Below are 55,184 nucleotides of genomic sequence, written 5' to 3'. Positions count from 1 at the left end.
GCCGTCGCCATCTTCACATCGGCCTGTCTGGTCTTCGTCGTTCAACCGATGGCGGCCAAGCTGCTGTTGCCGACGCTGGGCGGATCGCCTTCGGTGTGGAACGCGTCGATGGTGTTCTTCCAGACCGCGCTGCTCGCCGGATATGGCTATGCGCACCTGCTGCAACGTTTGGCGACGATGCGGGCGCAGGTCGGGGTTCACCTGGGCCTGCTGATCGTGGCGGCGTTTTTCCTGCCCCTGCAGATCAGCGGCCTGTTGGGGGATCCCGATCCGTCCCAACCGGCGATGTGGCTGCTGGCGACGCTGGCGGTGTCCATCGGCGCGCCGTTCGCGGTGCTCTCGGCGACTGCGCCGCTGCTTCAGGCCTGGTATGCGCGTGTGCGGGCCGGACATGCAGACGGCCAGAACCCCTATGTTCTTTACGCCGCCTCGAACCTCGGCAGTTTCCTGGCCCTGCTGGCCTATCCGGTCGTGATCGAGCCGCTGGCCAGCCTGTCGGATCAGCGCCTGGGCTGGAGCGTCGGCTATGGGCTGTTCGTGGTGATGGTCGTGGGGCTGGGCGTTCAGGTCTGGCGACGACGCGAGATTGGAACGGCGGAGCCCGCGCCACTTGAGGCCAGCCCGCCGATTGCTTGGCGCGAAAAGGGGATGCTGGTTCTGCTGGCCGCCGCACCGTCCAGTCTGATGCTGGGGGTGACGGCGCATCTGACGACGGATGTCGCCTCGGCGCCCTTTCTGTGGGTCATACCGCTCGCGCTCTATCTGCTGACGTTTGTCATCGCTTTCCAGACCCGGCCGGCTGTTTCGCCAGCCATCGGCCTGGGTTTGCAGGCGGCGATGGGCGCGGCCTGCGCCGCCCTGATCGCGTTCCGGACAGGCGAATGGCTGCTGGTGTTCACCGTCAATCTGGCGGCCTTCTTCTTTACCGCGCTGATGTGTCACCAGAGGCTGGCGGCGCGGCGGCCGGCGCCGGATCGTCTGACCGAATTCTATCTGTTGCTGTCGCTGGGCGGCGTAGTCGGCGGACTGTTCAACGGCCTGATCGCGCCGGCCATTTTCGACATGGTGTGGGAATATCCGCTGGTGCTGGTGGCGGTCGGATTGCTGCGGCCGTGGAGCCGTCGCGAGATCAGGCCGTGGGAGATCATCTGCTGCGTCGCCGGCGTGGTCATCGCACTGTTAGGGCCGCTGTCGATGGAGGCGGTCCGCTATGCGCCCGACATTCGCGCGGCCATCCCGGACGCCGAACTGGTGCGAATCGCGCAAGCCATCCTGGGGATCGCGACCCTGTTCGCCTTCCTAATCCGCGATCGGGCGGTGATGTTCACGATCGTTTTGGCCGCCATCGTATGGTCCGGCTATCATCTGGCGCGCGGTTATGACTGGGCCCTGTCGGAACGCAGCTTCTTTGGCGTGATGCGGGTGGCCAAGATCGGCGATCCGCTGATGGGCGGGCCGGTCCATGTGCTAATGCACGGCACGACTTTGCATGGCGCCCAGGCCCAGGCGCCGTCGAACCGCTGTCAGCCAACGCTTTATTATGCGACCTCGACGCCGCTGGGGCAGGCGATGCTGCAGATGCAGGCACGTCGGCTGGACGGCGCGCGCGTCGGCGTTGTGGGGCAGGGCTCGGGCGCCATGGCCGCCTACAAGCGCGCCCAGGACCAGCTGACCTTCTTCGAGATTGATCCGATGGTGGATCGGCTGTCGCGCGACCCCCAATGGTTCAGCTTCATCAATGGCTGCGCCGATGGGCCGGTACGAACGGTTCTGGGGGATGCGCGCCTGACGATGGATCGCGAGCCCGCGGGATCCTACGACCTGCTGGTCATCGACGCCTTCTCGTCCGACGCCGTGCCGACGCATTTGCTGACGGTCGAGGCGATCCGCGGCTATTTGCGGCTGCTGGCGCCCGACGGCGTCGTGGTGCTGCATCTGTCGAACCGGAACCTGGAGATCACCCTGCCGGCCGAGGCGGCGGCGCAGGCGCTGAAGGTCCCGCACCTGCACCAGGTCTATATCGAGCAGTCGGGCCAGGGCGACATGGCCGAGGCCTCGACCGAAGCGCTGCTGATCGGCAAGAGTCCGGCGGCGCTGGAGGGCTTCGGGGACGATGCGCGCTGGCGCAAGCTGTCGCCGACGACGGTGCGTCCTTGGACGGACGACTACGTCAATCTGTTCGGATCGCTGGTGCGTCAGATGAAGATGGCGGCGCGCTAGGCGACCGGCGTTTCCACAGTCGCCACGGCCTGGGCGGCCAGACCCTCGCCGCGTCCGGTGAAACCAAGTCCTTCGGTCGTGGTGGCCTTGACGCTGACGGCGTCGAGCGGAAGGTTCAGAAGTCCGGCGATCCGGTCGCGCATGGCCTGGCGGTGCGGCTTCACCTTGGGGCTTTCGCAGATCAGGGTGACGTCGACATTGACGATGCGGCCGCCCCGCGCCGCGACCAGTTCGGCGGCATGGATCAGGAACTGGTCCGAGGAGGCGCCTTTCCATTTCGGATCCGTTGGCGGGAAATGGTCGCCGATGTCGCCCGCCGCGATGGCGCCCAGGATGGCGTCGGTCAGGGCGTGGAGACCGGCGTCGGCGTCGGAGTGGCCGATCAGCGTCTGATCGTGCGGCACCTCGATCCCGCAAAGCCAGACGGACCCGCCCGGTCCCCAGCGATGCACATCATAGCCGGAGCCGATGCGGGTCTGATAACGCTGCGCTTGGGGCAGCAGAGCTTCGGCCATGGCGAAATCCTCGGGATAGGTCAGTTTCATCAGACGCGCATCGCCCTGAACCAGGGCCACCGCGCCGCCGCTGCGCTGGACGACGACGGCTTCGTCGGTCGGAACTTCGGCGTCCGACCAGGCGGCATAGGCGGTCTCGATCACGCCCCGGCGGAAGGCTTGAGGCGTCTGGGCGCGCCACAGACCGTCGCGATCAACCACGTCGGTCATGATTTCCGTCTCGCCACGCCGAAGGCTGTCGGCGACGGGCAGGACGGGCAGGGCGCCGTCTGAAATTTTCAGGGCCGACAGCAGACGATCGACGACGGCGCGATCCAGCATGGGGCGGGCGGCGTCATGGATCAGTACCGGCTGATCTGCCGGACAGCTCAGAGCTGCAAGCCCGGCGCGGACCGAATCGGCACGGGCGGCTCCACCCGCGACGGCTTTCCAACGCGGCAGGTCGGACAGCACCTCCGCCACACGCTCAACCGCGTCAGGCGCGATCACGACGATCAGTTCGCCCGCGCCGGCGTTCAGCAGGGCCTCGGCGGACCAGCGCAGCACGGGCTTTCCACCCAGGTTCCGCCACTGTTTGTCGCCGCCGGCGCGCGAGCCGGAACCGGCTGCGACGATGATGCCCGAGAATGTCATGGCGGCCTTGATAGTGCGCGCGGCGACGGGGCGAAACCATCAAAGCGCCGCGGTCGTGCTTGACGAAGGCGGCTGCGATGCGGCGAAAGACGGAAATGCCCAAGACCTTGCAAATCGGCGATGTGACCGTGCCCGGACAGGTGCTGATGGCGCCGATGACCGGCGTGACCGACCTGCCGTTCCGCGTGCTGGCCTCCAGACTGGGTGCCGCCTATGTCGCGACAGAGATGGTGGCGGCCAAGGAACTGGCGCGGGCGCGGCCGGACGTCGTGCGGCGCGCCGCCGTGGGGGCGGGTCTGCCGCTGACCGTCATCCAGCTGGTCGGGCGTGATCCCGAACAGATGGGCGAGGGCGCGCGGATGGCGGAAAAGGCTGGGGCGGACATCGTGGATCTGAACTTCGGCTGTCCGGCCAAGGAGGTGACAGGCTCGGCCGCCGGTTCGGCCCTGATGCGGACGCCTGATCTGGCGTGTCGGATCATGGAGGCGGCGGTCAAGGCGACCGATCGGCCGGTGACAGTCAAGATGCGCCTGGGCTGGGACGACGAGAGCCGGAACGCCGCGGAACTGGCTCGCCGCGCGGAAGCGATCGGCGTCAAGGCCGTCACGGTGCATGGCCGCACGCGAAAGCAGTTCTACACCGGGCAAGCGGATTGGGAGGCGGTCGGGACGGTGAAGGCGGCGGTCGGCATTCCCGTCATCGTCAATGGCGACATCATCACCGCCGATGAAGCGCGCCAGGCCTTGGCGCAGTCCGGCGCGGACGGGCTGATGCTGGGACGTGGCGTCTATGGCCGGCCATGGCTGGCGGCGCACCTTGAGCGGGCGCTGGGCGATGGTGTGGCGCTGGAGGAACCCGGACCTGAAGAGCGTCTGGCGATCGTGATCGAGCATCTGCGGGCGTCGGCCGAGTTCTACGGCCTGCCGCTGGGTCTGAAGATGTTCCGCAAACATCTGGGCTGGTACATCGAACAGGCGCCTTGGCCGGCCGATCCGCAACACCGTCGCGAGGCGAAGGCAAGAATTTGCCGCCTGGACGATCCGATGGCCGTCAAAGACGCCATGCACGAACTGTGGCGGCCGGATTTGCCTCGGTTGGGTAAGTCTGCTGTTGAAAATGGGCCACAGGTGTTGGAGACTGCTGTGGCATGACGGATACGCCTTCAGCACGCACCGCTTCGCCCGACCTCGCGTCGGACGACGGGTCGTTCTGGGGGTGGGTCGATAGCGAACGGGCGCGGACCGGCTTCGGACTGGCGTTCTTTCTGGCTGTCGCGATCACGGCGGCGGCCATCTGGCTGGTGGCGGTCGCGCCGGGCACCACATCGGGGTCGGCGCGCGGATCGAGCAGCCAGATCGCCCTGATCGTGTTGGCCGCCAATCTGCTTCTGATTTCCGGCCTGGCCATCATCGTCGGCCGGCGCGTGCTGACCTTGGTGCGCAGCACCCACGAAGCGGGTTCACGCCTTCATTTGAGGTTCGTCGCCCTGTTCTCGATGGTGGCCCTGGTCCCGTCGGTGCTGATCGCCTTGGTGTTCGGTGTGCTGGTCAATCGGGGCGTGGATCAATGGTTCAGCCAGAACGTCCAGGCCTCGGTCGAGAACGGAGCGATCGTGGGCCGCGCCTATATCCAGGACGTTTCGGCCGCAATGGATGCTGACCTGGTCACGATTTCGGACCAGTTGGGAAGCGCGAGAAGCCTGTTCGCTGATCGCATTCAGTTTAACGATGCTCTAGGCCAAGTTGGAGACATCTTCGGCTATCCTGCCATCTACATTCTGGATGGCAATGGCGCGGTGCTGGCTCGCGCTGAAAAAACGGGCGCGCCTCCCTATCTTGCGCCGCCGCGCGATGAACTCGCGGCCGCAGCTGAAGGCGGGCAGCCTCCGCAAACCGTCACGCAGCATCCAGACGCCGTCCGGTCGATCATCGCCCTGCCGTCCTATGGCGACGCCTATCTTTATCTGGTGCGTCCGCTTCAAGACGGCCTTGTGGCGCGAATGAACACGTCGGTTCAGTCGATCCAGGCTTATCGAGAGGCTCAGGAAAGCCGCGCTCGGATTCAGTCCGCCTTCATCCTCAGCTATCTGGAGACGGCGTTGCTGGTGCTGGTCGGGGCGGTGTGGCTGGGAATGTCCGCGGCCAGCAGCATCTCCGCGCCCATTGGTCGCTTGGTGAAGGCGGCGGGACAGGTCGCGGGCGGCGACTTCACCGCAAGAGTCGACAGCGACGGCGCCCCGGCCGAGATCGCCACCCTATCGGACGCCTTCAACCGCATGACCGGCGATCTGCAAGCGCAGCAGGCGGCGCTGAAGGCTGCGAGCGACGAGGCGCACGATCGGAGTCGATTCATCGAGACGGTGCTGTCTGGCGTCAGCGCCGGGGTCATCGGTCTGGACAAGCGCGGCCGGGTGTCTGCGATCAACGACAGCGCCCTGCAACTGCTGCACATCGAGGACGCAGAGGTTCTGGGCCATGAACTCGCGGCCCTGTCACCAGAGCTGAGCGATCTGGTGCGGCGCGCTGAGGCCCATATCGAGGAAGACATCGACGTCAGCCGAGGCGGCGACACGCGGCGGCTGCGCGTTCGGATCGAGGGTGGTCTGGGCGGCGAGATGGTTCTGACCTTCGACGACATTACCCGTCTAGTGACGGCCCAGCGAAACGCCGCGTGGCGTGACGTGGCCCGTCGCATCGCGCATGAGATCAAGAACCCGCTGACGCCGATCCAGCTGTCGGCAGAGCGACTGAAACGGAAATATCGCGCGCGGATCGGCGAGGATATCGAAATCTTCGACCGGTGCACCGACACCATCATCCGCCAGGTCGGAGACATCGGCCGCATGGTCGATGAGTTCTCTTCCTTTGCTCGCATGCCGGCGCCGCGGTTCGCGCCCGAGAACCCGGCCGAAATGCTGCGCGAGGCGGTGTTCGCCCAGCGGGTCGCCGCGCCCGACATCGTCGTCGACATCACCGAGCCCCTGCCCAAGGCGACAATGCAGGCCGACGGCCGCATGGTTGGGCAGGCGCTGATCAACATCCTCAAGAACGCGGGCGAGTCGGTTGCAGCGCATAGGCTTGCGGCAGGCGAAGCTGCGGCGTCGGATCGTGCGGGCGTGATCGCGTCGCTGACGATCGACGACGGCGCCGCGACCTTCATGATCGAAGACGACGGCGTGGGTCTGCCGACGCGCGATCGCGATCGCCTGACCGAACCCTATGTGACCACGCGCGAGAAGGGCACGGGCCTGGGCCTGGCCATCGTCAAGCGCATTTGCGAGGACCACGGCGGCGAGCTGAAGCTGGCCGACGCCCAGACCCTGCGCGGCGCACGCGTGTGCATGATCTTCCCCCTGAAACCCCATGGTAAAGGCGGCGAGGGCGCGGAGCGCAAGCTCCAGACCCTGGCCGCCGAATAGCGAGGCAAGATGCGACCAACCGGTTCCGACATTCTCGTTGTCGACGACGAGGCCGACATCCGCGACCTGGTGTCCGGCCTGCTGGAGGACGAGGGCCATGCCGTGCGTGTCGCCGCCAACTCCGACGAGGCCCTGGCCGCGATCCGCGCCAGAAAGCCGTCGCTGGCGATCTTGGACATCTGGATGCAGGGCGGGGGGCTGGACGGGCTGGAGCTGCTGGAAGTGGTCAAGGAACTGGACCCTGACCTGCCGGTCGTGATGATTTCCGGTCACGGCAATATCGAGACGGCGGTGACGGCGCTGAAGCGCGGCGCCTATGACTTCATCGAAAAGCCTTTCAAGTCGGATCGGCTCGTTGTCGTGGTCGAACGCGCCATCGAGGCGGCGACGCTGAGGCGCGAGAACCGCCGCCTGCGCGCGGCGACCATGACGCCGTCGGGTCTGATCGGTCGATCGCAGGCTGCGCAGGCCTTGCGTAGCACCATCGCCAAGGTGGCCCAGGCCAACAGTCGGGTGCTGATCGCCGGACCGGCCGGCTCGGGCAAGGAACTGGTGGCGCGTCAAATTCACGAAGCCAGCCCGCGCGCGCGCGCCGAGTTCGTCGCGATTTCGGCCGCCGGCATGACGCCGGAACGTCTGGATGTCGAACTGTTCGGCGAGGAGGGCCAGGACGGCCGCCCGCGCAAGATCGGCGTGTTCGAACGCGCCCACAACGGCACGCTATATCTTGATGAAATCAGCGACATGCCGCGCGAAAGCCAGAGCCGCATCCTGCGCGTTCTGGTGGACCAGCGGTTCCGGCGTGTCGGCGGAGAGCAGGACGTTCAGGTCGATGTCCGCGTCGTGACCTCGACCTCGCGCGATCTGAAGGGCGAGATCGCAGAGGGACGTTTCCGCGAAGATCTGTTTCACCGTCTGAACGTGGTGCCGATCCGTGTCCCGCCGCTGTCGGAACGGCGCGAGGACATCGCCGAACTGGTCGAATATTTCGTCGATACGATCAGCGCCTCGCAAGGTCTGCCCAAACGCATTGTTGGGGACGATGCGGTGGCGGTGCTGCAGGTTCACCCGTGGCCCGGCAACATCCGCCAGCTGCGCAACAATATCGAGCGATTGCTGATCCTGGCGACGGGCGATCCGGCCGAAACGATCACCGCCGACATGCTGCCGCAGGAGGTGGCGACCTCAAACGGCGGGGCGGCGAGTCTGGGCGGCGAGCGCACCATCGCCCTGCCGCTGCGCGAGGCGCGCGAGGTCTTCGAGCGGGAATATCTGGCGGCGCAGATCATGCGGTTCGGCGGCAATATCTCGCGCACCGCCGCCTTCATCGGCATGGAGCGATCGGCCCTGCACAGGAAGCTGAAGTCGCTGGGCGTCTCGCCCGCGCGCGGCGGCGATGAGGAAGAGCCGGCCTGATGTCACGCGTCGCCTATGTGAATGGCGCATACAGCGCGCATGGCGAGGCCGTGGTCCATATCGAGGATCGCGGTTTTCAGTTCGCAGACGGCGTCTATGAGGTCTGGTCCGTCTTCGACGGGCGGCTGGCCGATTTCGACGGTCATATGAGCCGCCTTCACCGCAGTCTGAACGAACTGAAGATCGACATTCCGATGAGCGCCGGCGCCTTGGGCGTCGTTCTGCGCGAGACCGTGCGGCGCAATCGGGTGCGCAACGGGATGGTCTATCTGCAGGTCACGCGCGGCACGGCGCCGCGCGATCATGGCTTTCCGATCGATGTCGCGCCCAGCGTGGTCGTGACGGCCAAGTCGATCGATCCGGCGCGAAATCAGCGTCTGGCGACAAAGGGCGCTGCCGGCGTCACCCAACCCGATACTCGTTGGGGACGCTGCGACATCAAGACCGTCGGTCTCTTGCCGAACGTGCTGGCCAAACAGGCGGCGCGCGAGCGCGGGGCCTACGAGTGCCTGATGTACGACGATATGGGTCTGATCACCGAAGGCGCATCGACCAATGCGTGGATCGTGGATGAGGACGGCAGGCTGAGAACGCGGGACATTCAGGCCAATATCCTGCAGGGCGTCACGCGCGCAGCGGTCCTCGAGCTCGCCGCCGCCGAGGGTGTCGAACTGGAAGAACGCGCCTTCTCGGTCGATGAAGCCAAACGGGCGCGCGAGGTATTCGTGACCGCCGCCAGCGCCTTCGTCATGCCGCTGATTTCGCTGGACGGCGTGAAGATCGGCGACGGCAAGCCCGGCCCCATCGCGACCCGCCTTCGAGAACTCTATCTTGAACAGGCGCGTCGAGGGGCTGTCTGACAAATGAACATGCTCAAGACTTTGTTCGACCGATCGGCTGTGAAGGCGTCACCGCGTGACACAGATGCGGATTGGGAAGAGATTGGACGTACGAACCCGTACTATGGCGTCCTGACGGATCCTCGCTTCAAATCCGACCAACTGACGGACGAGGCCTTGGCTGACTTTTTTCGCAGTGGCGAGCATGGGATCGCACATGAAGCCAACAGGCTTAAAGCCCGCCATCCCGACTTCGAACCCAGGTCCGCGCTAGATTTCGGATGTGGAGTTGGACGCCTGACGCGAGCCCTAGCCGCCAGAACAGGCGACGCGTTCGGCGTGGATATCTCGGAATCAATGTTAGCAGAGGCGCGCCGAAATGTGCCCGAAGGTGCCGCGTTCGGACGGGAACTGCCAGATCGGGAGTTCGATTGGATCGTCTCTTTGATTGTGTTCCAACACATACCGCCGGAGCGTGGCTATCCTTTACTGAAAGCCCTGATGGAGCGGCTGGCGTTGGGCGGGTTCGTCACACTTCAGTTTGCGCTCTATCGTGATCCGCGTCATGCCTCCGTTCCCGGCGGACGCATCGTGATAGGCGAGGACTTTACAACCGTATCCAACGTCGCAGCCCTGCGTGGTCTGGCCAAGGGTGAGATGGTCATGTTTGATTACGACCTGACCGTAATCGCCGCCATATTGTTCGCCGCAGGAGTGACGGACATCGAGCTTTCCCATACTGACCACGGCGGGTTTCACGGTGCCTCCATTCATGGCCGTCGGGCCGTTCAACTGTGCTGAACAAGACGTCTGAAGGGACGATCTAGGAAAAAGGGGCGGCGACCGTTGCCCGAGCGGCTGGGCGGCGGTTAAGGTCGCGGTTGGCTGCATCGGCCCCGCCGCTCCCACGGCGACAAACAACGAAGAACAGGAAAAACCTGCCATGTCGCAAGACAAACGTCAGAACCTTCAGGACACCTTCCTCAACTCGGTCCGCAAGACCAAGACGCCGCTGACCATCTTCCTGGTCAATGGGGTCAAATTGCAGGGCATCGTGACCTGGTTCGACAACTTCTGTGTCCTGCTGCGCCGCGATGGCCAGTCCCAGCTGGTGTACAAACACGCCATCTCAACCATCATGCCGTCCGCGCCCGTGCAGCTGTACGAGCCCGACGCCGAAGAAGACTGATTGACCCAAAAACTGATCGACCACACCGTCCCGCTGATCCGGGCGGTCGTCATTCACCCCGACCGACGCTCGGACAGTCCCCGGCTGGCGAGCGAACGGCTTGAGGAGGCGGCGGGCCTTGCCCGCGCGCTGGACCTCGACGTGCGCGCCGAAGAGATCGTGCGGCTGCGCAGCACCACGCCAGCGACTCTGTTCGGCACGGGCAAGGTCGAGGAACTGGCCGCGCTCGTGCGCGCCGCAGACGCCGAGGCTGTCATCATCGACGACGCCCTGACGCCGGTGCAGCAGCGCAATCTGGAAAAGGCGTGGGAGGTGAAGGTCATCGACCGCACCGGCCTGATCCTGGAAATCTTCGGCCGTCGCGCGCGGACCAAGGAGGGGCGGCTTCAGGTCGAGCTGGCGCGGCTGGATTATGAGCGGTCGCGTCTGGTGCGGACCTGGACCCACCTTGAGCGGCAACGTGGCGGCACCGGTTCGACCGGTGGGCCCGGCGAAACCCAGATCGAGCTGGACCGGCGTCTGATCGCCGACCGCATCGTCAGGCTGAAGTCCGAGTTGGAAGAGGTGCGACGCACGCGCGGCCTGCACCGCAAGCGGCGTCAGAAGGCGCCGTTCCCGACGATCGCCCTGGTCGGCTACACCAATGCCGGCAAGTCGACGCTGTTCAACCGACTGACGGGGTCGGAGGTCTTCGCCAAGGACCTGTTGTTCGCCACTCTGGACACGACTCAGCGCACCATCCGGTTGCCGCAAGGGCGACCGGCCATTGTGGCGGATACGGTCGGCTTCATCTCCGACCTGCCCCACGAACTGGTCGAGAGCTTCCGCGCGACCCTGGAGGAGGTCGGCGAGGCCGATCTGATCCTGCACGTCCGCGACATCGCCTCGCCCGACAGCGCCGCTCAGGCCAAGGACGTCGAGGCCGTGCTGAAACAGATCGAGACGCCAGAGGGCAAGACGCGCCGGGTGCTGGAGGTCTGGAACAAGATCGACCTGCTGGATGACGACGCGCGTGAGACTGTGCTGGGTCAAGCCGAACGGTTGGCGAAGGACGGTGAAGCGGTCGCCGTCTCAGCCTGGACGGGCGAGGGGATCGAGCCTCTGCGCCAGATCATCGCCGGCCTGATCGACGACGATCCCGAGACTCAGCTGACGATCGAACCGCATCAGGGCGAGGCCCTGGCGTGGCTGTACGAACATGGGCGGGTCACGTCGCGCGATGCGGACGAGCTTGGCCGTACTCACGTCACGGTCCGGCTGCACCCTGCGGCGCTCGGGCGATTCGAGCGCCTGTATCCCGACCTGACCGACTGAGTTTTCATGCATCTGATCGAAACCGTCCTGCTTCTGCTGTTGGCCGTGGTGGTGTCGGGTTCGATCGCGCGGATCACGCGCATCGCCTTGCCTTTGGTTCAGATCGGGCTGGGCGCCGCCATCGTGCTGATCACGGGCAAGACGGTCGATCTTGAGCCCGACATTTTCTTTCTTCTGTTCTTGCCGCCGCTGCTGTTTCTGGACGGCTGGCGAATTCCCAAGGAAGACCTGTTTCGCGACCGGGCGGTGATCCTTGAGCTGGCGCTGGGGCTGGTGCTGTTCACCGTCGTCGGTCTGGGTTTCCTGATCTGGTGGATGATCCCGGAGATGCCGCTGCCGGTGGCTTTCGCCCTGGCCGCCATCCTGTCGCCGACCGATCCCATCGCGGTTCAGGCGATCGCGGCGCGGGCGCCCATCCCAAAGCGGCTGATGCACATTCTGGAAGGCGAGTCGCTGTTGAACGATGCGACGGGCCTGACCTGCATGCGGATCGCGGTCGCCGCCGCGACGACTGGCGCGTTTTCGATCGGCCACGCGGTCGGGACGTTCGCCTGGCTGGCTCTGGTCGGGGTCGCCGTCGGCGTTCTGGTCACCATGGCCATCAGCTACGCCAAGAGCGTTGTCAGCCGACGCTGGGGCGAGGACGTGGGTGCGCAGATTCTGGTCAGTCTGCTGATCCCGTTTGCGGCCTATCTGGTGGCGGAAGAACTGCACGCGTCCGGCATTTTGGCGGCGGTTGCGGCCGGGGTGACGATGAGCTTCACCGAACGCGGCGGCATCGCCGGCCAGTCGATGGCGATGACGCGGATCCGGCGCAGCGTCGTATGGGACACGGTTCAGTTCGTGGCCAACGGCATCATCTTCGTGATCCTGGGCGAACAGATGCCCTCGATCATGTCGCGCGCGGCCGAGGTGGTGGCGGGCACCAGCCGGCCCGAGGTCTGGTGGCTGGCGGTCTATGTGTTCGGCATTGTCGCCACCCTGGCGGCGCTGCGGTTCGTCTGGGTGTGGACCTCGCTGAAGCTGACCCTGTTTCGCCGCCGCCATCGTGGGCCTCCGGCCAAGGTCGGCCTGCGGCTGACCATGGTGATGTCTCTGGCGGGTGTGAGGGGCGCGATCACTCTGGCCGGCATCCTGACCCTGCCATTCGCCTTGGGCGACGGATCGCCGATGCCGTCGCGGAACCTGGCGATCTTCCTGGCGGCAGGCGTGATCGTGGTGTCGCTGGTACTGGCGACCTTCGCCTTGCCCCGCTTGCTCAAGAACGTCGAACTGCCGCCGGAGCCTTCGCATGAACAGGAAGAGGATCGCGGCCGGGTCGCCGCTGCCTCGGCCGCCTTGCGCGCCATCGAGGACGCCTCGCACGCCATGGCGGAGGGCAAGCCTAACCCCGACCTCTATTCCGACATCGCTGGCCGGATCATGGAAACCTATCGCCAGCGGATCGAGACCCACACCCGCACGGACGAGGAAGACGCCGCCCTCACGCGAAAGATGGACGATATTGAGCGTCGTCTCTGGCTGGCGGGGCTGGCCGCCGAGCGCGAAGAACTGCGGCGGCTGCTGAGGGCGCGTCAGCTGGATGAGGTGACGGCCAAGAAGCTGTTCCGTGACGTCGATCTACAGGAACTGCGCTACCTCTGAGGCTCAGCGATCCATGAAGGCGGAGACGGCCGCATAGCTGTAGGCGATAAAGTGGGCGCCGCGCGCCGTCAGGCGTTCGGCATGGCCGTCGCGAACATGGCCGCCCGCCGTCAGTCCCACGACCGTCATGCCGGCCGCGACGCCTGCGGTGACACCCGCCTCGCTGTCTTCGATCACCAGGACGCGCGCCGGATCGACGCCCATCGCGTCGGCGGCGTGCAGGAAGATGTCGGGGTGGGGCTTGCCGCGTTCGACCACCAGGCCGGTGAAGACCGCGCCGTCGAAATGGTCCGTCAGGCCGAACAGGTCCAGACCGACCCCGATCCAGTCCGGGCCGCTGGACGAGGCGATGCAGCGGGGCTCGGGTCGGGCGGCGACGAAGTCCAGCAGACCGGGCACGGGTTCAAGCTGCTGCGGCGCGCGCTGGCGACAGGTCGCAAACCATGTGGTGTGGAAGTCGTCAGGGCAGGCACGACCCAAAGCCGCCTCGACGATCGGCCGATTGTCGCGCCAGCGCTTGCCCGTATAGGCGGCCAAGACGTCGTCGAGCGAGGTCGGCAGACCGATGGCGGTCAGTTGCTCGGCCATGACAGTGCTGTTCAGCACCTCGCTGTCGGCGACCACGCCGTCGTAGTCGAAAATGATCAGGTCGTAGGTCACGCGCGGTCACTCAGGCTTCAGGCGCGGCCTTTTCGGCGACCTTTGCGGCGTCCCAGAGGCGGTCCATCTCGGCCAGGTCCGATTGGTCGGGCGTACGGCCGTCCTTCGCCAGCTCGGCCTCGATGAAGCCGAAGCGACGCACGAACTTCGCGTTGGCCGCGCGCAGGGCGTCTTCGGGTTCGACGTCCAGCTTGCGCGCCAGGTTGGCGACGACGAACAGAAGATCGCCCAGCTCTTCGCGCGCCTTGGCCTGGTCGCCGGCGGCGATCTCGACGCGCAACTCCTCGATCTCTTCGGCCAGCTTGTCGAACACCTCGTCGGTGGAAGGCCAGTCAAAGCCGACGCGACCGGCGCGCTTTGTCAGCTTGGCGGCGCGGGTCAGGGCGGGCAGGCCGACGGGCACGTCGTCCAACACGCCGGGCTTTTTGCGATCCTTGCGCTCGGCCGCCTTGATGGCCTCCCAGGCGACGGTCTGTTCCTTAGACGATCGCTGGGCTCCGTCGCCGAAGACGTGGGGGTGGCGGCGTTCCAGCTTGTCGGCGATGGCCGTGACCACGTCGTCGAAGGCGAACAGCCCCTGTTCCTCGGCCATGCGGGCGTGGAAGACGACCTGGAACAGCAGGTCGCCCAGTTCGCCCTTCAACTCGACCAGATCGTTGCGCTCGATGGCGTCGGCGACCTCATAGGCCTCCTCGATCGTATATGAGGCAATGGTGGCGAAGGTCTGCTCCACGTCCCAGGGGCAGCCGCCGTCGGGATCGCGCAACCGCTCCATGACGCCGAGCAGGCGGTCGATCGGTCTCAACGGCGGGCTCCGTCACGAGCTTCCAGGGCGAGGCGGATTTCATCGTGCCGCTTCGGCGTCAGGGGATAGCCCCTCAGCACCCAGGCGGCGGCGGCCAGCAGCAGGCCGGGGACCAGAATGAACAGGATCTGGAGCGTCAGCAGGGAAAAGTCGCTGTTGCCCATCGGCCCCGGCACGGCCTTGAAGCCCACGCCTTGCAGGATCAGGTAGGGGATAAGCGCGACCACATGACCGATCTTGGTCGTCGCGGACAGGATGGAGAACATCAGTCCTGTGCGATCCACGCCGGTCTCCAGCCGCACCTCGTCGCCGGCGTCCGCCATCATGGCGCGCAACAGGAACAGGCCGGCCGCATAGGGCAGGCCGGCGATGAACATGGCGCCTGCCGTCAGCATGAAGTTGCCGCCGGGAACCAGGGTGGCGGCGATATAGAGGGCCGCGAAGATCAGGCTGGCGACGGCCAGGGCCTTGTCCTTGCCGATCCGCGTGGCCAGCCAGGCCCAGATCGGCGCGCCGCACAGACCGGCGACGAAATAGAACAACATGAACAGGCCGGCCTGGCTGTGGTCGTAACCCTTGATCTGTCCGAAGAAGAAGAACAGCAGCGAACCGGTGATGCCGGGCGCGACGCCCAGCAGCAGGTCGGCGATCAGAAGCTTTCTGACCGTGGGCATCTTCAGGAGAGCCAAATAGGCGCTGGCGCCCCCGTGCGGCTGGTCGCCCGCATTTACGGGCTCCGGGACGGCCACCATGGCCAGGCCGATGGTGACGGGCAGGGCGATCAGGATGGCCCAGCCCATGATGCGCACGCCGTCGGCATAGTTCCCGATGCCGGTCTGAACCACCACGGTCGGCAGCACCAGAATCAGGATCACGCCGATGATGTTGAACACCTGCCACCAGCCATAGACGCGGCTGCGCTGGTCATACTGCGGCGCAAGCACGGCGGCCCACCCGAGTTGGCCCAGGGTGCCGATTGAGAAGCCGAGATAGAGGACCAGCAGCCAGCCGAACAGATAGGCAGGTCCGGCGCCCGGTTGGACCACGACGAACATCATGAAGGCCGACAGCATCAGGATCGGCGTCGAAATCGCCATCCACGGACGATAGCGACCGAACCGCGTCTTGGTCTTGTCCATGCCCCAGCCGATGAAGGGGTCGAAGACGATGTCGATCAGGCGCACGGCCATGAAGACGGCCGCCACGACTCCCAGCTCCAGGCCTACATAGGTGGCGTAGAATTCCGGCAGGGTGACGGGCAGGGCGACGCCAAAGGCCGCCAGCGGCAGGCACGGGCCGGAAAAGGCCGCGAGCACGGCGTTGGAACGGCGGGGTGCGGTCGGCGCGGCGGTGGACATGCGTCGGTCCGAAAGGCGCGGCGCGAGTCGGCCGCGCGTCACCATGCCAGCGATCGGTGACGCATGCACTTGTGAGATCGACCGGCTTGGGGCTTCCTGTGGGACATGTGGCGAAGCCTTTTTGCGTTCCTGTCCGTTTGCTTCGTTCTGACGTTTGCCGGCGGCGCGCGTGCGGCCGGGCCCTGTCACACCAACGCCGACGTCTGGCAGGCGCAGGGACTGGCGAACGCTGCGTCGGCCTACGGCATGGAATGGGCGCCGTTCGGGGCGGCGGAGTGGGGGTGGCAGGCCTATCTGCCGCTGATCCAGCGCGAACTGCATACGACCTGCGGACCCGGCACGCCGATCTTCGCGTCACAACTGGCGGGGTTTCAGCAGACGCACGGCCTAGCGCCGACGGGCCTGTTCGATGCGGCGACATTCCAGGTGTTTCGCGGCCTTTGGCAGGAGCGGCGGCCATTCGTCATGGCGCGCGTCAGCGGCGCCTGTCCCGAGCCGCCGCCGATCAATCAGCTCGGCTATCTGGTCGAGTCCGAGGAACATGCCGACCGTCTGACACGCTTGCTGCGCCGCGACGTCCTCGACGCCTATCGCCGGCTGGTCGCCGCGGCGCGGGCTGAGGTTCCGGAGGTGGGGGCCGATTCCGAACTGCTGCAGATCTTCTCCGGCTTCCGCGATCCCGAGGCGGACGCGGCGCGCTGTGCGCAGCAGGGCAACTGCGACGGCCTGCGTCGTGCCGTCTGTTCACCGCATCGGACGGGCACGGCGGTCGATCTTTACGTCGGCCAAGCGCCGGGTCTGGGTGTCGATTCCACCACCCCGGCCAGCCGCGAATATATGGCGCGGTCGGCGACCTATCGCTGGCTGGTGACGAACGCTGGGCGTTTCGGCTTTGTGCCCTATGTCTATGAGCCGTGGCACTGGGAGTATGTGAAGCCTTGGGATCCTTCGTTCGCGCCCTGACCGAATCTGAGAAATCGCTCGCGCGAGAGGCCTTCGGGGCCGCGATCGACCTGGCGCCCGTTCTTTTGATCGGTTGGCCGTTCCGCCGCGCCTTCGTTGCTGGACGCTGGTTCGGGCGAGACTGGATCGTGTGGCCGCAAGCGCAGCTCGTCTCAGACTTCGCGGCCGCGCCTGTGCGCATGCAGGGCATCCTGATCCATGAACTGACGCACGTCTGGCAGGCCCAGCAGGGCGTCAATCTGCTGTTTGCCAAGCTGAAAGCTGGGGACATCTCCGCCTCATACGCCTACCGCGTGGAACCGACCTGCCGGTGGGACGCGTTGAACATCGAGCAGCAGGCGATGGTGATGGAGCATCGTTTCCATTGTCGCCGCGGTCGCCCTACGCCGGGCGACAGGACCTTTTACGACACCGTTTGTCCCTTCGAGACGTGATTTGAGGTCGGGGACTTGCGGAAGGGCAAGCAGCGCGCCAAGTTAGCAACGGTCGTTGTTGCGAATGACGACCCTTGTCATTCAACGGAGCCTCCTCGATGCCGAAAGTCCTCGTCCTCTATCATTCGACCTATGGTCACCTGGAAACCATGGCCGAGGCGGTCGCCGAAGGCGCGCGCGAGGTCGAAGGCGCCGTCGTGGACATCAAGCGCGTGCCGGAAACCGTGCCGGAAGAGCTGGCCAAGGCCTCGCACTACAAGCTGGATCAGAAGGCGCCGATCGCCAAGATCGACGATCTGAAGGACTATGACGCCATCATCATCGGCGCCGGCACCCGGTTTGGTTCGGCCGCGTCGCAGATGCGCGCCTTCCTGGATCAAGCCGGCGGCCTGTGGTTCTCGGGCGCCCTGATCGGCAAGGTGGGCGGGGCCTTTACCGCCACGGCGACACAGCATGGCGGTCAGGAGACGACCTTCCAGGGCCTGCACAACTTCTTCATGCACCACGGCATGCCGGTCGTGGGTCTGCCCTATTCCTTCCAGGGACAAATGACGCTGGACGCCATCCACGGCGGTTCGCCCTATGGCGCATCGACGATCACGGGCGGCGACGGCTCGCGTCAGCCCAGCGACGTCGAGCTGGACGGCGCCCGGTTCCAGGGCAAGCATATCGCCGAGCTGGCCAAGAAGCTGCACGGCTGATCCGATGCGCCAGCCCGCCGTCTTCTTCGGCCACGGTTCGCCCATGAACGCGCTTGGCGGTCCCTATGGGGCCGCCTGGCGTGCACTGGGCGAAGCGATCGGCAAGCCCAAGGGTGTGGTGATGATCTCAGCCCACTGGGAGACGCGCGGGCTGGGCGTCACCGCTCAGGAGAAGCCCGAAACCATCCATGACTTCGGCAACTTCCCGCGCGAACTCCATCAGATGCAGTATCCGGCGGCCGGATCGCCCGCCTTGGCGGCGCGGGTGTCGGCGCTGACCGGCGCCGTCCAGACGCGAGCGTGGGGCCTGGATCACGGGACCTGGTCGGTGCTGTGCCATGTGTGGCCCGAGGCGGACGTGCCTGTGGTGCAGTTGTCGTTGAACCGCGAGCTGACGGCGCGTCAGCATTACGAACTGGCCAAGGCGCTGAAACCACTGCGCGACGAGGGGATCGTCATCGCCGGCTCGGGCGACTTCGTCCACAATCTGCGGACCTGGAAACGCGAGGACGGCGCCGAACCCTACGCCTGGGCGACCGGCTTCAACGAAGCGGTGAAGACGGCGTTCGAACGGGGCGAGCATGAGGCGCTGATCGACTGGGTGGGTCTGGCCGAGGACGCGCAACTGAGCGTGCCGACCGACGAACACTTCCTGCCGGTGCTTTATATCGCCGCCCAGCAGGAGCCGGGCGAGGCGGTCAGCTTCTTCAACGACCGTATCGACGGCGGCTCAATCTCTATGACGGGCGTCCGGATCGGCTGATCAGGCCGCCTTCTCGGCCTCGACCATCTTCTGGATCGACACATAGTCGGTCTTGCCGGTGCCCAGAACGGGGACCTCGGCGACCTTGACGATCTTTTTCGGCACGATCAGTTCGGGCGCGCCGTTGGTTCGCGCCCATTCGGCCAGGGGCGCGACCTCAGCGTCGGCGTGGTCAGTGACCAGGACCAGTTTCTCGCCCTTGCGGCTGTCCGGAATCGATACGACGGCGTGGCGTTGGTCTGGCCAAACGGCGCCGGCGATCCCTTCGACGGCGGTCAGTGAGACCATCTCGCCGCCGATCTTGGCGAAGCGCTTGGCGCGGCCGCGGATGGTGACATAGCCGTCGCCGGTCACATCGACGATGTCGCCGGTGTCCAGCCAGTCGTCGCCAATCGGATCCCACGTCAGGGGCTCGGCCGAGGTGACATAGCCGCTCATGACATTGGGCCCACGCAGCATCAGGCGACCGCCTGCGTCGATGCCCTCGACCGGCTCCAGCTTCCAGTCGATGCCGGGCAGCACCTGACCGACTGTGCCGGGCGCGTTTCGGTCAGGATGGTTGACGGCGATCACGGGCGAGGCCTCGGTTGCGCCGTATCCTTCCAGCAGTTCGACGCCGCCGAACTTGGTGTTGAACAGGGTGCGGGTTTCCTCGCGCACCTTCTCGGCGCCCGCGACCACGAACTTCAGCGTCGAGAAGTCGTTCGGTTCGGCGACGCGCCCGTACTGGTTCAGGAAGGTGTCGGTCGCGAACAGGATCGAGGCGTTCACCTGGGGCAGCAGGTCGGTAATCTGTTTGGCGTGCAGCGGCGACGGATACTGGAAGGCCTTCAACCCTTGCAGCAGCGGCAGGATGACCCCGCCGGTCAGGCCGAAACAGTGGAAGGTCGGCAGGGGATTGAACATCACCCATTCGGGCAGCAGGTCGATGTGGGCCGCCACCTGACGCGCATTGGCGACGAGGTTCTTCTGGCTCAGCACGACGCCCTTTGGCGTGCCGAAGCTGCCGGAGGTGAACAGGACGACGCCCGGCGCATCGGGATCCGTCTTCACGCGGAACCGCTTGGGCGCCGCGCCGGCGGCGAGGCCGTAGAGCTTGTCGGCCAGACCGATGGTCTTGCGCACGTCGTCCAGCCAGACGACCTCGGCCACGCTTTTCAGTTCGACGATCAGGTCGTCCAGCTTGGCCTGATCGATGAAGCGTTTGGCCGTCAGCACCTTCTTGACGCCCGAGGCCTTGATCGCAGCCTTCAGATTGGCTTCGCCGGCGGTGAAATTCAGCATCACCGGCACACGACCGTGGGCGTGCAGACCGAAGAAGGTGACGACCACGCCCATGGACGACGGCAGCAGGATGGCGACCCGCTCGCCCTTGTCGGTCATATTGGCGATCTTGCGCCCCAGCACGAAGGCGGCGCGGATCAGACCGGTGTAGGTCAGCGGATGCCGGTCCTGATCCTCCAGGATTTCCTTGTCGCCGAACCGCGACCGCGCATCGATCAGGGCGTCGATCAGGGTCGAGTCGTAAAGCGAGGGATCCAGGGCCTGGCGCAAGCGCGTCTCCTACGGAGGACGCGGGCGGCCCTCTCTGTTGTTCGGGCGACTGTCATTAATGACGCCGCGTCATCTTGAAAAGACGCGTAACGTCGCGTGAGTTCCGATGCGCGATCACGCCTGCGGCAAGTCTGTTACCCGGTGTGCCTTGCCTAAACGGCCTCAAAGTCCGAAATACCGGCCATGGTCACCCTGATCGACACCCTTCAGCGCAAGCCGTCCGAGCTGCGTCACCCCGAAAAGCAGAACCGGCCCGAGTCGGTCGTTCTGAAAAAGCCCGACTGGCTGCGGGTGAAGGCGCCGGGCTCTGGTCAATACAACGCCACCAAGGAGATCGTTCGCTCCAAGGGGCTGGTGACGGTCTGTGAGGAGGCGGCCTGCCCGAACATCGGCGAGTGCTGGAGCCAGAAACACGCAACCCTGATGATCATGGGCGACACCTGCACGCGGGCCTGCGCCTTCTGCAACGTCAAGACGGGCCTGCCTCAGCCGCTGGATCCGGAAGAGCCGGGCAAGGTGGGCTTGGCCGTCCAGCAGATGGGCCTGAACCACGTCGTCATCACCTCGGTCGACCGCGACGACGTGGCCGACGGCGGTGCGGCACACTTCGCCGAGGTGGTGCGCCAGATCCGCATCCAGGCGCCGGACACCACGATCGAGATCCTGACGCCCGACTTCCTGCGAAAGGACGGGGCGGCGGCCGTGATGATCGACGCCAAGCCCGACGTTTTCAATCACAACCTGGAGACCGTGCCGCGCCTGTATCTGAAGATCCGGCCCGGCGCGCGCTACTTCCACAGCCTGCGCCTGTTGCAGATGGTCAAGGAGCGGGACCCGAACCAGTTCACCAAGTCCGGCATCATGGTTGGTCTGGGCGAGACCAAGGAAGAGGTCATGCAGGTGATGGACGACATGCGTTCCGCCGGCGTCGACTTCATCACCATCGGCCAGTACCTGCAGCCGACGCGCAAACATGCCGCGATCGACCGCTTCGTCACGCCGGAAGAGTTCAAGGCCTATGAGGCGATCGCCCGGGCCAAGGGCTTCCTAATGGTGTCGTCCAGCCCGCTGACGCGTTCGTCGCACCATGCCGGCGACGACTTCGCCCGGCTGAAGGCGGCGCGCGAGGCGCAGCTGCGCCGCTAAGTCCCGCATGGCCGTCCACCGCGTCACGCGCACTCTTCCCTATGCGCCCGAGCAGCTTGCCGATCTGGTCGCCGACGTGCGCGCCTATCCCGACTTCGTGCCGTGGGTGACATCGATGCGTGTCTGGAACGCGCGCGAGGAAGGCGAGGGCGTCGGCTTGCAGGATGCGGAGGCCAGCGTGGGCTTTTCTTTCCTTAAGGAGCGCTTCTCCACCTGGGTCAGGCATGATCGCAATGCGCCGAAGGTCGAGGTCGGCCTGTTGCGCGGACCGTTCAAGCACCTGAAGAACCGTTGGGAGTTCTTTCCCCATCCGGACGGCACGCGGCTGGAGTTCATGATCGACTTCGCCTTCAAGTCTCGGATGCTGGACATGATGCTGTCGGCCAACTTCGACCGGGCGGTGGAAAAGCTGATCGGTTGTTTCGAGGCCGAGGCGAAACGGAGGTACGGCGTCCGATGAGTTTTGATTTCGACGCGACCGTCGTGGGCGCCGGGGCTGTGGGCCTGGCCTGCGGTCGGGCGCTGTCGAAACGGGGCCTGACGGTGCTGGTGTTGGAGAAGGAAGCCCACATCGGCCAGGGCGTTTCCTCCCGCAATTCCGAGGTCATTCACGGCGGGCTCTATTATCCGACCGGTTCACTGAAAGCCCGCTTCTGCGTCGAGGGACGCCGCGCGCTCTACGACTTCCTGGCCAGCCGCAAGATCGATCACTGGAAATGCGGCAAGCTGGTCGTGGCGACGCAGGAATCAGAGGTCGAGCGGATCGAGGCTATCTTCGAACAGGCGACGGCGAATGGCGTCGAAGGGCTGGCGCATCTGACCGGCACCCAGGCGCGGGCGCTGGAGCCGGAGCTGAACGCCCACGCCGCCATCCTGTCGCCCGAGAGCGGCCTGTTCGACAGTCACGGCTATATGCTGGCTCTGCAGGGCGAGATCGAGGATGCGGGCGGATCGGTCGTTGTCTCGGCGCCGTTCGAGGGCGCAGAGGCCCTGACGGGCGGCGGCTTCACGATCCGTGTCGGCGGGGAGGGGGTGATGCAGGTCGCGAGCCGCCTTTTGGTCACCGCGCCCGGACTGTCGGCCCAGGCGGTGGCGGCGTTGATCGGAGGCTATCCGCCCGGCGACATTCCCGCCGGACATTTCGGCAAGGGCGTCTATTTCCGGCTGACGGGCAAGGCGCCGTTCGACCGCTTGATCTATCCGCCGCCCATCCCCGGCGCGTTGGGCACCCACTATCGCAAGGATCTGGGCGGTCAGGCCGTGTTCGGCCCCGATCTGGCCTATGTCGAAACCGAGGATTACTCGGTCGATCCTGTCAAGGCCGAAGAGTTCGCCACCTACATCCGTCGTTTCTGGCCGGGTCTGCCCGACGGCGCCCTGACGCCGGACTATGCCGGCATTCGGCCCAAACTGCATGGGCCGGGCGAGCCGCAACCGGACTTCCAGCTTCATGGCCGCGAGCATCACGGCATCGAGGGCCTGATGGCGCTGTTCGGCATCGAAAGCCCCGGCCTGACCAGTTCCCTGGCCATCGGTGAAGCCGTTGCTGACGCCCTGATGGAGACCGCATGACCGAGCGCGAAAAGATGCTGGCGGGCTTGCCTTACGATCCGGGCGATCCCGATTTGCGAGATGGCCGAGCCCGCGCCGTGGCCCTGACCGTCGCCATCAACGCCGAGCCGGATCGCGACCGGCGCGGCGCCCTGGTCAACGAACTGGTCAATGCGGCCGACGGCAAGGCGATCATCATGCCGGGCTTCTTCTGCGATTATGGCGTCAACATTCATCTGGGCGCGCGGGCCTTTGCGAACGCCAACTGCGTGTTCCTGGACTGCGCCGAAATCCGTATCGGCGACAACTTCCAGGCCGGGCCAGGCGTCCAGCTGCTGACGCCGGAGCATCCGCTGGACGCGGTCGCCCGCCGGGGCGAGGAGACGGCGCGGCCGATCGTTATCGGGGACGACGTCTGGATCGGCGGCGGCGCCATCGTTCTGGCGGGCGTCACCATCGGCGATCGTTCGGTGATCGGCGCGGGATCGGTCGTGACAAAGGACGTGCCGTCCGACGTGGTGGTGGTCGGCAATCCTGCGAAGATCGTCCGGCGTCTGACGCCTGCTTAAACGCCTTGAAATCGTCGCGCGGTTCATGCATAAGCCGCGCCTCGCGTGGCGGCTCTTTCGGGCCGCCGCTATTGTTTTCGCGCTAGACGGAGCTCGGCTCTGGGCGGCGCCCGACTTAGAAGATTGAGACGGACATGGCCGTTCCGAAGCGCAAAGTATCTCCCTCGCGTCGCAACATGCGCCGCGCCCACGACGCCCTGACCTCGAACGTCTACGTCGAGGACAAGGACACCGGCGAGCTGAAGCGCCCGCACCACATCGACCTGAAGACCGGCACCTATCGCGGTCGTCAGGTCATCACGCCCAAGGAAGACTAGTCTTTCAGGCGATCCCGACTTCGGTCGGATGACGATTTCGACGGCGCGCGGTGACCCGCGCGCCGTTTTCGTGCGTTCAGTCCGGTGAAGCTTCCATTGGAGACGCCGCATGATTATTCGTTTCACCGCCGTCAGCGCCTGCGCGCTGCTGACTCTTGCCGCCTGCAATCGCGTGGAAGAGCGCGTCTCGGAGCCCGCTGCAACGCCCGTCGCTTCGGCGAACGAGACGCCCGCTACGCCCTCCGTCGATCCGAATACGTTGACGGCCGAAGGGCTGGGGCCGGTGCGAATCGGCATGACGCGCGCCGAACTGGTGAAGGTTTGGGGCGAGGACTCCCAACCGAACGCTGCGGGCGGCGCCGAGCCCGAAGTCTGTGACCAGTTCCATCCGGCCAAGGCGCCGGCAGATGTTCAAGTGATGGTCCAGAACGGCGTACTGACGCGAATCACCCTGGCGCGCGGTGCGACGACCAAGACCGATCGCGGATTCGGGGTGGGCGATACGGCCATGGCGATCAAGCAAGCCTATGGCGGCGCGGTCTTCGCCCAGCCACACAAATACCAGGAAGCGCCGGCCGAGGATCTGTTCGTCTGGTCGAAGGGCGGGGCGACGACCTATGTCACCGATCCATCGGCGCGCGGCGTCCGATATGAGATCGGCAGCGACGGCAAGGTGATGATGGTCCATGCGGGCGATCCTTCGATCCAACTGGTCGAGGGCTGTTCCTGACACCCGGCGACGATGTCGGCATTGGCGTTTGGCGGGGAGGCGGCTAAACCGTCTGACCTCCCTTGCCCCTTGAGCCAAAGAGCCGAGCCATGACCGACATCGCCGACATCGTCGCCCGCCAGATCCTCGACAGCCGGGGCAATCCGACGGTCGAGGTCGATGTCACGCTGGAAGACGGTTCGTTCGGCCGCGCCGCCGTTCCGTCCGGCGCGTCTACGGGCGCGCACGAAGCGGTCGAGCTGCGTGACGGCGATAAGGACATGTGGGGCGGTAAGGGCGTCCAGAAGGCGGTCGATGCCGTCAACGGCGAGATCTTCGACGCCCTGTCCGGCATGGACGCCGAGCAGCAGCGCCGGATCGACGAGGCGATGATTGAACTGGACGGCACGCCCAACAAGGGCCGTCTGGGCGCCAATGCGATCCTGGGGGTGTCTCTGGCCGTCGCCAAGGCCAGCGCCCTGTCGGCCAATCAGGAGCTGTATCGTTATCTGGGCGGCGTCTCGGCCCGTGTCCTGCCGACCCCGATGATGAACATCATCAACGGCGGCGCCCACGCCGATAATCCGATCGACATCCAGGAGTTCATGATCCTGCCCACCGGCGCCGAGACGTTTTCGGACGCGGTGCGCATGGGCGCCGAAATCTTCCACGCCCTGAAGAAGCAACTGAAGGACGCCGGGCACAACACCAACGTCGGGGACGAGGGCGGCTTTGCGCCCAATCTGGCCTCGGCAGATGAGGCGCTGAGCTTCATCACCAAGGCGGGTCAGGCGGCGGGCTACCTAGCCGGCGAGGATTTCCACCTGGGCCTCGACGTCGCTTCGACCGAGTTCTTCAAGGACGGCAAATACGTCATGGCCGGCGAGGGCAAGACCGTCGATTCCGAAGGCATGGCCGCCTACCTGGTCGATCTGTGCGAACGCTTCCCGATCGTGTCGATCGAGGACGGCATGGCCGAGGATGACTTTGACGGCTGGCGCCTGCTGACCGAGCGCCTGGGCGATCGGGTCCAACTGGTCGGCGACGATCTGTTCGTGACCAATCCTGCGCGTCTGGCCGCCGGTATCGGCGAAGGTCTGGCGAACTCGATCCTGATCAAGGTCAACCAGATCGGCACCCTGTCCGAGACGCTGGACGCCGTCGATATGGCGCACCGCGCGGGTTACACCGCCGTGATGAGCCACCGGTCAGGCGAGACCGAGGACTACACCATCGCCGACCTGGCCGTGGCCACCAACTGCGGGCAGATCAAGACCGGCTCGCTGGCCCGCTCCGACCGGGTGGCGAAGTACAACCAGTTGCTCCGCATCGAGGAAATGCTGGGCGACCAGGGCGTCTATTTCGGCGACGGCATGCTGCTGAAATAGAAATCGGAATTGTCGGCGGAGGATCAGCGTTTTCCGCCGACTATCTTACTGTCAAGCTACATTTCGTTAGGCATTTTCGGGCACGGTTTCTGAACTGTGTTTTCGCGCTCAGAAGGAGCGTCTCAAGTGCCCGAACGGATGAAACCTTACCGCCTGTCCCTCGCCCTGTTGCTGCTTCTGGCCTATCTCGGGGTGCAGGCGCTGACGGGCGAGCGCGGACTGTTGAGCGGATCGTCTCGCGACGCCCTGCTGGGTCAGCGCGAGGACCAACTGGCGCATCTGACCGAGCAGCGCCGCGACCTTGAGACACGGGTCCGCTACCTGCGCACAGACAGCCTGTCTCGCGACCTTCTGGAAGAGCGCGCGCGCGCCGTGCTCGGCTTCTCCGATCCGCGCGACTATGTGATCCGCGTCTCGGCCCCGGCCGCCCAAGGCTGAGCGACCTTCATCACTTGAACTATTGTTACAGGGCGACCCGCACCCCTTTGCGTTACCGGAAGGAAGGCTGCTAAAGCCCCTTTCCGTAACGATAAGAAGGCGTCGGTTCTCGGCGCCTAGCCGGGAGATACCGGATGGCGAAAGCCCCAGCCAAATCCGCTCAGACGACCACGCCTGATAAACTGCCCAACACGCCGACGGCGTCCAAGGAAGACCTTCTGCGCTTCTATCGCGAGATGGTTCTGATCCGCCGCTTCGAAGAGCGTGCGGGCCAGCTCTACGGCATGGGTCTGATCGGCGGCTTCTGCCACCTGTATATCGGCCAAGAGGCCGTGGCGGTCGGCGTTCAGGAGAACGTCAAACAGGGCCACGATAAGATCATCACCGGATATCGCGACCACGGCCATATGCTGGCCGCCGGCATGGATCCCAAGGAAGTCATGGCCGAGCTGACCGGCCGCAGCGGCGGTTCGTCAAAGGGCAAGGGCGGATCGATGCACATGTTCGACGTGCCGACCGGCTTCTATGGCGGTCACGGCATCGTCGGCGCCCAAGTGGCGCTGGGCACCGGTCTGGCCTTCGCAGGCAAGTATCGCGGCGACGATTCGGTGGCGTTCGTCTATTTCGGCGACGGCGCCTCGAACCAGGGGCAGGTGTACGAGAGCTTCAACATGGCGCAGCTGTGGAAGCTGCCGGCCATCTACATCATCGAGAACAACCAGTACGCCATGGGCACGAGCATCGAGCGCTCGTCCTCGACGACCGAACTGTATCAGCGCGGCGCCAGCTTCGGCATTCCGGGCGAGCAGGTCGACGGCATGGACGTGCTGGCCGTGCGCGACGCGACGGCCCGTGCGGTGAAGCGCGCCCGCGAAGGCGGCGGTCCCTTCATTCTGGAGGTGAAGACCTATCGCTATCGCGGTCACTCGATGTCCGACCCGGCCAAGTACCGGACCAAGGAAGAGGTCGACGAGGTCAAGAAGACCCGCGACCCGATCGATCACCTGAAGACGCTGCTGTCGGCCGCCAATGCGACCGAGGACGAGCTCAAGGCCATCGACAACGAGATCAAGGCGATCGTCGCCGAAGCTGTTCAATTCGCCCAAGAGAGCCCGGAACCCGATCCGTCCGAGCTCTATACCGACGTCTACGTGGAGGCCTGATCCGTGACCGACATTCTGATGCCGGCGCTGTCCCCCACGATGGAAGAGGGCACGCTGACCAAATGGCATATCAAGGCGGGCGACACCGTGTCGGCCGGCCAGGTGATCGCCGAGATCGAAACCGATAAGGCGACGATGGAAGTCGAGGCCGTGGATGAAGGCGAAGTGCTGGAAATCCTGGTCGCCGAAGGCTCCGAGAACGTGAAGGTCAACACGCCGATCGCGCGTCTGGCCGGCGAAGACGGCGCAGCGGCGCCTGCGCCCAAGGCTGAATCCGCAAAAGGCGAAGCCGAGACGCTCAAGGCTGCGGCCGAGGGCAAGACCGGCGATCCGGAAAAGGCCGCGGCTCAGACGGCGACGCCCAAGGTCGAACTGCGGGACCCGGAAATCCCGGCTGACGCCAAACTGGTCAAGACGACCGTGCGCGACGCCCTGCGTGACGCCATGGCCGAAGAGATGCGTCGCGATGACCGCGTCTTCCTGATCGGCGAGGAAGTCGCCCAGTACCAGGGTGCCTACAAGGTCAGCCGGGACCTGCTGCAGGAGTTCGGCGACCAGCGCGTCGTGGACACCCCGATCACCGAGCACGGCTTCGCCGGCCTGGGCGTCGGCGCGGCCATGTCGGGTCTGAAGCCGATCGTCGAGTTCATGACGTTCAACTTCGCCATGCAGGCGATCGACCACATCATCAACTCGGCCGCCAAGACGCTCTATATGTCGGGCGGTCAGATCCGCGCGCCAATCGTGTTCCGCGGCCCGAACGGCGCGGCTTCACGCGTCGGCGCCCAGCACAGCCAGGACTACTCGGCCTGGTACGCTCAGGTGCCGGGTCTGAAGGTCATCGCGCCCTATGACGCGGCCGACGCCAAGGGGCTGCTGAAAGCCGCCATCCGTGACCCGAACCCGGTCGTCTTCCTCGAACACGAGATGATGTACGGCCTGGAGTTCGACGTGCCGGAGGTCGAGGACTATGTCCTGCCGATCGGCAAGGCCAAGGTCCGTCGCGAAGGCAAGGACGTCACCATCACCGCCCACAGCCGCATGGTCGGCTTCGCCCTGCAGGCCGCCGAGAAGCTGGCCGAAGAGGGCATCGAGGCTGAGGTGATCGATTTGCGCACTCTGCGCCCCTTGGATCACGAGACCATCGTCGAGAGCGTCAAGAAGACGAACCGCCTGGTCTCTGCCGAAGAGGGCTGGGGTCCGATGGGCGTCGGCGCCGAGGTCGTCGCTCGCGTCATCGAACATGCTTTTGACTATCTGGATGCTCCGCCGCTGCGCGTGCACCAGGAAGACGTGCCGCTGCCCTACGCCGCCAATCTGGAAGTGCTGTCGTTGCCGGGCGTGGACAAGATCATCGCCGCCGTGAAACAGGTGATGGCATGACCGACATCCTGATGCCGGCCCTGTCTCCGACGATGGAGGAGGGCGTTCTGGCCAAGTGGCACGTGAAGGTCGGGGACGTCGTCTCCGCCGGCGACGTGATCGCCGAGATCGAAACCGACAAGGCCACGATGGAAGTCGAGGCCGTGGACGAGGGCGAAGTCACCGACATCCTGGTCGCTGAAGGCACGGAAGGCGTGAAGGTCAATACGCCGATCGCTCGCCTGAAGGACGAGGGCGGCGCGGCCTCATCCAAGCCGGCCGAAAAACCCGCCGCAAAGACGGAAGAGGCGCCGAAGGCCGAGGCCGCTCCGGCGGCTGCCGAGGCGCCCAAAACAGCTACCATCGCCGCTCCGGCGCCCGCCGCGCTGAAGTCGGACGGCGGAGATCGCATCTTCTCGTCGCCGCTCGCTCGACGTATCGCCTCCCAGAACGGCGTCGATCTGAAGTCGATCAAGGGCACCGGTCCGCATGGTCGCATCGTCAAGCGCGACGTCGAGGCTGCCGGCAAGGCGTCGGCCCAACCGGCGACCGCATCCGCGTCGCCCGCCGCGACTGCAGCCGAGCCGCGCAAGGCGCAGTCGCTGGCGCAGATGGGCATTCCGGACGGCAGCTACGACCTGATCCCGCTGGACGGCATGAAGAAGGCGGTGGCGCGTCGCATGGTCGACAGCGTCCAGAACGTGCCGCACTTCCCGCTGTTTATCGACTGTGAGATCGACCAGCTGATGGCCGTGCGCGCCAAGGTCAACAAGATGCTGGAGCCGCAAGGGATCAAGGTCTCGGTCAACGACTTCGTCATCAAGGCCGCCGCCCTGGCCCTGAAGATGGTGCCGGAGGCCAACGCCTCCTACACGCCCGAAGGCATCGCCATGCACCATAACGCCGATGTCTCCATGGCGGTGGCGATCGAGGGCGGCCTCATCACCCCGATCATCAAAAAGGCCGAAACCAAGGGTCTGGCGCAGATCGCGACCGAGTCCAAGGATCTGGCCAAGCGCGCCCGCGACCGCAAGCTGAAGCCCGAAGAGTTCCAGGGCGGCACCTTCTCGGTGTCCAACCTGGGGATGTTCGGCATCAAGCAGTTCACCTCGATCATCAATGAGCCGCAGGGCTGCATCATGAGCGTGGGCGCGGGCGAACAGCGCGCGGTCGTCAAGAACGGCCAGGTCGTGCCGGCCACCGTCATGACCGTGACGCTGACGTGCGATCACCGCGTTGTGGACGGGGCGACCGGCGCCCGCTTCCTGCAAGCGTTCAAGCCGCTGATCGAAGATCCCGTCGCGATGCTGGCCTAAGGGGAGGGTGAGGTCATGACCTCGGTCTATGACTTCTCCGCCCGCGCCATCGACGGCACGGACGTTTCGCTCGATCGCTTTCGCGGTCAGGCGTTGCTGATCGTCAATACGGCGTCCAGGTGCGGCTTCACCGGCCAATACGACGGTCTGGAAAAGCTGCACCGGGCGTTCGCCGATCAGCCGTTCGAGGTGTTGGGCTTTCCCTGCAACCAGTTCGGCGAGCAGGAGCCGGGCAAGGCGGCGGAAATCGCCGCCTTCTGCGCCGCCAGTTTCGAAGTGACCTTTCCCCTGTTCGACAAGGTGGAGGTCAACGGACCGAACCGACATCCGCTTTATGACTGGCTGACCGAACAGAAGCGCGGCTTCCTGGGCTCCAAAGCCATCAAGTGGAATTTCACCAAGTTCCTGACCGACCGCGAGGGCAGGGTGGTCGCCCGCTACGCCCCGCAGACTGAACCCGAGGCCATCAAGGCCGACATCGAGAAGTTGATCTAATGGCTGCTGAATTCGATCTCGTCGTCATCGGCTCGGGCCCCGGCGGTTATGTCGCGGCCATTCGCGCCAGCCAGTTGGGCCTGAAGGTCGCCATCGTGGAGCGCGAGAACCTGGGCGGCATCTGCCTGAACTGGGGCTGCATCCCCACCAAGGCTCTGCTGAAGTCGGGCGAGAAGTTCGAGAGCCTGAGCCACCTGAAGGAGTACGGCCTGTCGGCGTCCGGCGCGTCGTTCGACTTCGACGCCATCATCCAGCGCTCGCGCGGCGTGGCCAAACAGCTGAATCAGGGCGTCGGCTTCCTGATGAAGAAGAACAAGATCGAGGTGATTGAGGGTTCGGCCAAGCTGGAAAAGGGCGCCGCCGCGCCCAAGGTCGTCGTCGCTCTGAAAGCGGGCGGTTCGCGCGCCTTGGAGGCCAAGTTTGTGATGCTGGCTGTCGGCGCCCGTGCGCGCGCTCTGCCGCAGATCGGGCTGGAAGCCGACGGCGATCGCATCTGGGCCTATCGCGAGGCCATGGCGCCGAAATTCATGCCCAAGTCGATTGTCGTGATCGGTTCGGGAGCCATCGGGATCGAGTTCGGCAGCTTCTATCGCGCCCTAGGCTGTGACGTGACCGTGGTCGAAGCCGTGGATCGCATCATGCCGGTCGAGGACGAAGAGGTCTCCAAGGCGGCTCAGAAGTCGTTCGAAAAGCGCGGCATGAAGTTCAAGCTGGGCGCCAAGGTCACCAAGGTCAGCAAGGACGCCAAGGGCGTGAAGGTCGCCGTGGAGATCGGCGGCAAGGCCGAGACCTTGGAGGCCGAGGTCTGCATCTCCGCCGTGGGCATCACCGCGAACACCGACGGCATCGGCCTGGAAGAACTGGGTCTGGAAATGGACCGCGGCCACGTCAAGATCGACGGCCACTGCCAGACCAACGTCAAGGGCCTGTACGCCATCGGCGACTGCGCCGGCGCGCCCTGGCTGGCGCACAAGGCGTCGCACGAAGGCATCCACGCCGCCGAACACATCGCCGGCTACAAGACCCCCAACGTCCATTCGCCCATCGCCGGCTGCACCTATGCCCAGCCGCAGGTGGCCTCGGTCGGCGTCACCGAACAGGCTGCGCGCGCCGAGAAGCGCGACGTGAAAATCGGCCGCTTCCCGTTCCGCGTGAACGGCAAGGCGATCGCCTCGGGCGACACCGACGGTTTCGTCAAGGTGATCTTCGACGCCAAGACCGGCGCCCTGATCGGCGCCCACATGATCGGCCACGAGGTCACCGAAATGATCCAGGGCTATGTCACCGCCATCACGATGGAGGCCACGGAAGAAGACATCCACGGGATCGTCTATCCGCACCCGACGATGTCGGAGGCCATGCACGAAGCGGCGCTGGACGCCTATGGGCGTGTGATCCACATCTAAGCCAGAGACCGAAACGGCCCCGGAGTGCTCCGGGGCCGTTTCTCGTTTCAGGCAGGCGGCGTCAGCGCTTCTTGCCCAATTCCGCCGCGATATCCTTGGTCATGCGCCCAACCTTGCGGTGGGCGGCGGTGATCTGGTCCTTGGTTACGCCCCAGCGTTTCATCCAGTATTCGACCGACTGACGTTCCGACAGATCAATGCGATCCTTGTCGATGAAGCCGCGCTTGTCCTTGAGGCCCGCCATCTTTGGCTCCATTCGTTGCGTTAGAGCGCCGGGTTAAGCCTTCTCGACAAAGCTGTCGATCACGCGCTTCTCCCCGGCCTTTTCGAACTCGACCAGCAGTTTGTTGCCTTCGATGACGCGCACGTTTCCGTACCCGAACTTCTGGTGAAAGACGCGTTCGCCCTTTTTCCAGCCTGAGCTGGATTTGGGGTCGGCGGTGGCGATCAGTCGGCCGTCGCCTTCGATGACGGCCTTGCGCGCCGGGATCTTGGCTGGGGTCTGGGCGGCGGTGAAGGATTGGGCGCGTTTCCAGCCGGGGGAGGAATAACCGCTGCCGAAAGATGGCGCGTCGTCCCAGCGGCTTTTTGCCTCCTTCATGCCGGTCGAAGCGCCGTAATAGCCGGTGTCGGATTGGGGATCGACGTGGGCAATAGGCAGTTCGTCGACGAAGCGGCTGGGCAGTTGGGAGGTCCAGCGGCCATAGACCAGCCGGTTGGCGGCGAAGGAGATGCGGGCGTCCTGCTTGGCGCGGGTGACCCCGACATAGGCCAGGCGGCGTTCTTCCGCGAGGCCCTTTTCGCCCTTTTCGTCGATGCTGCGCTGGCTGGGGAAGACGCCTTCTTCCCAGCCGGGCAGGAAGACCAGCGGGAACTCCAGCCCCTTGGCGCCGTGCAGGGTCATGATCTGCACCGCCCCATCGCCGTTGGGATCGTCGCTGGTCGCGCGCTCCAGATCCATCACCAGAGAGACGTGCTCCAGATAGGCCTGCAGCGTCTCGAACTGCTGCATCGACTGGGTCAGTTCCTTCAGGTTCTCCAGGCGGGTCTGGCCGCTGGTGCGGTCGGCCTTTTGCATGTCGGTATAGCCGCTCTCCTCCAGCACCGTTTCCATGACCTGCCAGTGGGGCGTGGTCTCGGACAGTTGGCGCCAGCGGTCGATGTCGCGCACGAAGTTGGACAGGGCGGTGCGGGTGCGGGCCTGAAGCTCGTCGGTATTGATCAGCCCCCGCACGGCCGTGAGGGCCGACAGATCGTGCTGGCGGGCCAGTTGCAGGATTTTCTGCACGCTGGTGTCGCCGATGCCGCGCTTGGGCACATTGACGATCCGCTCGAAGGCGAGGTCATCGTCTTCAGACAGGATCAGGCGCAGATAGGCGTGGGCGTCGCGGATCTCGGCGCGCTCGAAGAAGCGCGGCCCGCCGATGACAGTGTAGGGGATGGCCAGCATGACCAGCCGTTCCTCGAAGGCGCGCATCTGGAACGAGGCGCGGACCAGAATGGCCATGTCCTTGTATTTCAGGCCGGGTTCGCCGGCGTGGGGACGCCGCGCGGTCTCGATCTCGTCGGCGATCAGCCGGGCCTCGGCCTCGCCGTCCCAGACGCCGCGTACGCGCACCTTGTCGCCGCTGTCGTCCTCGGTCCACAGGGTCTTGCCAAGCCGGTCGCGATTGGCGGCGATCAGACCCGAGGCCGCGCCCAGGATATGGCTGGTCGAGCGATAGTTCCGCTCCAGCTTGACGATCTTGGCGCCGGGAAAGTCCCGCTCGAACCGCAGGATGTTGTCCACCTCGGCCCCGCGCCAGCCATAGATCGACTGATCATCGTCGCCGACGCAGCAGACGTTGCCGGTGGAGGCCGTCAGCAGCCGAAGCCACAGATACTGGGCGACGTTGGTGTCCTGATATTCGTCCACCAGGATGTATCGGAACCGACGGCGATATTCCTCAGCCAGGTCCGCATGCTGCGACAGGATGGTGATGTTGTGCAGCAGCAGATCGCCGAAGTCGCAGGCGTTCAGGCTGCGCAAACGCGCCTGATAGGCGGCGTACAGACCCTGACCCTTGCCGTTGGCGAAGTCCTCGCCGGGCGGCAGCTTGTCCGGCGTCCAGCCGCGGTTCTTCCAGTGGTCGATCAGGCCAGACAGCGACTTGGGCGTCCAGCGTTTGGTGTCGATGTTGGCGGCTTCCAGCAGCTGTTTCAGAACTCGTTCCTGGTCGTCGGTGTCCAGGATGGTGAAGCTGGATTTCAGGCCAACAAGTTCGGCGTGGCGACGCAAGATCTGGGCGGCGATGGAGTGGAAGGTGCCCAGCCAGCGCAGCCCTTCGGCGGACGGGCCGATCAGATGGGTGATCCGTTCGCGCATTTCGCGCGCAGCCTTGTTGGTGAAGGTGACGGCCAGCAGCTCCCACGGCTTCGCCCGGCCCGTCGCCAGAATGTGCGCCAGCCGTGTCGTCAGCACGCGCGTCTTGCCCGTGCCGGCGCCCGCCAGCACCAGAACCGGGCCCTCGGTCGTCTCGACCGCCTCGCGCTGCTCCGGGTTCAGCCCTTTCAGATAGTCGTTCGACGCCTCGCCCTCGGGCGCGCGGGCTCGCGCCAAGTCGGAAATACGGGGGGCGGGAAGGTCGGTCACAGGCGCAGAAACATCCGTCAGTCAGATTCGAAACCGGAACATAAGGGGACCGCGCGGCAATGTCAGGGCCGCCGCCACAATGAAACCTCGGAACCCGGCGGATCGACGGCCGGTTCCTAGGTGCGATGCAGCAGAACACTGACAAAGGAGACGCGGCGTTACATCGCAAACCACGCGGCAAGAAGGCCGGGTGGTGGGCCTTCGTTTTGGGCATGGTCGGAATGTTCGTGATCCTGGCCGTCTGGGTCGTGTTGGTCGAGATGGGTCAAGATCCGCAGGCCGACGTCAATTTCATCGGGCAAGCGCAATCCTCCGACGCCGGACCGCCCGAGACTACTTCAGACTATAGGTGATGGTCGTAACGACCCGGATCTTCTTGTCGATGGAGGCGGCTTCGTCGCCGGCTGCGCCATCGCGCGGCAGGATTTCGAACGAGCGCTGGGTGGCCTGACGGATCGGGCCCAAGGGCGTTCCGCTGTCCTTGGCGAACTGTTCCGCGCCGGTGCGCGCCGCCGCTGTACCCTCGGCGATCATCTGCGGGCGCACGTCGTTCAACTTGGTGAAGATGTAGGACGGACCCTGGAAGTCCTGCAGCACCACATCCTGACGCACCAGGTCGTTGAGCAGTCGCGTGGCCTGAACCCGGGCCACATCGTTGGTTCGAACGATCATCGTCTGAGCCAGGATGAAGCGTGGACCACCGTTCTGGGCGGCGTATTCTCGCGACCGTGTGTCGGCCACCTCCAGCCGGCCTAGCTCGATGGCTTGGGCAGGGTAGCCCTGGACGGTCAGGAATCGGCGGACCAGCGCCAGATCGCCGTCGATCTTGGTTTGAACTTCCGAAAGGACATCGCCCGAGGCCGTGAAGCGTAGCGGCAGGACGGCAAGGTCCGCTTTTACATTGCGTTCGGACAGGCCGCGCACCGTCACGGTGCGGTCGCCAGCGCGCGCGTGAATGACGCCCTGACCGATCAGGGCGCCGGCGCCGATGAAGCCGACAGCCAGAAGACCGCCGACCACGGCGGCTGGAAGCAGACGATTGTCGGACATGGTCAGGTTTCCGTTGGATCGAAGCTACGCCGGTCTTCCATGATCCGCCACCCAGTCCAGCGCCAGCAGGCGACAGGCGGAGGCGAGGGGGCGTCGGCCGCGACCGGCGTCGATTTCGGCCAGAAGCTGAGCCTTGCTGAGGCTTCGGGCAGCCGCGATCCGATCCAGCACGGCCCAGAACTCCGGCTCCAACGCCACCGACGTGGCATGGCCGGCGAGGGCGACCGAACGTTTGCTGAGGCTGCTCAACGCGCGGACTTTAGCACGATCTCGGCCGAGGCGGGGGCGCCGTTCGTCAGGATCGCGTGGTGGGTGTCTGTGACGAAGACCAGGGCGCCGGCCGCGTCGCGGATCTCGGCGCGCGCGGCATAGGTGTGGCGCGGATCGATCTGAGACGTGGGAAAGCCAAGGGTGACGCGATAGGGCGGGGCGCCGGTCAGCGGCTCTCGTGTTTCGGCGAGAACCTTGGCGGGCGCGTCGGCCAGACTGACATCCTCAACCCTGACGGTCAGGACATGGCCGGGCGGCAGCATGATCCGTTCGCGATAGGTGGCGGTCACGTTTACGACCGTCGTTCCGGTCGTCATGTCCGGCGTGGCGGCGCAGGCAGCCAAGACCAGAGCGGCGGGCAGGATCAGAGGGGCGTTTCGCATGGCGATCTCCTTCGAGGCGCCCAGTGTGTCACACTCAGGCGAAAGACGTGAGGGCGCGTGGCGTAGGGCGTGTTATGCGGGCCGTCCACCGTCGGAGATCAACCTTTGAGCCGCCCCTTTGCGATCGCTGCGATCGCCATCTGCGCCCTGATCTGGGGCACGACCTGGTACGCGATCACCCTGCAGTTGGGGCCGGTTGATTCCATCGTCTCCATCGTCTGGCGGTTTGGTCTGGCGTCGGCGGTCCTGTTCGCCTTCTGCGCCGTGACGCGCCGGCCGCTGCGTCTGACGCGCAGCCAGCATCTGGCCGCCATCGGCCAGGGCGCCTTCGTCTTCGCGGTCAGCTATGGCTTCGTCTATGCCGCGGAAGGGCAGGTGGCGTCGGCTGTGGTCGCGGTGATCTTCGCCGCCCTGGCCTTTGTGAACCTGATCCTGTTTCGGCTGCTGGGCGGACAGAAGGCGGCGCCAGCGGCGTGGATCGGCGCAATACTGGGCGTCATGGGCGTCGGGGTCTTGTCCTACGGCCAGGTCACGGCGGCCGGCGCTGGGCTCAATCCGGGGCTGGGCGTCCTCTTCGCGCTAACCGCTGTACTGGCTTCGGCGCTCGGCAACTGGTTCGCTTGGAAGGGACAGCAGGCGGGCGCGCCCGTTATGGCCGCCACGTCCTGGGCGATGGCTTATGGCACAGCCATGTTGGCGCTGTACGGCATGGCGACCGGCGTGACGTGGCGGATCGAGCCGACGCCGGACTATGTCCTGTCGCTGCTTTACCTCTCGCTGTTCGGGTCGGTGATCGCGTTCGGCTTGTACTTCACCATCGCGCGCCAACGCGGCTATGCCCTGGCCAGCTACATCTCGGCTCTGACGCCGCCCATCGCCATGCTGGTGTCGGTGCTGTTCGAGGGCGCGCGTTTCGGCTGGAGCGCCCTGATCGGACTGGCGCTTGTGATGGCGGGGCAGGTCATGCTGATCCGCGCGCCCAAGGCCTGAGCCGTCAGCCGTCGGATTTTGGCTCCAGCTTCTGACCGTCCAGCTGCTTCTGGGCGCGCTGACGCTCAAGAGCGGACAGGGTCTTCTCGGCCTTGGAGCGTCCATGGGCCAAGCGGTTGGCGGCGGCCAATGCCTTGTCTTCGGCCTTGGCGCGGGTCTTTCGCGCTCGGTTTAGATTGATGATCTCGCCCATGACTACGCCTTGGGCTTTTCGGCGGGGGGCGCATCGGCCGGCGGCTTGGCCGAGGGCTCGGGCGCCAGCACAGCCGGCACCTGAGACTCCGAGATCGTCGTCTGGGGGATGAAGGGCTGGTCCGCCGGGCGCTCGCCCAGCCGGGTCCAGGCATCGGCGCCGCGTCCGCGCTGACGCCCCAGTTCGAACATGGCCGTCATGGTCTCCTGATCGAACTTCAGGCTGGAGGCGGCGACATTGTCTGGAATGGCCGACAGCGCCATGTCCAGCCCATTGCGCCGCGCGAACGCCGCCGTCACCGCCAAATGGATGCGCAGCGACGACTTGCTCATGCTGTCATAGGTCCGCGCCAGGATCCCCGACAGGCGGCCGGGCGTGACGCCGTCGTTGCGGCCGACCTGGCCGTTGACGATGACATAGAGGGCGCCGACGCGGCCTTCGTCCTTTGGGCGGGTCCAGAGCATCAGGTCTTCAGGAATGGCTAGGAACGGCGTGTTGACGCCGCCGTCGACGTGCATTTCCAGAACCACCTTGTCGTCGTCCTGAAGCCCGGCGATCAAAACCGGGGGAAAGACGCCGGGAATGCTGGCTGAGGCGACCAGCACCTCTTTGAACAGCTCGCGGGCGTTCTCGTCGCCCTGGGTCGCCAAAAGACCCATGTCCCAGATGACGGTTTCCTCGCTGTCCAGATCGGTAGTCGCCACCAGCAGGCGTCGGCCCTTGGCGTGCTCGCGCGCGACGGCCTGCATCAGTTCAGGGGTGACGTTCTCGTCCACCAGATTGCGCAGGACCTGTGACGAGAACAGGCTCGGGTTCAGGAAGGCGGCGAAACTGCGCCAGCTCAGCAAATTGCTGGCGGCGCCGCTGGTATAGGCGTGCTGAAGTTCGTCGTCCCAATCCGATCCAAGAAAGGCGAACGGAGCGGCAAGCGCCCCCGTGCTGACGCCGGTGACGACATCGAACGCGGGGCGATCGCCCTGTTCGGTCCAACCTACCAGAAGCCCGGCGCCGTAGGCCCCGTTTGCGCCGCCGCCAGACAGCGCCAAGATCGACGTCGGTTTCTCGGGCCGAAGTCGCTGACCGATTTCCTGGGTGAAGGCCTGCAGGCGCGCGCTGTCGCTGGCTCGGATGCGAGGGTCTTCCGCCTTGACGAGCGTGCCGTCGGTGATGCGGAGGGGGCCGGTCGGGCGATCCAGCGTTCCACACGCCGACAAGGCCAGGGCCATGAGGACGCCGAACAGGCCTGATCCAATCCGCCGCATATCTTGAGTTCCGGTTCCGTGTGAACGCCGGCTTCTACCGCGTCCTTGCCAATCCTGTCATCAAGGCGATGAACAAGCGTCGCCGTTTGAAACCGTCGCAGGCCGGGTGTGTTCTCATCGGCAGGACAAACCAAACTGCTGGAGATACACATGGTTGACGTTTCGCTCATTAAGGAACACCTCGAAGTCGTAGGCTCGGACGGCGGTCACGTGGGCCGGGTCGATCACGTCCTGGGCGACCAGATCGAACTGGCGAAGCTGGATTTCGCCGGCGGCTTCAAGCACCACATGATCCCGGTCAGCTGGGTAGAACGGGTCGATGACAAGCACGTCCATCTGAGCCTGACCCAAGACGACGCCAAGGCGCGCTGGACCGAGAAGCCTCACTAAGGCCGATCTGACGCCGATTTAATGAAGGCCCCGCTGCACAAGCGGGGCCTTTTGCTTATCTGCGATATGTCGCATTGGGCGACAGTGGAGCCTGTCTTGATGCGCCTGATCCTGAATATCCTCTGGCTCATCTTCGGCGGCTGGATTTCCGGCCTTCTGTGGCTGCTGGGCGGCGCGATCCTTGCGCTGACCGTCGTCGGCCTGCCGTGGACGTTCGCGGCGTGGCGCATCGCCAGCTATTCGTTCTGTCCCTTCGGCCGCGAGATCGTGTGGCAGGACACGCATCCCGTCGCAGGCTGTGTCGGCGTCGTGTTGAACGTCGTCTGGTTCGTCGTGGCCGGCTGGTACATCGCCCTGACGCATTTGATCATCGCCGTGGCGGAGTTCGTCTCCATCATCGGCATTCCGTTCGCGCTGAAGGATCTTGAGTTGGCCAAGCTGGCGCTGGCGCCGGTCGGACGCACCATCCGCGACAAGACCTGACCCAAACGAAAACGCCGACGTCAGACGACGTCGGCGTTTCAAAAATCTCGTCCTTGGGTGGGATCAGCCCGGCGAGATCATCTTCTCCGGCCGCACGGCTTCATCGAACTCCGCGTCCGTCAGATAGCCGCCGCCGACGGCCTCCTCGCGCAGCGTGGTGCCGTTCTTGTGCGCGGTCTTGGCGATCTTGGCGCACAGATCATAGCCCAGCTTGCCGTTCAGAGCGGTGACCAGCATCAGCGAGTTGTTCAGGCCGCGCGCAATATTGTCCTCGCGCGCCTCGATGCCGACCACGCAGTTGTCAGTGAAGCTGATCGCCGCGTCGGCGACCAAGCGCACCGACTGCAGGAAGTTGTAGGCCATCACGGGGTTGTAGACGTTCAGCTCGAAATGGCCTTGCGACCCGGCGAAGGTGAGGGCGGCGTTGTTGCCGAACACCTGGACGCAGACCTGGGTCAGGGCTTCGCATTGCGTCGGATTGACCTTGCCCGGCATGATCGACGAGCCCGGCTCGTTTTCCGGCAGCGCCAGTTCGCCCAGACCCGAACGCGGGCCGGAACCCAGGAAGCGGATGTCGTTGGCGATCTTGAACAGGCTGGCGGCGACTGTGTTGATGGCTCCGTGGCTGAAGACCATGGCGTCGTGGGCGGCCAGGGCCTCGAACTTGTTCGGGGCCGTGGTGAAGGGCAGGCCGGTGATCTCGGCGATCTGGGCCGCAACCTTCTCGGCGAAGCCGATGGGCGCGTTCAGACCGGTGCCGACGGCGGTGCCGCCCTGCGCCAGTTCCATCATGGCCGGCAGCGTCTGTTCGATGCGCTTGATGCCGTTCTCGACCTGTTGCGCATAGCCGCCGAACTCCTGGCCCAGCGTCAGAGGCGTGGCGTCCTGGGTATGGGTGCGGCCGATCTTGATGATGTGGCCCCAGGCCTTGGCCTTGGCGTACAGGGCGGCGTGCAGATGTTTCAGAGCCGGGATCAGGTCGTTGACCACCTGTTCAGCGCAGGCGACGTGCATGGCCGTGGGATAGGTGTCGTTGGACGACTGGCTCATATTGACGTGGTCGTTGGGATGGACCGGCTTCTTGGAGCCCATCTCGCCGCCCAGAATCTCGATCGCGCGGTTCGAGATCACCTCATTGGCGTTCATGTTCGACTGGGTGCCCGAGCCTGTCTGCCAGACCACCAGCGGGAAATGGTCGTTCAGCTTGCCTTCGATAACCTCATTGGCGGCCTTGATGATGGCGTCGGCTAGGGCTGGGTCCAGCTTACCCAGGTCACGATTGGTCTCGGCGGCCGCACGCTTGACGATGCCCAGGGCGCGCACGACCGGCAGGGGCTGCTTTTCCCAACCGATCTTGAAGTTGCCCAGCGACCGCTGCGCCTGAGCGCCCCAGTAGCGATCGGCGGCGACTTCGATCGGGCCGAAGGTGTCGGTCTCTGTGCGGACGTTGCTCATGCGCGTAAATCTCGTCTCTCAGGCGTGGCGATGGGTTGCGCGGCGGTGTAGCACGAGAGCCATGCAGGGCAAGAAGAGCGCGGATATCCTCACACCGGCAATCGTCGCATGACCGCCGGCTGGATCGGGACCGGCAAGGTCAGGGCGCGCGAGGATGGCGATGCGGTCGAGATCGTCATCGACGGCCTGACGACCCAGGCCAAATATTACAAGCCGCTGGTCTATGAGTTCATGCGCAAGGAATGGCGCGGAGCCAGACCATCATGGGGCGACCATGTCGTAGAAATCCGCATGGAGCATGTCGGCGAACCGCCCTGGATGGACCTCGACAATCTGGCCAAGGCCTTGCTCGACTCCATCAAGGGCTATCTGTTCCACGACGACGCTCAGGTCGCGCGGCTGCTGGTCGAAAGACGCGAAGGCGAAAGAGAGCGGATCCTGATCCGCTCCTATCCACGCAAGGACTGACGGCGGCTATTTCTTGCGGAACTGGTCCAGCGAAACGACCTTGGGGCCGTCCGAAATCGGCGGCATGTCCTGGGGCGGGGTCGGCTCGTCTTCGACCTCGTCCAGAAGCTGCGGGTCTTCGAACTGCAGCAGGAATTGGACGCTGGGATCGTAGAAGCGCGTGATCGCGGAATAGGGGATGACCAGGCTCTTGGGCATGCCGCCGAAGCGCAGCTTGACCGAGAAACGCTCAGGCTCCACGCGCAGATCGTCGTACTGGTGCTGCAGAACGACCGTCATATCTTCCGGATATTTCGCCAGAATGTCGGGGGCCACGCTGACGCCAACGGCGCGCGTCTTGAAGGTGATGTAGAAGTGGTGGGCGCCCGGCAGGCCCTCGGCCAGCACGCGTTCCAGCGCGGCGCGCATGACGCCGCGCAGGGCTTCCTGCGCCAGCTGTTCGTACCGCATCTCATCGACCGGAGGGGCCTGGTCGCTCATCGTCACCTCACATCAGAGCGCGACTGATAGCGGCGCAGGGCCGTAGGCGAAAGGTGTCATGAAGGTAAAGCGCCGGGATTCTGGCGCCAGGCTCCCGATCATCTTTTGGAAAGTGCCGGGGGTTCTGTTGCCAGGCCCCCCGACGGGCCCCGCCCAGGGATCTGAACCCCTAGGACTTAAGATTCGAAATCACTCGAACCGCATTACGCGGCGAGAGCGACTTCTCCAGCGAAGTTATCGTTCGCAGTTAGAAAATGGCCCGATACGGTGGGCCAGGACGAGCGAAAGCAATCCTCTTTACACGTCCGTCGATGCTAGTCGGCCCCATGCTGCCTCCGCCGATAACGCGGGGAGAAAGTTGGTGGAGCCGCCGGGAATCGCACCCGGGTCCGGTCCGCTTATTACAAGCGCGTTTATCGCTATAGTCCGGCCGAAACCGAACCAAACGAATATAGGCGCAGCCGTGAGGCATTCCAAGCGCCGGATTGCGATCAGGCGCGGTGCCAGTCGGGCGTCTGGTTTCGAAACCACGTCAACTGACGTTTGGCGTAGTTGCGGGTGGCTTGTTTCAGCGCGGCGATCGCGTCGTCGCGGCCCAGATCGCCGGACAGGTAGGCGGCCAGTTCTCTGACTCCGACCGCCTTCATGGCGGGCAGGGCGGAGCTTAAGCCGCGGTCCACTAAGGCTTGGACTTCGCCTGTGGCCCCCTGATCGATCATCAGGTCCACGCGCTGGTCGCAGTTTGCGTAGAGTTGCTGACGCTCGGGCTCCCTGACCCATCCGGTCCATGAACCCGGCGCCAACAAGGGCTGAGTGTCGGCCTTCCAGGCGCTTAACGCGCGGCCGCTGGCGATGAAAACGCTCATGGCTCGAACCAGTCGCTGTCGGTCTCCCTGTTCGATGGCCTGCGCCGCCTCAAGATCGATCTGGGCCAGGCGCCGGCGAAAAGCTGACTCGCCGAGCGCCGTGTAGTCGGCATCCATCTGATCGCGCACCCCGCTCGGCACCGCGGGAATATCGGCCAAGCCTCGCGTCAGACTGGTGAAGTAGAGGCCGGTCCCCCCCACCAGAATGGCCGGCCGGTCTTGACCGCGGAGGTTGTCTAGCAACGCCATTACCGCGCGGCTCCAGCGTCCGACGGACCAGGCGTCCGCCGCGTCTGCGACGCCATAAAGTCGATGATCGGCCTGAGCTTCATCCTCCGCCGAGGGGCGGGCCGTCAGGATACGCAGGTCGGCGTAGAGCTGCTGGCTGTCGGCATTGATGATCACCGCGCCCGTTTCGCGCGCCATCTTCAGCGCCAGCGCCGACTTGCCCGAGGCGGTGGGGCCAGCGATCAGGGTGATTGAGGGTGGTCGGGACAAATCGTGGCTCGCGGGACGGGTTCGAGGGCGATAGAACGCGCGCATCATCGCCTGCAAGTCTTCTGGAGACCGCCTTGGTCGAACGCACCGCCGTCATCGCCGCCCTCGACGCCGTCATCGATCCGGTTTCCGGCCAGGGGTTGGTCGCCGCCGGTCTGGTTCAGGGTCTGGTCGTGGCCGAGGATCGCGCGGGGTTTGCCATGGAAGTCGATCGCAGCCAGGCCGCCGCCTACGCCCCGGTCCGTGACGCGGCGGAGGCTGTGCTGAAGGCCATTCCCGGCATGGCGCGCGTTTCGGTCATTCTAACCGCCGAGACCAAGCCGGTTGCTGCGCCGCGCACGGCGAGCCTGTCAAAGGCGGCGGTCGATCAGGGCCGCGCCAAGGCTACGGTCCCGACCGATCGTCCGGCCCATGTCCGCCGTGTCCTGGCCGTTGCCAGCGGCAAGGGCGGGGTGGGCAAGTCCACCGTCGCCGTAAACTTGGCCGCTGCGCTTTCGGCGCGCGAGCTTTCGGTCGGCATTCTTGACGCCGACGTGTATGGGCCGTCGCTGCCGACCATGCTGGGCATCAGCGGTCAGCCCGCCTACGAGGACGGCGCCATCGTGCCGCACGTCGCTCACGGGCTGAAGGCCATGTCGGTCGGCCTGCTGACCAAGATGGACGACGCCATGATCTGGCGCGGACCGATGGCGTCGCAGGCCATCACGCAGATGCTGACCCAGACGCGTTGGGGGACGTCTGATGCGCCGCTGGACGTGTTGGTGGTCGATCTGCCGCCGGGCACGGGCGACGTCCAGCTGACCCTGATCCAGAAGACGCCGCTGGATGGGGCGGTGATCGTTTCGACGCCGCAGGAAGTCGCTCTGGCCGATGCGCGGCGCGCCCACACCTTATTCCAACGCGTCAATGTCCCAATTTTTGGCCTGATCGAGAACATGAGTGGGCCAGTCTTCGGTGAAGGCGGGGGGAAGGCCGAGGCCGAGCGCCTATCCATCCCCTTCTTGGGCGCCTTGCCGCTGGACGCCGCCTTACGAGAGGGCGGCGATGCCGGACGACCGCTTGTCGTAACCGATCCTCAGGGCAATATCGCCGCCAGTTTCGCCGAAATAGCCGCGCACGTCTCTGCGGCGCTCGGGATTTAGAAAAAGCCGAGGCAGGGGGTTTTCAAACGCAACCCTGTTCGCCACCTTGGATGCTACAGATATCCAAGGAGTTCCGATGAGCCTCGACGCCCTGTTCAGCCCCTTCACGATCAAGGGGCTGACCCTGCCAAACCGCATCGTCATGGCGCCCATGACGCGGTCCTTCTCGCCGAATGGCATCCCGACCTCCGACGTCGCTGCCTATTACCGCCGCCGCGCCGAGGGCGGGGTGGGACTGATCGTGACCGAAGGGACGGTCGTCGAGCGTCCGGCGGCGCGCAACGACGCCAACGTTCCGGTCTTCCACGGCGAAGCGCTGCCGGAATGGAAGTCCGTGGTGGAAGAGGTTCATGCCGCCGGCGGTCTGATCGCGCCGCAGATCTGGCACGTGGGCTCGGCGAGGGGACGCGGCGACGACTGGGCGCCGCTGGGCAAGGTCGACAGCCCGTCGGGCATGACCATGCCGGGCAAGACCAAGCTGGAGCCGATGACGGAGGAAGATGTCGCCGACACGATCGCCGCTTTCGGCCGGTCGGCCCGCGCGGCTCGAGACCTCGGCTTCGACGCCGTCGAAATCCACGGCGCCCATGGCTATTTGATCGACCAGTTCTTCTGGGGCGGCCTAAATGCGCGCGAGGACCGCTGGGGCGGACCGACCATCGCCGACCGCGCCCGATTCGGCGCCGAGGTCGTGAAGGCGGTGCGTGAAGGCGTCGGCGACGACATCCCCGTCATTCTGCGCCTGTCGCAGTGGAAGCTGCAGGATTACACGGCCCGCATCGCCGAGACGCCGGAACAGATGGTCGAGTGGCTGACCCCGCTGTCGGACGCCGGCGTCGACGTCTTCCACTGCTCGCAGCGCCGCTTCTGGGAGCCGGAGTTCGAAGGCTCGGACCTGAATTTCGCCGGCTGGACCAAGAAGTTGATGGGCAAACCCACGATCACCGTCGGGTCCGTGGGCCTGGACGGCGAGTTCATCGCGGCCTTCGGCGGCGAAGGTTCAAAGCCCGCCTCGCTGGACGGTCTCCTGCGCCGTTTGGAGAACGAGGAGTTCGACCTAGTCGCCGTCGGCCGCGCGCTGCTGGCCGATCCTCAGTGGGTCGCCAAGATCCGCGACGGTCGCGAAGACGAGCTGCGCAACTTCGAGCGTTCGGACCTGATGACCTTGTCCTGATCGTGAGACATCGAGCCGGTTATGCCGGCTCGACGATCACGCCCGTGCCGTAGCATAGGACCTCGGTCACGCCCGGCATGATCTCCGTCGCGTCGTAGCGGACGGCCAGGATGGCGTTGGCGCCGTGGGCCTGGGCGTGTTTGACTAGTTCGTCATAGGCTTCCTGACGCCCGGCCTCAGCCAGCTTCACATAGGCGCCGACGCGGCCGCCCAGCATGGACTGGACCCCGCCGATGGCGTCGGAGATGGCGTTGCGAGAGCGCACCGTGACACCGCGCACCAGGCCGATGTGGCGAGTGACGCGAAAGCCGGGCAGGTCGTTGGTCGTGGTGACGTACATTTGTTTCTCCTAGCGGCGTTCCAGCACGCGGAAGATGAAGGCGTGATCGTCCTTCTCGCCCGCCGGATGCGATTCTGACGATACCTCGACCCAGGCGGTTTCGTCGAATGACGGAAAGACGGCGTCGCCTTCGGGCGAGGCCTCAACCTCGGTGATGTACAGGCGCCTGGCGCGGGGCAGGGACGCCTCGAACAGGGCGGTGCCGCCGATTAGGCAGATCTCATCGACGCCATCGTCCTCAGCTGTCTCGCGCCCGATCTCGATGGCCTCGTCCAGAGTGGCGCAGACCAGCGCGCCTTTGGACATGCCGTCGGTTTCGTAGGATTCGTCACGCGTCAGCACGATGTTCAGCCGACCGGGCAAGGGCTTGAGCGGCAGGCTCTCCCATGTCTTGCGGCCCATCAGGCAGGGCTTGCCCACAGTGATGGCCTTGAAGCGCTGCAGATCGCTACGCAGCCGCCAGGGCAAGTCGCCGTTTCGGCCGATGACGCCGTTGCGTCCACGCGCGACGACCAGGGCGATCAGAGGAACGGTCATGCTTTCGGCTCCAGCCACTTCAGCCATTTGCGCTGCATGGCCTGATCTAGGTTGATGCCTGCCCGCGCGCAGTAGATCAGCAGCATCCCCAGCACGTCCGCCGCCTCGTCACCCAGCGCCTGGCTGTCAGGCGCGCCTCGCGCGCGGCCCGTCAGACGCAGGTGCTCGGCGGTCAGTTCGCCCAGCTCTTCCTGAAGCTTCAGCAGCGCCCAGTCGCGGTCACGGTCGATGTCGTGTTCGGCGGCGTAGATGTCGGAGATGCGCAGGACGTCGGCCTGCAAGTCCTTGAGGTCCATCAGACGGCAACGGCTGCCTTGATGTGCGGCCAAGCCTCGTAACCCTCAAGCGTGAAGTCCGAGAGGTCGAAGGCGAACAGGTCGGTCTTGGGCGCGATCTGCATTACAGGCAGAGGCAGGGGCTCGCGGGTTAGCTGAAGCTCAGCCTGTTCGAGGTGGTTCAGATAAAGGTGGGCGTCGCCAAAGGTGTGGACGAAGTCGCCCGGCTCCAGCCCCACGACCTGGGCCAGCATCATCGTCAGCAGCGCGTAGGAGGCGATGTTGAACGGCACGCCCAGGAAGACGTCAGCGCTGCGCTGATACAGCTGGCAGCTCAGTTTTCCGTCGGCGACGAAGAACTGGAACAGGCAGTGGCAGGGCGGCAAGGCCATGTCGTCGACATCGGCCGGGTTCCAGGCGGTGACGATGTGGCGACGGCTGTTGGGATTGGTCTCCAGCCCATGAACCAGCTTCTCGATCTGGTCGATGACGCGCCCGTCGGGCGCAGTCCAGGACCGCCATTGCTTGCCGTAGACCGGACCCAACTCGCCCTCGGCGTCGGCCCATTCGTCCCAGATGCGGACGCCATTGTCCTTCAGATAGGCGATATTGGTCTCGCCACGCAGGAACCAGAGCAGTTCGATGATGATCGACCGCAGATGCAGCTTCTTGGTCGTCAGGACCGGAAAGCCCTTGGACAGATCGAACCGCATCTGACGACCGAAAACGCCAAGCGTTCCGGTGCCGGTGCGATCGTCGCGACGCACGCCATTGTCCAGAATGTCGCGCAGCAGGTTCAGATACTGCCGCTCTGGATGATCGGCAGGCGCCCCGGCGATGCGAGCCTGAAGTTCAGCGATGGCGACCTGAGCGTTCATGACGTCAGCTTCCACCCGAATCAGTCGTTCGCCAATGAGCCGTCGGTGGTCACAATCGGATCGTTGTGGATCGAATCAACCCCCGAAGCCGCCTTGGTCGAGGAAGGTCTGTTCTTCGGGCGTCGTGCGGCGGCCCAGGGCGGCGTTGCGGTGCGGGAAGCGGTCGAAGCGTACGATGATGTCGCGGTGCAGCTTGCCCCACTTCTCCAGTTCCTGATCGCCGGCGACCAAAGACATGTAGCGATCCTGGTCCTCGATCAGTTCGGAGTGTTCGAATGGCAGAAGCAGAAAATTCTTCAGCGCCGGTTCGACCTGAAGATGCAGGTCGCGCGCCACGGCCTGATTGGCGAACATCAGGGCCAGCGGGTCGGTGGCGAACTGATGCGCCGTGCCGCGAAAACTGTTTCGGGGATATTGGTCCAGCAGGATTAGCAGCGCCAAGGCGCCCTCGGCCGTGTCCATCCAGCCGTCCCGTTCGCGGCGCGCGGCGGCCCAATGCAGGGCGCGGCCTCGGTTACGGAAGTCGGCGTCGAACGCCTCGTCCTTGGCGAACCACTTTTCGGGCCCAGCCTCTTTCCAGAAGGCGACAACGTCGGATGGGGTTATGAAGGCGGTCATGACCCAGACCCTACCCAATCCGCTGCCTGTCTTCCACGACCGCGACTGCGACCTTTCGATCATTCGCGGCAAGCGCGTGGCCATGATCGGTTACGGCAGCCAGGGCCGCACCCATGCGCTGAACCTGCGCGACTCGGGCGTGACCGACATCGTGGTGGGTCTGAAGTCCGGCTCCAGGACGCGAGACCTGGCGCGCGCCGACGGGTTCGAGGTGATGACGGCCGCGCAGGCCGCGTCGGGTGCCGACGTGGTCGCCGTCATGACGTCAGACGAGGCGCACCGCGATCTGTGGTGCGACGAACTGGAGCCAAATGTGCGGCCGGGCGCGGCCTTGGTCTTCGCCCACGGCCTGTCGGTGCGGTTCGGTCTGGTCGAACCGCGCGCGGATCTGGACGTCATCCTGGTCTCGCCCAAGGGGATCGGGCCGCGCATCCGCGACCTGTACGAAGCCGGGGAGGGGGTCTTCTGCCTGTTTGGCGTGCAGCAGGACGCGACGGGCGACGCGCATGCCTTGGGCCTGTCCTATGCGGCGGCGCTGGGCTGCGGACGCAAGGGCATTCTGGAAACGACGATGCGCGACGAGTGCGAGAGCGACCTGTTCGGCGAACAGGTCGTACTGTGCGGCGGCATCGCCGAACTGATCGACGCGGCCTTCATGAAGCTGGTCAACGCCGGCTATCCACCCGAAGTGGCGTGGTTCGAATGTTTCTATGAAACCAAGCTGGTGACCGACCTGATGTACGAACGCGGCATCGCGGGCGCCTTCGCCAAGATTTCGAACACGGCGGAATACGGCGCCTATCTGACCGGGCCGAGGGTTATCGGAGACGAATCGCACCAGGCGATGGATCAGGTGCTGGCCGAGGTTCAGAGCGGGGCGTTCGTGCGGCGGCTGATGGCCGACTACGACGCGGGATCGCCCGATCTGACTGCACGCAGAAAGGCGCTGGGCTCAAGGACCATCGAGTCGGTTGGAGCGCATCTGAATGCGGTGGCGCGCCGGGCGATGGAGAGCGCGGCGAACGACGACTGACGCGGCTCTGGCAGCGGGCAAAGACCCGCTGTCGCATCGTCGATTTTTCTGAGGAGAAGATGGTCGGAGTGAGAGGATTCGAACCTCCGACCCCTGCGTCCCGAACGCAGTGCTCTACCAGGCTGAGCCACACTCCGACCGTGGGGGCTGGCCTGGCGGCGTCGCCCCGAAGTGAGGACGCGGCTTATAACCATGGGTTCGATGGGCCGCAAGCGCCCATTTTGACCCATCTTCACGGTAAGCGAAAATAGTCCTGAAAGAGGGTGTTGCATACCAAAACGGCTTGGCGTATCTGACCGCCTCCGCCGCACAGAGTGCTTCGGAAACGCCGGTCCTGCTGGGGAATGGTGTAATGGTAACACTACGGTTTTTGGTACCGTCATTCTAGGTTCGAGTCCTAGTTCCCCAGCCATCCGCCGACAAAGGTCGGCGCCGCCGAACCACTTCACAGCTCCAGCATTATCATCTGCGTCAGGGCTTCCGTTCGGATGCCCGGCTACCTAGCTTGACTGCAGACTGCTGCTGAGGAGAACGATGATGGTCACCGCCAAAGAAAAGCGCCTGGCGCCCCTGAAGACGCCGACGAGCCTGTCGGAGGAGGCGACCCAGAGCATTTCCGCCGCTCTGACTGGCCTGCTGGCCGATACGTTCGCTCTCTACATCAAGACAAAGAATTTCCACTGGCACGTCTCAGGCCCGCATTTCCGGGACTATCATTTGATGCTGGACGAGCAGTCGGCGGAAATCCTGGCCATGACTGATCCCATGGCCGAGCGGGCGCGCAAGATCGGCGGGACCACGCTGCGCTCCATCGGTCAGATCGCCAAGGAATCACGCATCGCCGACAATGACGCCGACTATGTCGACCCGCTGGATATGCTGGCCGAGCTTCGCGACGACAACGGTGAGCTGATCGGCCGAATGCGCGAGGTGCATGACCTATGCGACGAGCATAACGACGTGGCGACCGCCAGCCTGCTGGAGAACTGGATCGACGAGAGCGAAAAGCGCGTCTGGTTTCTGTTCGAATCGGGTCGCCGCGGAAACGGCTGAGGAACCGCAGCGCTTGCGCCGTCTTATGTATCGTCGATAGTCGATGACGGACGGCGCAGGAGGGGCGTGTGAAGCAGGGTTCGGTGATCTGCGGCTTGGCGATCTTGAGCGTGCTGGCGGCCTCGCCCGCTTCAGCCGATATGTCCAAGGCGTTCGGCAATACGATCGTGTCCCATTATCCGAATGGACAGTGGGTCAGGCACTATTTCGAGCCGGATGGACGCTACACCTCGCAGTTTTCGGACGGGCGACGTGTGGCGGCCCGCTGGTCGGCCGAGGGTGACAAGATTTGTTTGTCCGGCTTCAGCCCGCGTCAGATCCTGCCGCGCTTTTGCAGCCGGATGGTCGAGGCCGATGTCGGCGACACCTGGCGCGCCCGCGATCCTTTGGGACGCTCCATTCGCAACGAACTGGTTGCGGGGCGTCGCTGAGGCCTTGCCCTGAGCGGCGTCACCCTCTAGACGCGACCGCCTACCCGATGCGGATGTGGCGGAACTGGTAGACGCACTGGATTTAGGTTCCAGCGCCGAGAGGCGTGGAGGTTCGAGTCCTCTCATCCGCACCAAGACAAAAAAGGCCCCGGAGCGATTCGGGGCCTTTCTTTATTCTTGGCCGATCGGCCTTGCGGGCTACTTGAGGCTGGCATCTCAGGGCCTGCCGCCATGCGTGCGACAGGCCCCACAGTTTCGCTTTAGCCGATCGGCGGCACGGGCGGCGGCGGAACGTCGCGGTCCGTTTCGTGAACCTCGACCAGACCGCGACCCAGGTGGCTCTTGCGGTAGCCATACAGGAAGTAGATCACCAGGCCGATGCCACCCCAGATCGGCAGCACCATCTTGGCGTCGTGCGGCAGGTTCCAGAACAGGAAGGCGCAGCCAAACGCCGACAGGGGCGCGAACACCCAGATCAGCGGCGTACGGAACGGACGGCGGCGGTTCGGATCCTTGACCCGCAGCACTAGCACCGCGATCGACACCATGAAGAAGGCGAACAGGGTGCCCGAGTTCGAAATGTCGGCCAGCTGACCGACCGGGAAAAGGGCGCCGGCGATGGCGACCGCGATGCCGGTGGCGGCGGTCACGATATAGGGCGTCTTCCACTTGGGGTGGATCTTGGTCAGGCCTTCCGGCAGCAGACCGTCGCGCGCCATCACGAAGAAGATGCGGGTCTGACCGAAGATCATCATCAGGATGACCGACGGCAGCGCCAGCAGGGCGGCGGTGCCCAGGGCGTTGCCGATCTGGGGGTGACCGACGACGCGCAGAACGTGGGCCAGGGCCTCGTTGGAGCAGACCAGCATTTCGGCGTTGGAAGGCAGGGCGCAGGCGGCGACGAAGGCGGGCGAGCCCGGCTGAACAGCTTCACCGGCGGCGCCCAGAACCGGCTGAGCGCCGATGGCGCCGGCGGCGCCGAGCGCGACCAGCAGATAGAAGACCGTACAGATGGCCAAAGAGCCGATCAGGCCGATGGGCACGTTGCGCTGTGGGTTCTTGGTCTCTTCGGCCGCCGTCGAAACGGCGTCGAAGCCGACATAGGCGAAGAAGATCGAGGCCGCGGCGCCGACGATGCCCATCCCCGAGTATTGGCCGAAGAGGCCATTGGGAGCGAACGGCGACAGGTTAGCCGACTTAATGACAGGCAGGGTGATGACGATGAAGACCGTCAGGGCGACGACCTTGATAGCGACCAGGATTGCATTGACCCGGGCCGATTCCGTGGTGCCGACCATCAGCAGAGCCGTCACCAGCAGGGCCACGACGATGGCGGGGATGTTGACGATCCCGGCCGAGAAGTCAGGCGTGGGGATGAAGCCGTTCATCGACCAGGTCGGCCCGGCGGATAGGAGGTCGGGGAAATCGAATCCGAGCCCCTGTTCTATCAGCCCCAGCACATACCCCGACCAACCGACCGACACGGCCGAGGCGGCCACGGCGTATTCCAGAATCAGCGCCCAACCGACCGTCCAGGCCAGCAGTTCGCCCATGACGGCGTAGGTGTAGGTGTAGGCCGAGCCCGAAACCGGGGCCATCGACGCCAGTTCGGAGTAGCAGAGCGCTGCGACCGCGCAGACGGCGCCGGCGATGACGAAGCTGATCATCATGCCCGGTCCGGCCTTTTGGGCGGCCGAAGCGGTCAGGACGAAAATTCCGGTGCCGATGATGGCCCCGATCCCCAGAAGCGTTAGTTGAATAGGACCAAGCGACCGGTGAAGCGACTTCTTCTCGGCCGTGGCAAGGATCGCGTCGAGCGACTTAACGCGCCACATAAAATACCCCCACGTTTTGATGCAGCCCCTCGGCTGCTTGGGGCGGACGCTAGCGACGGATGAGGCGGCGCGCAACGCGCATGACGGGGTGGTTAAGGCGCGACGACGCTTTCGTGATCACACATCGGCAGGCTAGAGGCGACGCATGCTGCCCATCCACGCCGTTCTGGAACCGCTTAAAGTCGCCCTGAGCGCGGGCAATACGGCCGTGCTGGCGGCGCCGCCGGGGGCGGGCAAGACCACGGTCGTGCCACTGGCCCTGGTGGATCAGCCCTGGCTGGACGGCAAGGTGCTGGTGCTGGAACCGCGACGCCTGGCCGCACGGGCGGCGGCAGACCGGATGGCGACGACTCTGGGCGAGCAGCCGGGCGGGACGGTAGGCTATCGCACCCGACTGCAGAGCAGGATCGGCCCGAACACACGCATCGAGGTGATCACCGAGGGCGTCTTCACGCGAATGATTCTGGACGATCCGGGGCTGGACGGCGTGGGCGCAGTCTTGTTCGACGAGTTCCATGAACGCAGCCTGGACGCCGACCTCGGGCTGGCGTTGGCGAGAGACACGCAAAAGCTGCTGCGCGAGGACCTGCGGCTGCTGGTCATGTCCGCGACGCTGGATGTGGTCGGGGTCTCGCGCCTGCTCGACGGCGCGCCGGTGATCGAGGCCGAGGGACGGGCCTGGCCGGTCGAGACCCGGTATCTGGGCCGCAATCCGTCCGAACGGGTCGAAGAGGCTGTGGCGCGCGCCTGCCTGACAGCGCTGGGCGAGGAGACGGGGTCGGTGCTGGTCTTCCTGCCAGGGCAGGGTGAAATCCATCGGGTCGCTCGGCTGGTGAACGAGCGGCTCCGGATGCCGAACGTCGATGTCGTGCCCCTGTATGGCGGGCTGGACCGGGCCGAACAGGACCGGGCCATCGAACCGGCGGCTTTGGGGCGGCGCAAGCTGGTGCTGGCGACCTCGGTCGCGGAAACCAGTCTGACCATCGAAGGCGTGCGGGTCGTGATCGACGGCGGCCTGTCGCGCGTGCCGCGATTCGAACCCTCCAGCGGCCTGAGCCGGCTGGCGATGGTCAAGGTCAGCCGATCCTCCGCGGAACAGAGGCGCGGCCGGGCCGGGCGCACCGAGCCGGGCGTTTGCTACCGCCTGTGGGATGAGGAACAAACGCGCGGGCTCGTCCCGCATCAACGGCCGGAAATCCAAGAGGCGGACCTGACCGGACTGGCCCTAGACCTGGCGCGTTGGGGCGCGCGCTCGGTCGAGGGGCTGGCCTTGTTGGATCCGCCGCCGGCTGGGGCGATGGCGGAGGCGCGCAAGGTGCTGACACGGTTGGGGGCGCTGGATGCCGATGGCGGACTGTCGAAACACGGGCTTAGGCTGACCAAGATTCCGCTGTCGCCGCGGCTGGGCCATATGGTGGCCGTGGCGTCCGACGCCGGCGACGCGATGACGGGCGCACGGATCGCGGCGGTGTTGAGCGAGCCGGGTCTGGGCGGATCGAGCGTCGATCTGGCGGATCGCCTGATCGGGCTGGAGCGCGATCGGACGCAGAGAGCGCGCGATTCGATCAAGCTGGCGGAGCGCTGGGCGCGCGCGGCGGGCGGCGGATCGGGTCGGACGATCGATTCTGGACTGCTGCTGGCCGAGGCCTTTCCCGAGCGGATCGCAAAGGCGCGGGGCAAGGCGGGTGAATATCTTCTCGCCAGCGGGAGAGGAGCCGTGCTGGAGGCGACCGACCATCTGGCGCGTGAGCCCTGGTTGGCGATCGCCGAACTTGGCGGCGGTGACACGCGCGACCGGGTACGACTGGCGGCGGCGCTGGAGGCGGACCGGATCGACAGCGATCTGGCGCGCCTGATCTCGACGGAGAACCGGTTAGTGCGCGAACCGTCGGGGCGGTCGGTGATCCGGCGCTCGCGGCGCATCGGGGCCATCGTGCTGGACGAAAAGATCGTCGGCGCACCAGATGCGAAGACCTTGACCGCCGCCCTTCGGGCCGAGATCGAGGCGGATGGGCTGGGCGCGCTGAAATGGGGCGAGCAGGCGTCGGGACTGCGCGCACGGCTGGCCTTTCTACACGCGCGCGACCCAGCTTGGCCTGATGTGTCGGACAATGCCCTGCTGGCCGCGCGTGAGGACTGGCTGTGGCCTTTGCTGGACGGGG

At 65.3% G+C, this 55,184-nt stretch carries 57 protein-coding genes, 3 tRNA genes and 1 other RNA gene (2 of these 61 running past the window's edge); 38 read left to right on the top strand and 23 right to left on the bottom strand.

Features of this window, described 5'->3' with window-relative positions; translation table 11 throughout:
• On the top strand, positions 1-2,220 hold the 3' portion of the coding sequence (locus GGC30_RS01115) for a spermidine synthase (protein WP_153922020.1). Its footprint begins 69 nt before the window's first position; 2,220 of the gene's 2,289 nt are visible here — the last part of the coding sequence; its start codon lies off the left edge, out of view; the stop codon is at positions 2,218-2,220.
• Here GGC30_RS01115 and GGC30_RS01110 read toward each other — a convergent pair.
• Positions 2,217-3,368 carry a bifunctional 2-C-methyl-D-erythritol 4-phosphate cytidylyltransferase/2-C-methyl-D-erythritol 2,4-cyclodiphosphate synthase gene (locus tag GGC30_RS01110; RefSeq protein ID WP_153922018.1) on the bottom strand — a complete coding sequence of 384 codons (1,152 nt, stop codon included), beginning with the start codon at positions 3,366-3,368 and terminating at the stop codon, positions 2,217-2,219. The genes GGC30_RS01115 and GGC30_RS01110 overlap by 4 nt on opposite strands.
• A 95-nt stretch (positions 3,369-3,463) precedes the next feature.
• Between GGC30_RS01110 and dusB the strand changes: the two genes are divergently transcribed.
• The 8 genes from dusB (at position 3,464) to GGC30_RS01070 (ending at position 13,188) form a co-directional block, all read left to right on the top strand.
• The gene (gene dusB, locus GGC30_RS01105; protein ID WP_194943501.1) at positions 3,464-4,519 is read left to right on the top strand and encodes a tRNA dihydrouridine synthase DusB; all 1,056 of its coding nucleotides are present in this window, start codon (positions 3,464-3,466) and stop codon (positions 4,517-4,519) included.
• A complete protein-coding gene (locus GGC30_RS01100) occupies positions 4,516-6,786 on the top strand; it encodes a PAS domain-containing sensor histidine kinase (protein ID WP_153922011.1) in 2,271 nt (756 codons plus the stop codon). Before dusB ends, GGC30_RS01100 begins: the two co-directional genes overlap by 4 nt.
• A gap of 9 nt (positions 6,787-6,795) precedes the next feature.
• Entirely contained in the window at positions 6,796-8,202 is a 1,407-nt protein-coding gene (locus tag GGC30_RS01095; RefSeq protein ID WP_153922008.1) for a sigma-54 dependent transcriptional regulator, read from the top strand.
• Positions 8,202-9,062 carry a D-amino-acid transaminase gene (locus tag GGC30_RS01090; protein ID WP_153922005.1) on the top strand — a complete coding sequence of 287 codons (861 nt, stop codon included), beginning with the start codon at positions 8,202-8,204 and terminating at the stop codon, positions 9,060-9,062. The genes GGC30_RS01095 and GGC30_RS01090 overlap by 1 nt, the downstream gene beginning before the upstream one ends.
• Positions 9,063-9,065: 3 nt before the next feature.
• The gene (locus tag GGC30_RS01085) at positions 9,066-9,842 is read left to right on the top strand and encodes a class I SAM-dependent methyltransferase (protein ID WP_153922002.1); all 777 of its coding nucleotides are present in this window, start codon (positions 9,066-9,068) and stop codon (positions 9,840-9,842) included.
• Between the two features lie 142 nt (positions 9,843-9,984).
• Positions 9,985-10,230 (top strand): RNA chaperone Hfq, encoded by a 246-nt coding sequence (hfq, locus tag GGC30_RS01080; protein WP_003164861.1) that lies wholly within the window; start codon positions 9,985-9,987, stop codon positions 10,228-10,230.
• Positions 10,231-11,544 (top strand): GTPase HflX, encoded by a 1,314-nt coding sequence (gene hflX, locus GGC30_RS01075; RefSeq protein ID WP_153921999.1) that lies wholly within the window; start codon positions 10,231-10,233, stop codon positions 11,542-11,544.
• Positions 11,545-11,550: 6 nt separating this feature from the next.
• Positions 11,551-13,188: a Na+/H+ antiporter gene (locus GGC30_RS01070; protein WP_153921996.1), complete on the top strand. Its 1,638-nt coding sequence runs from the start codon at positions 11,551-11,553 to the stop codon at positions 13,186-13,188.
• Between the two features lie 3 nt (positions 13,189-13,191).
• Here GGC30_RS01070 and GGC30_RS01065 read toward each other — a convergent pair whose 3' ends face one another.
• The 3 genes from GGC30_RS01065 to GGC30_RS01055 are packed head-to-tail and all read right to left on the bottom strand — an operon-like array spanning position 13,192 to position 16,011.
• Positions 13,192-13,848, bottom strand: a complete 657-nt coding sequence (locus tag GGC30_RS01065) for an HAD family hydrolase (protein WP_370451812.1) — start codon at positions 13,846-13,848, stop codon at positions 13,192-13,194.
• A 10-nt stretch (positions 13,849-13,858) separates the two neighbouring features.
• Positions 13,859-14,653 carry a nucleoside triphosphate pyrophosphohydrolase gene (mazG, locus tag GGC30_RS01060; protein ID WP_153921993.1) on the bottom strand — a complete coding sequence of 265 codons (795 nt, stop codon included), beginning with the start codon at positions 14,651-14,653 and terminating at the stop codon, positions 13,859-13,861.
• The gene (locus tag GGC30_RS01055; RefSeq protein ID WP_153921990.1) at positions 14,650-16,011 is read right to left on the bottom strand and encodes an MFS transporter; all 1,362 of its coding nucleotides are present in this window, start codon (positions 16,009-16,011) and stop codon (positions 14,650-14,652) included. Before GGC30_RS01055 ends, mazG begins: the two co-directional genes overlap by 4 nt.
• A 105-nt stretch (positions 16,012-16,116) precedes the next feature.
• On the opposite strand from GGC30_RS01055, the gene GGC30_RS01050 reads away from it, so the two are divergent.
• The 4 genes from GGC30_RS01050 to ygiD all read left to right on the top strand — a co-directional run bounded on the left by GGC30_RS01050 (position 16,117) and on the right by ygiD (position 18,872).
• The gene (locus GGC30_RS01050; protein WP_153921987.1) at positions 16,117-16,974 is read left to right on the top strand and encodes a D-alanyl-D-alanine carboxypeptidase family protein; all 858 of its coding nucleotides are present in this window, start codon (positions 16,117-16,119) and stop codon (positions 16,972-16,974) included.
• Positions 16,975-17,039: 65 nt separating this feature from the next.
• A complete protein-coding gene (locus tag GGC30_RS01045) occupies positions 17,040-17,408 on the top strand; it encodes a hypothetical protein (protein ID WP_228763511.1) in 369 nt (122 codons plus the stop codon).
• A gap of 98 nt (positions 17,409-17,506) precedes the next feature.
• The gene (wrbA, locus tag GGC30_RS01040) at positions 17,507-18,109 is read left to right on the top strand and encodes an NAD(P)H:quinone oxidoreductase (RefSeq protein ID WP_055805062.1); all 603 of its coding nucleotides are present in this window, start codon (positions 17,507-17,509) and stop codon (positions 18,107-18,109) included.
• A gap of 4 nt (positions 18,110-18,113) precedes the next feature.
• Positions 18,114-18,872 carry a 4,5-DOPA dioxygenase extradiol gene (ygiD, locus tag GGC30_RS01035; protein WP_153921981.1) on the top strand — a complete coding sequence of 253 codons (759 nt, stop codon included), beginning with the start codon at positions 18,114-18,116 and terminating at the stop codon, positions 18,870-18,872.
• On the opposite strand, the gene GGC30_RS01030 is transcribed toward ygiD, so the two are convergent.
• Positions 18,873-20,426 carry an AMP-binding protein gene (locus tag GGC30_RS01030; RefSeq protein ID WP_153921978.1) on the bottom strand — a complete coding sequence of 518 codons (1,554 nt, stop codon included), beginning with the start codon at positions 20,424-20,426 and terminating at the stop codon, positions 18,873-18,875.
• A 183-nt stretch (positions 20,427-20,609) separates the two neighbouring features.
• On the opposite strand from GGC30_RS01030, the gene lipA reads away from it, so the two are divergent.
• The 13 genes from lipA to lpdA all read left to right on the top strand — a co-directional run bounded on the left by lipA (position 20,610) and on the right by lpdA (position 32,286).
• Positions 20,610-21,572, top strand: coding sequence for a lipoyl synthase (lipA, locus tag GGC30_RS01025; protein WP_017504838.1), 963 nt, complete (start codon positions 20,610-20,612; stop codon positions 21,570-21,572).
• A gap of 7 nt (positions 21,573-21,579) precedes the next feature.
• Positions 21,580-22,032 (top strand): type II toxin-antitoxin system RatA family toxin, encoded by a 453-nt coding sequence (locus tag GGC30_RS01020; RefSeq protein ID WP_153921975.1) that lies wholly within the window; start codon positions 21,580-21,582, stop codon positions 22,030-22,032.
• Positions 22,029-23,144: an NAD(P)/FAD-dependent oxidoreductase gene (locus GGC30_RS01015; protein ID WP_153921972.1), complete on the top strand. Its 1,116-nt coding sequence runs from the start codon at positions 22,029-22,031 to the stop codon at positions 23,142-23,144. The genes GGC30_RS01020 and GGC30_RS01015 overlap by 4 nt, the downstream gene beginning before the upstream one ends.
• Positions 23,141-23,692, top strand: coding sequence for a sugar O-acetyltransferase (locus tag GGC30_RS16680; RefSeq protein ID WP_039243667.1), 552 nt, complete (start codon positions 23,141-23,143; stop codon positions 23,690-23,692). The genes GGC30_RS01015 and GGC30_RS16680 overlap by 4 nt, the downstream gene beginning before the upstream one ends.
• 134 nt (positions 23,693-23,826) lie before the next feature.
• Positions 23,827-24,009 (top strand): 50S ribosomal protein L32, encoded by a 183-nt coding sequence (gene rpmF, locus GGC30_RS01005; protein ID WP_026108365.1) that lies wholly within the window; start codon positions 23,827-23,829, stop codon positions 24,007-24,009.
• Between the two features lie 109 nt (positions 24,010-24,118).
• Complete coding sequence (locus GGC30_RS01000; RefSeq protein WP_153921969.1) at positions 24,119-24,739, top strand: hypothetical protein; 621 nt, start codon at positions 24,119-24,121, stop codon at positions 24,737-24,739.
• An 89-nt stretch (positions 24,740-24,828) separates the two neighbouring features.
• The gene (gene eno / locus GGC30_RS00995) at positions 24,829-26,106 is read left to right on the top strand and encodes a phosphopyruvate hydratase (RefSeq protein WP_039243670.1); all 1,278 of its coding nucleotides are present in this window, start codon (positions 24,829-24,831) and stop codon (positions 26,104-26,106) included.
• A 138-nt stretch (positions 26,107-26,244) separates the two neighbouring features.
• Positions 26,245-26,544 carry a septum formation initiator family protein gene (locus GGC30_RS00990; RefSeq protein ID WP_017504845.1) on the top strand — a complete coding sequence of 100 codons (300 nt, stop codon included), beginning with the start codon at positions 26,245-26,247 and terminating at the stop codon, positions 26,542-26,544.
• A gap of 134 nt (positions 26,545-26,678) precedes the next feature.
• Positions 26,679-27,707, top strand: coding sequence for a pyruvate dehydrogenase (acetyl-transferring) E1 component subunit alpha (pdhA, locus tag GGC30_RS00985; RefSeq protein ID WP_153921966.1), 1,029 nt, complete (start codon positions 26,679-26,681; stop codon positions 27,705-27,707).
• Between the two features lie 3 nt (positions 27,708-27,710).
• Positions 27,711-29,090 (top strand): pyruvate dehydrogenase complex E1 component subunit beta, encoded by a 1,380-nt coding sequence (locus GGC30_RS00980; RefSeq protein WP_370451811.1) that lies wholly within the window; start codon positions 27,711-27,713, stop codon positions 29,088-29,090.
• The gene (locus GGC30_RS00975) at positions 29,087-30,385 is read left to right on the top strand and encodes a pyruvate dehydrogenase complex dihydrolipoamide acetyltransferase (protein WP_153921963.1); all 1,299 of its coding nucleotides are present in this window, start codon (positions 29,087-29,089) and stop codon (positions 30,383-30,385) included. Before GGC30_RS00980 ends, GGC30_RS00975 begins: the two co-directional genes overlap by 4 nt.
• Positions 30,386-30,400: 15 nt before the next feature.
• Entirely contained in the window at positions 30,401-30,880 is a 480-nt protein-coding gene (locus tag GGC30_RS00970) for a glutathione peroxidase (protein WP_153921960.1), read from the top strand.
• Complete coding sequence (gene lpdA, locus GGC30_RS00965) at positions 30,880-32,286, top strand: dihydrolipoyl dehydrogenase (protein ID WP_153921957.1); 1,407 nt, start codon at positions 30,880-30,882, stop codon at positions 32,284-32,286. The genes GGC30_RS00970 and lpdA overlap by 1 nt, the downstream gene beginning before the upstream one ends.
• 61 nt (positions 32,287-32,347) lie before the next feature.
• On the opposite strand, the gene GGC30_RS00960 is transcribed toward lpdA, so the two are convergent.
• From GGC30_RS00960 to GGC30_RS00935, 5 genes are all read right to left on the bottom strand, one after another.
• Positions 32,348-32,530: a DUF3606 domain-containing protein gene (locus GGC30_RS00960; RefSeq protein ID WP_055753752.1), complete on the bottom strand. Its 183-nt coding sequence runs from the start codon at positions 32,528-32,530 to the stop codon at positions 32,348-32,350.
• Positions 32,531-32,563: 33 nt separating this feature from the next.
• Positions 32,564-34,918, bottom strand: coding sequence for an ATP-dependent helicase (locus GGC30_RS00955; protein ID WP_370451810.1), 2,355 nt, complete (start codon positions 34,916-34,918; stop codon positions 32,564-32,566).
• Positions 34,919-35,251: 333 nt separating this feature from the next.
• Positions 35,252-35,968 (bottom strand): SIMPL domain-containing protein, encoded by a 717-nt coding sequence (locus GGC30_RS00945; protein WP_153921947.1) that lies wholly within the window; start codon positions 35,966-35,968, stop codon positions 35,252-35,254.
• A gap of 24 nt (positions 35,969-35,992) precedes the next feature.
• A complete protein-coding gene (locus tag GGC30_RS00940; protein WP_066624790.1) occupies positions 35,993-36,217 on the bottom strand; it encodes a ribbon-helix-helix domain-containing protein in 225 nt (74 codons plus the stop codon).
• A complete protein-coding gene (locus tag GGC30_RS00935; protein WP_153921944.1) occupies positions 36,214-36,621 on the bottom strand; it encodes a YbaY family lipoprotein in 408 nt (135 codons plus the stop codon). Before GGC30_RS00935 ends, GGC30_RS00940 begins: the two co-directional genes overlap by 4 nt.
• A gap of 105 nt (positions 36,622-36,726) precedes the next feature.
• Between GGC30_RS00935 and GGC30_RS00930 the strand changes: the two genes are divergently transcribed.
• Positions 36,727-37,611, top strand: coding sequence for a DMT family transporter (locus GGC30_RS00930; protein ID WP_153921941.1), 885 nt, complete (start codon positions 36,727-36,729; stop codon positions 37,609-37,611).
• A 4-nt stretch (positions 37,612-37,615) separates the two neighbouring features.
• On the opposite strand, the gene GGC30_RS00925 is transcribed toward GGC30_RS00930, so the two are convergent.
• A complete protein-coding gene (locus GGC30_RS00925; RefSeq protein ID WP_153921938.1) occupies positions 37,616-37,804 on the bottom strand; it encodes a DUF4169 family protein in 189 nt (62 codons plus the stop codon).
• A gap of 2 nt (positions 37,805-37,806) precedes the next feature.
• The gene (locus GGC30_RS00920) at positions 37,807-39,066 is read right to left on the bottom strand and encodes a patatin-like phospholipase family protein (protein WP_153921935.1); all 1,260 of its coding nucleotides are present in this window, start codon (positions 39,064-39,066) and stop codon (positions 37,807-37,809) included.
• 150 nt (positions 39,067-39,216) lie between these two features.
• Between GGC30_RS00920 and GGC30_RS00915 the strand changes: the two genes are divergently transcribed.
• Together GGC30_RS00915 and GGC30_RS00910 are read left to right on the top strand one after the other, a co-directional pair.
• Complete coding sequence (locus GGC30_RS00915; RefSeq protein WP_039243689.1) at positions 39,217-39,456, top strand: DUF2171 domain-containing protein; 240 nt, start codon at positions 39,217-39,219, stop codon at positions 39,454-39,456.
• A gap of 96 nt (positions 39,457-39,552) precedes the next feature.
• Entirely contained in the window at positions 39,553-39,939 is a 387-nt protein-coding gene (locus tag GGC30_RS00910) for a YccF domain-containing protein (protein WP_055753744.1), read from the top strand.
• A gap of 63 nt (positions 39,940-40,002) precedes the next feature.
• Here GGC30_RS00910 and fumC read toward each other — a convergent pair whose 3' ends face one another.
• Positions 40,003-41,394: a class II fumarate hydratase gene (fumC, locus tag GGC30_RS00905; protein WP_153921932.1), complete on the bottom strand. Its 1,392-nt coding sequence runs from the start codon at positions 41,392-41,394 to the stop codon at positions 40,003-40,005.
• A 108-nt stretch (positions 41,395-41,502) separates the two neighbouring features.
• Here fumC and GGC30_RS00900 point away from each other — a divergent pair, with 108 nt between their 5' ends.
• Positions 41,503-41,862 (top strand): RusA family crossover junction endodeoxyribonuclease, encoded by a 360-nt coding sequence (locus tag GGC30_RS00900; RefSeq protein ID WP_066551435.1) that lies wholly within the window; start codon positions 41,503-41,505, stop codon positions 41,860-41,862.
• A 6-nt stretch (positions 41,863-41,868) separates the two neighbouring features.
• Here GGC30_RS00900 and GGC30_RS00895 read toward each other — a convergent pair whose 3' ends face one another.
• The 3 genes from GGC30_RS00895 to miaA all read right to left on the bottom strand — a co-directional run bounded on the left by GGC30_RS00895 (position 41,869) and on the right by miaA (position 43,706).
• On the bottom strand, positions 41,869-42,342 hold the full coding sequence (locus tag GGC30_RS00895; RefSeq protein ID WP_153921929.1) for an SspB family protein: 474 nt from the start codon (positions 42,340-42,342) through the stop codon (positions 41,869-41,871).
• Between the two features lie 111 nt (positions 42,343-42,453).
• Positions 42,454-42,823: a transfer-messenger RNA gene (gene ssrA / locus GGC30_RS00890) on the bottom strand.
• Between the two features lie 10 nt (positions 42,824-42,833).
• Positions 42,834-43,706, bottom strand: a complete 873-nt coding sequence (miaA, locus tag GGC30_RS00885) for a tRNA (adenosine(37)-N6)-dimethylallyltransferase MiaA (RefSeq protein ID WP_194943495.1) — start codon at positions 43,704-43,706, stop codon at positions 42,834-42,836.
• Between the two features lie 74 nt (positions 43,707-43,780).
• Between miaA and GGC30_RS00880 the strand changes: the two genes are divergently transcribed.
• Together GGC30_RS00880 and GGC30_RS00875 are read left to right on the top strand one after the other, a co-directional pair.
• Positions 43,781-44,848: an Mrp/NBP35 family ATP-binding protein gene (locus GGC30_RS00880; protein ID WP_153921923.1), complete on the top strand. Its 1,068-nt coding sequence runs from the start codon at positions 43,781-43,783 to the stop codon at positions 44,846-44,848.
• A 76-nt stretch (positions 44,849-44,924) separates the two neighbouring features.
• On the top strand, positions 44,925-46,022 hold the full coding sequence (locus tag GGC30_RS00875; RefSeq protein WP_153921920.1) for an NADH:flavin oxidoreductase: 1,098 nt from the start codon (positions 44,925-44,927) through the stop codon (positions 46,020-46,022).
• A gap of 19 nt (positions 46,023-46,041) precedes the next feature.
• Here the strand turns inward: GGC30_RS00875 and GGC30_RS00870 are convergent, their stop codons facing one another.
• From GGC30_RS00870 to GGC30_RS00850, 5 genes are all read right to left on the bottom strand, one after another.
• Positions 46,042-46,362, bottom strand: a complete 321-nt coding sequence (locus GGC30_RS00870; protein ID WP_039243695.1) for a YbjQ family protein — start codon at positions 46,360-46,362, stop codon at positions 46,042-46,044.
• 9 nt (positions 46,363-46,371) lie between these two features.
• The gene (locus GGC30_RS00865) at positions 46,372-46,899 is read right to left on the bottom strand and encodes a dihydrofolate reductase (protein ID WP_153921917.1); all 528 of its coding nucleotides are present in this window, start codon (positions 46,897-46,899) and stop codon (positions 46,372-46,374) included.
• Positions 46,896-47,195 (bottom strand): phosphoribosyl-ATP pyrophosphohydrolase, encoded by a 300-nt coding sequence (locus GGC30_RS00860; RefSeq protein ID WP_153921913.1) that lies wholly within the window; start codon positions 47,193-47,195, stop codon positions 46,896-46,898. Before GGC30_RS00860 ends, GGC30_RS00865 begins: the two co-directional genes overlap by 4 nt.
• Positions 47,195-48,052 carry a thymidylate synthase gene (locus GGC30_RS00855; protein WP_153921909.1) on the bottom strand — a complete coding sequence of 286 codons (858 nt, stop codon included), beginning with the start codon at positions 48,050-48,052 and terminating at the stop codon, positions 47,195-47,197. The genes GGC30_RS00860 and GGC30_RS00855 overlap by 1 nt, the downstream gene beginning before the upstream one ends.
• 75 nt (positions 48,053-48,127) lie before the next feature.
• Positions 48,128-48,670 carry a DUF924 family protein gene (locus tag GGC30_RS00850; RefSeq protein ID WP_153921906.1) on the bottom strand — a complete coding sequence of 181 codons (543 nt, stop codon included), beginning with the start codon at positions 48,668-48,670 and terminating at the stop codon, positions 48,128-48,130.
• Here GGC30_RS00850 and ilvC point away from each other — a divergent pair.
• Positions 48,669-49,703: a ketol-acid reductoisomerase gene (ilvC, locus tag GGC30_RS00845; protein ID WP_153921903.1), complete on the top strand. Its 1,035-nt coding sequence runs from the start codon at positions 48,669-48,671 to the stop codon at positions 49,701-49,703. The genes GGC30_RS00850 and ilvC overlap by 2 nt on opposite strands.
• Before the next feature lie 60 nt (positions 49,704-49,763).
• On the opposite strand, the gene GGC30_RS00840 is transcribed toward ilvC, so the two are convergent.
• Positions 49,764-49,840: transfer RNA gene (locus tag GGC30_RS00840), tRNA-Pro, on the bottom strand.
• 201 nt (positions 49,841-50,041) lie between these two features.
• Between GGC30_RS00840 and GGC30_RS00835 the strand changes: the two genes are divergently transcribed.
• The 4 genes from GGC30_RS00835 (at position 50,042) to GGC30_RS00820 (ending at position 51,321) form a co-directional block, all read left to right on the top strand.
• Positions 50,042-50,115: transfer RNA gene (locus tag GGC30_RS00835), tRNA-Gln, on the top strand.
• A gap of 125 nt (positions 50,116-50,240) precedes the next feature.
• Positions 50,241-50,756, top strand: coding sequence for a Dps family protein (locus GGC30_RS00830; RefSeq protein WP_045810805.1), 516 nt, complete (start codon positions 50,241-50,243; stop codon positions 50,754-50,756).
• Positions 50,757-50,824: 68 nt separating this feature from the next.
• Positions 50,825-51,187 (top strand): hypothetical protein, encoded by a 363-nt coding sequence (locus tag GGC30_RS00825; protein ID WP_370451809.1) that lies wholly within the window; start codon positions 50,825-50,827, stop codon positions 51,185-51,187.
• Positions 51,188-51,236: 49 nt separating this feature from the next.
• Positions 51,237-51,321 (top strand) — tRNA-Leu (locus GGC30_RS00820).
• 126 nt (positions 51,322-51,447) lie between these two features.
• Here the strand turns inward: GGC30_RS00820 and GGC30_RS00815 are convergent.
• On the bottom strand, positions 51,448-53,022 hold the full coding sequence (locus GGC30_RS00815) for an amino acid permease (protein WP_153921900.1): 1,575 nt from the start codon (positions 53,020-53,022) through the stop codon (positions 51,448-51,450).
• A gap of 145 nt (positions 53,023-53,167) precedes the next feature.
• Here GGC30_RS00815 and hrpB point away from each other — a divergent pair, with 145 nt between their 5' ends.
• Positions 53,168-55,184, top strand: the 5' portion of a protein-coding gene (gene hrpB / locus GGC30_RS00810; RefSeq protein ID WP_153921897.1) for an ATP-dependent helicase HrpB. 410 nt of this gene lie beyond the right edge of the window; only the first 2,017 of its 2,427 coding nucleotides appear in the window; it begins with the start codon at positions 53,168-53,170; its stop codon lies off the right edge, out of view.

Source organism: Brevundimonas sp. SPF441 (assembly GCF_009661015.1).
GTDB lineage: Bacteria > Pseudomonadota > Alphaproteobacteria > Caulobacterales > Caulobacteraceae > Brevundimonas > Brevundimonas vesicularis.
The sequence above is the reverse complement of the archived record's forward strand: the minus strand, read 5'-3'. Positions and strand labels throughout refer to the sequence as shown.

Coding starts and splice junctions, on each gene's coding strand:
- GGC30_RS01110 (WP_153922018.1), bottom strand. CDS start 3,368: ATGACATTCTCGGGCATCATCGTCGCAGCCGGTTCCGGCTCGCGCGCC.
- dusB (WP_194943501.1), top strand. CDS start 3,464: ATGCCCAAGACCTTGCAAATCGGCGATGTGACCGTGCCCGGACAGGTG.
- GGC30_RS01100 (WP_153922011.1), top strand. CDS start 4,516: ATGACGGATACGCCTTCAGCACGCACCGCTTCGCCCGACCTCGCGTCG.
- GGC30_RS01095 (WP_153922008.1), top strand. CDS start 6,796: ATGCGACCAACCGGTTCCGACATTCTCGTTGTCGACGACGAGGCCGAC.
- GGC30_RS01090 (WP_153922005.1), top strand. CDS start 8,202: ATGTCACGCGTCGCCTATGTGAATGGCGCATACAGCGCGCATGGCGAG.
- GGC30_RS01085 (WP_153922002.1), top strand. CDS start 9,066: ATGAACATGCTCAAGACTTTGTTCGACCGATCGGCTGTGAAGGCGTCA.
- hfq (WP_003164861.1), top strand. CDS start 9,985: ATGTCGCAAGACAAACGTCAGAACCTTCAGGACACCTTCCTCAACTCG.
- GGC30_RS01070 (WP_153921996.1), top strand. CDS start 11,551: ATGCATCTGATCGAAACCGTCCTGCTTCTGCTGTTGGCCGTGGTGGTG.
- GGC30_RS01055 (WP_153921990.1), bottom strand. CDS start 16,011: ATGTCCACCGCCGCGCCGACCGCACCCCGCCGTTCCAACGCCGTGCTC.
- GGC30_RS01050 (WP_153921987.1), top strand. CDS start 16,117: ATGTGGCGAAGCCTTTTTGCGTTCCTGTCCGTTTGCTTCGTTCTGACG.
- wrbA (WP_055805062.1), top strand. CDS start 17,507: ATGCCGAAAGTCCTCGTCCTCTATCATTCGACCTATGGTCACCTGGAA.
- ygiD (WP_153921981.1), top strand. CDS start 18,114: ATGCGCCAGCCCGCCGTCTTCTTCGGCCACGGTTCGCCCATGAACGCG.
- lipA (WP_017504838.1), top strand. CDS start 20,610: ATGGTCACCCTGATCGACACCCTTCAGCGCAAGCCGTCCGAGCTGCGT.
- GGC30_RS01020 (WP_153921975.1), top strand. CDS start 21,580: ATGGCCGTCCACCGCGTCACGCGCACTCTTCCCTATGCGCCCGAGCAG.
- GGC30_RS01015 (WP_153921972.1), top strand. CDS start 22,029: ATGAGTTTTGATTTCGACGCGACCGTCGTGGGCGCCGGGGCTGTGGGC.
- GGC30_RS16680 (WP_039243667.1), top strand. CDS start 23,141: ATGACCGAGCGCGAAAAGATGCTGGCGGGCTTGCCTTACGATCCGGGC.
- rpmF (WP_026108365.1), top strand. CDS start 23,827: ATGGCCGTTCCGAAGCGCAAAGTATCTCCCTCGCGTCGCAACATGCGC.
- GGC30_RS01000 (WP_153921969.1), top strand. CDS start 24,119: ATGATTATTCGTTTCACCGCCGTCAGCGCCTGCGCGCTGCTGACTCTT.
- eno (WP_039243670.1), top strand. CDS start 24,829: ATGACCGACATCGCCGACATCGTCGCCCGCCAGATCCTCGACAGCCGG.
- GGC30_RS00990 (WP_017504845.1), top strand. CDS start 26,245: ATGAAACCTTACCGCCTGTCCCTCGCCCTGTTGCTGCTTCTGGCCTAT.
- pdhA (WP_153921966.1), top strand. CDS start 26,679: ATGGCGAAAGCCCCAGCCAAATCCGCTCAGACGACCACGCCTGATAAA.
- GGC30_RS00975 (WP_153921963.1), top strand. CDS start 29,087: ATGACCGACATCCTGATGCCGGCCCTGTCTCCGACGATGGAGGAGGGC.
- GGC30_RS00970 (WP_153921960.1), top strand. CDS start 30,401: ATGACCTCGGTCTATGACTTCTCCGCCCGCGCCATCGACGGCACGGAC.
- lpdA (WP_153921957.1), top strand. CDS start 30,880: ATGGCTGCTGAATTCGATCTCGTCGTCATCGGCTCGGGCCCCGGCGGT.
- GGC30_RS00960 (WP_055753752.1), bottom strand. CDS start 32,530: ATGGCGGGCCTCAAGGACAAGCGCGGCTTCATCGACAAGGATCGCATT.
- GGC30_RS00945 (WP_153921947.1), bottom strand. CDS start 35,968: ATGTCCGACAATCGTCTGCTTCCAGCCGCCGTGGTCGGCGGTCTTCTG.
- GGC30_RS00935 (WP_153921944.1), bottom strand. CDS start 36,621: ATGCGAAACGCCCCTCTGATCCTGCCCGCCGCTCTGGTCTTGGCTGCC.
- GGC30_RS00925 (WP_153921938.1), bottom strand. CDS start 37,804: ATGGGCGAGATCATCAATCTAAACCGAGCGCGAAAGACCCGCGCCAAG.
- GGC30_RS00920 (WP_153921935.1), bottom strand. CDS start 39,066: ATGCGGCGGATTGGATCAGGCCTGTTCGGCGTCCTCATGGCCCTGGCC.
- GGC30_RS00915 (WP_039243689.1), top strand. CDS start 39,217: ATGGTTGACGTTTCGCTCATTAAGGAACACCTCGAAGTCGTAGGCTCG.
- fumC (WP_153921932.1), bottom strand. CDS start 41,394: ATGAGCAACGTCCGCACAGAGACCGACACCTTCGGCCCGATCGAAGTC.
- GGC30_RS00900 (WP_066551435.1), top strand. CDS start 41,503: ATGACCGCCGGCTGGATCGGGACCGGCAAGGTCAGGGCGCGCGAGGAT.
- GGC30_RS00895 (WP_153921929.1), bottom strand. CDS start 42,342: ATGAGCGACCAGGCCCCTCCGGTCGATGAGATGCGGTACGAACAGCTG.
- GGC30_RS00875 (WP_153921920.1), top strand. CDS start 44,925: ATGAGCCTCGACGCCCTGTTCAGCCCCTTCACGATCAAGGGGCTGACC.
- GGC30_RS00870 (WP_039243695.1), bottom strand. CDS start 46,362: ATGTACGTCACCACGACCAACGACCTGCCCGGCTTTCGCGTCACTCGC.
- GGC30_RS00865 (WP_153921917.1), bottom strand. CDS start 46,899: ATGACCGTTCCTCTGATCGCCCTGGTCGTCGCGCGTGGACGCAACGGC.
- GGC30_RS00860 (WP_153921913.1), bottom strand. CDS start 47,195: ATGGACCTCAAGGACTTGCAGGCCGACGTCCTGCGCATCTCCGACATC.
- GGC30_RS00855 (WP_153921909.1), bottom strand. CDS start 48,052: ATGAACGCTCAGGTCGCCATCGCTGAACTTCAGGCTCGCATCGCCGGG.
- ilvC (WP_153921903.1), top strand. CDS start 48,669: ATGACCCAGACCCTACCCAATCCGCTGCCTGTCTTCCACGACCGCGAC.
- GGC30_RS00850 (WP_153921906.1), bottom strand. CDS start 48,670: ATGACCGCCTTCATAACCCCATCCGACGTTGTCGCCTTCTGGAAAGAG.
- GGC30_RS00830 (WP_045810805.1), top strand. CDS start 50,241: ATGGTCACCGCCAAAGAAAAGCGCCTGGCGCCCCTGAAGACGCCGACG.
- GGC30_RS00815 (WP_153921900.1), bottom strand. CDS start 53,022: ATGTGGCGCGTTAAGTCGCTCGACGCGATCCTTGCCACGGCCGAGAAG.